Here is a 57,671-nt window from a genome sequence, read left to right on the forward strand (position 1 = left end):
AGTGGGATCCACGAAGTCAGTATTGGTGACTCTCCCCCCGTAATCACAGACAAACAGGAGCGCCAGCAGGTGATCATTGATGTACTTGGCACATTATACCAAGAGATTTATTCCTGAATTTGATGCGGAATGTCGGGTCTATCGCATCGCTTCATCAAGTACTAGAGATTCCTGAGCCTATATCAATGTCTATAGGGGCGACAAGGCTTCCCTGGGAGAGTTGCACACTTGATTCAACAGTATGGGAGCATGCAATATTGATAGCAGACTGGGCTTTGTACCAAGCTAAAGAAAGCGGCCGTAACGTCACAATTTTCATTAATGCGTCAAGAGAAATGGCAGCGTGGTCAGACTGGAGTGTCGAGGGCCTTTCCAGCGCTGCAAGTGAGGGGCTACTGCTATCCTCAACGTTAGACAACGATAGCCCCGGCTAGTGCGAGCCTGCTTGATTAAAAGCTAAAGGTCTTAGATACACCAAACACAATACGTTCGTCGGCGGTATCTATATCAAGGTTCGTGTTTTCAGCAGCAATTTCAAAGTCTAATCCTTTGTAGCTTGTCTGATAGGCCAAACGGTAGTGATAGAAAGACGTGTTTTCGTCACGCCATACCCAGGTATCGCTGTCTAGAGAGTTAGATACATCAAAGCTAGCACGAAGGTTGTGGTTAGGCGCAAGCTCAAAGGTATGAGCAACCATTGCGATAGCGTGTTTTGCGCCTGTTCCAAAGTAATCCCACGTGTACCAGAAGTTTAGTTCTGAACTACCGTAGTCACTGGCATAACCAAACTTGATATACACCTCTGGGTAATTGCCATCACTTGAATCATCGCCACCGTGATAAGAGTAATAAGCGATGCCGTAGTCCAAACTCACCGTTTCGGTTAGCATTTGGTAACGACCCACGTAAAAATCCCATTCAAGGTTTGTATCGCCACCAAAATCTACATTAGATGCCCACGTGCCTGCATAAGTGCCGTTATCAAATGCTTTATCAACGCCGCCCTGAAGAGCCGGGTCGTTTTGCGTTTGGCTAACGCCGTTGAAGGTATAATCTGAAACCGCAGAGATATTGGCGCTCCAATCAGCGAATGAAGCTGAAGAATATAACGCTGCGACAATAGCCACTGTGAAAATATGCGTGGATGTAAAAAAAGAATTCAATTTTTTCATTGTTAAACACCTGTTTTTATCATTGTTTTATTTGGCCCGCTTCCTAGTTAATGCGCTCTTACGCAAGCTTCGGGCAATACTTACCCCCATTGGCTCAAAATGAGCCAATGTTAAGAAGGTAAAAAGTAAATGATTTAGTTAGTTGAGATTTTCTATCTTGGTAAAGTCGATTTTGTTTTCTTTCGGCGATGTTTTGATGGCCGTCACCGATTTAAATTTCTGACTTAGAATGAAAGCAAAGCAGCTAAAGAAGATAGTGATAACTAACGCACCCACCCACTGAATTTGCAAGAAGTCTAGTTTGAACAGCAACGTAAGTAGCGAAAGCGCCACGATATTGAGAGCAATGTAATTGCCTTTACCGATGCGTTCAACGGTCATGTTTAGATTATCTGTGTACAGTCTAATCAGTGAATCAAGTGAGTTGATCACAAAGACGACACCCACGCATACCATGGCTAAATTGGTTATCCCCTCAGTAGGAATACCGGCACTGTGATAGTGGTACAGTACTGAAAACCAAGCCGCAATCGGGATAGATGGAATGACCATCATAGCCAACATGACTTGATAAGTTTTAAGACCGCCCACGAAACGAGACGTAAACTGACCAATCATGATGCTCCAGCTGAACCACCAGAATAGATAGAACTCGTGATACTCATTAATGGGTAATACGAAGTTATCGATGTTCGCAAAGTACCCGCCAATAAGACCTAGGTTGGTAAAATAAGCCGTTATCTCACTTTCACCAAATACAAATGCAGCCGCCCACATGCCAATAATAAGCGCTATAAATACCCATGTGGTTGTTAGGCTTAAAATACGCACGTATTTAATGCTAGTGCTCGAATATACGGCAAAAGCAATGGCTGCAAACACGATCAAGTAGAACGCAGGCACGACAGATTCTCCGTCGCCTATCGACGGTAAATACCACGGAAGGTTAGACAGCAGTAGAAACGCCGTGAAAGCACAGGTTCCGATGATTACAACGTTGTTTACGAACTTAACAACCGGAAGCTCGAAGAACTTTACTTTCGGTTCGATTACGCAGAAATAAAAACAAGTAAGAAAGTAGAATCCCCAAATTAAGAATCCCCAAAACCCAAACTCAATGGCGAGCGGATTGGTGAAGGCATATTCAGGACTTGCGCTTATGTCAGCATAACCAGCAAATTCAGTGAGCGGGAACATAATAAGGCCCACGTCCAAACCTGAGGTAAAGAGAATGGCAATAAAGGTAAAGGTTCTAACTGGCGTTACGCCGACCACTTTCATGTTGCCCCATTTAAACAAAATATAGGCTACAGAAAGTAGAGTGAAAATAATGCCTGCACTAAGCCATACTGTCATTATCACCCTCCCAATATTGATAAAAATGAAACATGTTTTTTCCTTTTTTTCGTTATTAAACAGTCCACCCAACTACACATTAAAGCCTTATATTAAAGGCGGTATGTAGGCACTGTGGAAGGTGCGCTTGTTTTAACAACAAGCACACTGGTGCGAGCTAGTTTAAAAATTTAGCGTTGCTTTGTTTGCCAATGCGGGTGAATATCCACGGGTACATTTTGTGGTGGCAAAGCAGGTTTACCCAGAATGATGTCTGCCGCCTTTTCCGCCACCATGATGGTTGGCGCATTTAGGTTTCCGTTTGGAATTGTGGGGAAGATAGAAGAATCCACCACTCGCAATCCTTCAATGCCATGAACATTGGTTTGAGAATCTACCACTGCCAACTCATCTTCCCCCATTTTGCAAGAGCATGATGGATGGTAAGCGCTCTCAACGGCTTCACGCACAAAAGCGTCTATTTCTTCATCCGTCTGAATGTGCTCGCCAGGCTGAATTTCGCCGTCTCTGAAGTCGTCGAATGCTGACTGTGCGATGATTTCTCGTGTAAGTCTTACGCATGCTCTAAACCCTTCGATATCATCTGGATGCTGCAAATAGTTAAACAAAATTTTAGGTGGAACCGTCGGGTTAGCCGACTGAAGGGTTACGCTACCTCTACTTTTAGGTTTGTTGTGACCTACGTGCACTTGAAAACCATCGCCATCAAACGCTGACTTTCCGTCGTATCGAATAGCGGCAGGCAAGAAATGGTACTGAATGTCAGGCCACTGCACATCTGCTTTCGAGCGAATGAAGGCGCAAGATTCAAAGTGATTCGTAGCGCCTAACCCAGAACGGTTTAACAACCAGCGAGCGCCGATCAACCCTTTTGAAATTAAGCCCAGTTTGCGGTTTAACGTTATTGGCTGTTTGCACTTGTACTGGAAATAAAATTCCAAATGATCTTGCAGGTTTTGACCCACACCCGGCAGGTGGTGCTTAACATCGACACCTGCTTTTTCAAGAATATCTTTGTCGCCAATTCCAGAAAGCTGCAGGATGTGTGGCGAGCCAATAGAGCCGGCACTTAAAATCACTTCGTTAGATGTGGCGGCAGTCTCGGTTTTACCGTTAACTACATATTCAACGCCTTTTGCGACTTTATCTTCCAGCACGACTTTAGTAACCAGCGCGCCAGTCACTATAGTTAAATTCTTACGCGATTTTACCGGGTCAAGATATTCACGGCTTGCTGAACTGCGTACACCGTCTTTCACGGTCATATGCATGGGCCCGAAGCCTTCTTGCTGCTTGCCATTGTAATCGCTAGTGATGTCGTAGCCCGCCTGTTCGCCGGCTTTAATGAAGGCCGTATAAAGCGGGTTCTTCATTTCGTTACCGTTGTTAACGCCGAGTTCACCATTGCCACCTCGGTAAGCGTCGTTACCTTTGTACCAGGTTTCAGCTTTTTGGAAATAGGGTAGGCACGCCTGATAATTCCAGCCCTCTGCGCCGTGAGCTTCCCATTCATCAAAGTCTTTAGCGTGGCCGCGTACGTATACCATTCCGTTAATGGATGATGAGCCGCCCAACACTTTACCGCGTGGGCAGTGCATTTCACGGTTGTTTAAATAGGGCTCTTTTTCAGTGTTGAATTGCCACGCATACTTGTCGGTATTCATAGGAATAGACAGCGCCGTTGGCATCTTGATGAAAATGCTTTTATCTGAGCCACCGGTTTCCAGTAGCAACACCTTGTGCTTTGGGTTTTCTGATAAGCGGTTCGCTAGCACGCAGCCGGCAGAACCAGCTCCAACAATAATGTAATCAAATGTCTGCATATGTACTCCTACTGCGGCTTAAAACGGGCTCTCAATTTGGCTTATACCTACATAAACCGATTTGGTCTGTGTGTAGCTATTAAGCGTTTCAACGCCGTTTTCACGTCCTATGCCAGACTGTTTGTAGCCGCCTACTGGCATTTCAGCCGGAGAGTTACCATATGCATTTATCCAGCAAATACCGGCTTGAAGCTGGTGGATAACGCGGTGCGCGCGCTGGATGTCCTTACTAAATACACCGGCAGCTAAGCCTAGCTCAGTGTCATTCGCGCGTGCGATCACTTCGTCTTCATCATCGAAAACTAACACGCTCATTACTGGTCCGAAAATCTCTTCTTTAACGATAGTCATATCGTCAGCGCAGTCGGTGAAAATTGTTGGCTCAACAAAATAGCCATTTGGCGCAGATGCCGGAGAGGCAGCGTTCCCGCCGGTTAACAGCGTTGCGCCTTCTTCTTTTCCTTTGGCAATATAGCCAAGTACCAGCTCTTGGTGCTTTTTAGAAATAAGTGCGCCTAGGTTTACGTTAGGGTCAAGCGGATCGCCCATAATAATGTTGTTTTCGGTACGGGCTTTAAGCTCATCAATAAAGGCTTGATAAACAGAACGTTGAACGTAAACACGGGTGCAGTTAGTGCAGATTTCACCTTGGGTGTAGAAATTACCAAGCATAGCGGCGCTGATAGCTTGGCTAATGTCGGCATCTTCGAATACTACAAGCGGTGACTTCCCGCCAAGCTCCATTGTTACGTCTTTTAAGTTCGACGCAGCGGCGCTTTGCATCACTTTTTTACCTGTGCCTACCTCACCAGTAAACGATACTTTCTCTATATCAGGGCTGTTTGTAAGCCACTGGCCTACTTGTGCTGCGCCTTGAACCACATTAAATACGCCATCAGGTACGCCAGCTTCGGTGAAAATTTCAGCCAGTTTAAGCGCACCCATTGGGGTTTCTTCTGACGGCTTAAATATAAACGCATTACCTGCGGCAAGGGCGGGGCCTGATTTCCAGCAAGCGATTTGAATAGGGTAGTTCCATGCGCCAATACCGGCACAGATACCTAGCGCTTCTTTGCGCGTGTAGAAGAAATCGCCACCCACAGGTTGCTGGGTACCTAGTTGAGTAGGAGCTAGGCCGGCATAGTACTCAATGACATCAGCGCCAGTTTCAATATCAACACAGTCGGCTTCTTGAATAGGCTTACCGGTATCGAGTACTTCAAGCTTTGCGAGTTCGTCATTACGCTCACGAAGCAATGCAACCGCTTTATTAAGAATGCGGGTTCTTTCAATTGGCATCATTGCTGACCACACTGAAAAACCTTCTTTAGCGCTTTTAATTGCTTCTTGTTGAATAAACTCATCAGCCACTTCTACGTGGTAAATTACCTCACCGGTTGCGGGGTTGGTTACAGCAAAGGTTTCTTTGCTTTTGTTTGCCATCGGCTTGCCGTGAATGAAATTCTGATAAGTCGGTAATGACATGCATAAACTCCTACTTTTAAAAGGACTAAAACTTTCGCCAATTTGCGGGTACTGCGAATTAACTTCTATTACGAATACCTAATACGTAGAAATAGTTTCAAAATGATGAATAGTGTTGAAACTATTTTCTTTATTGAAATGCTAACTTGCTCGAATAGAACACTTTCGCTTTGTAAAAGTCACCCTGTAAAAAGCATCATTGCCTACTGCGCCAATGACGCATTATTGAAGGTTTTAGGACGTAATGTCGCACGTCTTTTTACTGATGCTTTTATTTTAATTGGTCGTTCAATAAAAATAAATTGTATAGTGTTCTAACTATTGTTTCAACTTGTGAGCATTGTTACAGAAGCGGAATGGCTAGGATTAACCTGCGGAACTTGCTGGTAAGTGAATGATTTTAAATAGTAAAAGTGTAAACATTAAATATATAAAGAATTAGCTATCCCCATGCTTAATTCCTTTTTGATTGATCAATTAAAGGTGCGAAAATGTTTAACTGAAACTAATTGAGTTGGAGGTAAGGGTTAACCATGCGGGGCTAAAAGCAATTGCTCTTCGCAATTTGATGCTGTTGAAAAGAGAAGTTAAAAGGGCAGCTTAGGCCCTTTCATCATGTGAGGTAAATATTAAGGTAGAGACTAAGCCTAAAACAGACAAGTAAGCGTCGATTTCGCTTTAGGTGCTTAAACTGCAATGGTAATAACCTGAGTTGATCGATAGGGTAGCAACATCCCCTTTATTCCAAAACACTACGTTCTTGTTGTTGGTGTATTTTGCCCCCGATGCTGAACGTGATAACTGCACAATGTGATGGGTGTTGTTTAATGATAAAGCCAATGTGTCAGGCCCCAGCGTATTTACACGTAATGTAGCGAGATTGGCATTAGGCGTTTCACATTTGTACGTTTTGGTCGACTCTTGTTCATTTGAGCCAACCACATCTTGTTTTTGCGATGACGCCAGGTCAGACAATTTCGTATCTACATTACTTTTTGTCGCACTTGCCGATTTGTTTGTCGTCGATTGAGAAATCTGTGCAGCAATCGCTCTAATCGTTTCATTATCACTACTGTCGTAAAGCACCAACCAAGTATTTTCCACTATCGAATAACTTGCCGATGCGGCTAGCATTTCGATGAAGCGTTGCTCTTGTTTCATCAGTGCAGGCGCACATGCCTTTTTGGTGAGAATGAGCTTATCAGTGGAAAAGGATTCAGCTGAGCTTTTATCACTAAATACCGTATCGGCTTCATCAACATCTAGCGCTCCGGTAAACTGATTACAACCTGTACTGCCGCTTACTCTGCTAGTGTCTCCGTTTGAATTTACGTTAAGCGTAACATGGCTGAAATCGATAATTCCTGCTCGGTCTATACTTTCAACCTGCCAATGACTGTCCGCTAACGTAAGTGGTTTGCCCTCGGTATGCTGTTGACTACCTTCACTTTCATTTGAATAGAGAGAGGAGACCGAGCTGCACGCTGTTAAAGAAAGAAGCGCAGAACCTGTCAAAGCCCAAAGGTACTTCCTGTAAGTCATGAAAACTCCAATTGTTTTTAATCAATTTCACTATGATTCGCGATAGCCAACTAAGTTCATCTTTAATCGTTGAGCTCAAATAGCACGAAGAGCACCACTATACCTCCACTTTGTCGTCAAAACGACAGTTTGTAAGCGAAAGAAGGGAGTAAACTAACACCTTGATATAACTTATGGGTGACGCAGTATGAAAAATTTAGAACAGCACTTGAGTGAATACGCCAAGTACCACAGAGATCAAAGAAACATGTACACCCATTATGTCGGTATTCCGCTAATTGTTTTCTCGGTTTTCTGTCTACTAAGTAAGCCTGCGTTTCTAGTTAGCGCGCCAATTTTTGGGGAAATGATCATAAGCCCAGCGCTCTTTGTTTGGGCAATTGGTAATGCGTTCTACATTAAGTTAGATATAAAACTTGGCGTAGTGATGACGCTTATTACGGGGGCTATGGTCTATTTCGCTCAACCCATCGCACAGAATGAAGTGGGAACATGGCTTACTATCTCACTTGGCATTTTTATTGGTGGTTGGGTGCTTCAGTTTATTGGTCATCACTATGAAGGTAAAAAGCCTGCGTTTGTCGACGACATAATGGGGCTGGCAATAGGACCACTATTTGTGCTTGCAGAATTAAGCTTTGAGCTAGGCCTTAGAAGCGCACTTAAAGAAGAGATAGAACGCCGTTCTGGACCCATAAAGTAACTGCTTTAGATAGCGCGTTGAAACAACCAGTCTCAACGCGCTGTCATAACATAATCGCTAAGCTTTCATCTTCTCTATCGTTTCTTTACGCAATTGTATTTTAGACTCAGCAAAAGACTGTCTAGGCAACATCTTCAACTTTTCTGCGTAACCCATGGCCGTTGCTAAAACCTGCTCTTGAGGCACCGCAGCGTCGATAAAGCCCGCTTTCACTGCTTCTTTACCTTGGTAAATACGTGAAAAAAGCAATGCTTCGGTTTGAGACGTATTCGCTAGTCTGGCTTTTGCTAGCTCCATACCGAAAGGCGGCAGCACCATACCAATGGCGGTTTCATTAAGCCCATATTTAGTATCTGCGTCTTTACCAATACGCAAGTCGGCAGCTAAAAGCATAATAGCGCCCATTGCAATGCTGTGACCTTCTGCAGCAACGACTACAGGTAGTGGGAAGCTATAAAGACGTACGATTAACTCAGCGCCTTTTGACACCAACTCGTGTTGTTTTGCTTTGTCGTCGGCTTTCATTACCGATAAATCAAACCCGCCGCAAAACTTGCCTTCACCACCGTGTAATACAACCGCTTTTGCGTTTTGTTCTGCTTCATCTAAGGCATCGTTAAACTGCTGAATAAGCTCAAACCCAACGGCGTTAACTTTCCCGTCGTCAAAGGTGATTACAGCAATATCGTTGTTAATAGCTAAATTAAACGCCATGGTATGTCCTGTCACTTTCTTAGTAGGAATTAATTTACGTTACGCTCTGTTAAGCGCAACTTTCTAGCAGTGATTGTAGGTAATTGATTTCTTTTATGATAGTGCTTTAGGCTTCATCTTCGGGATATGTGCTATGAATATCGGTGATAATTCGCGGAAGTTCTGCAATAAGCTTCTTTTTATATCGGCGTTGTCTGCGACGCGCTTTCGCGTTATTAGCCCGCCATTGCGCACGTTTGTCTTTCACAATTCGCTCTAGGTCTTGGCCATCCTCTATTAAAATTGCGTCGTTAATGGATGTTCGTTTTGTCATACTAAAACTCCAGCTTTAGCTGTTTATCGCGCCATTGTTTTGAGCGTTGGTTGAGTACGTGAAGCGAAACATTCTCAGTGACTATCTGTCTGGCAAGGTTTAATGCTGCACTGGCTTGCTCGTCGGTCAGGTTGTTATAGGCCGGCGAGGGAATGACCTCATACCACGCACAGCCGACAATATTGTCTAAAATCACCCGCATAAAGCAGTGGTCATGATGTATTGGCCAGGCGTTTTTCTTTGCAGATGCAATAGAAGGGAGCACATTTTTCGCGTAGTGTAGAAATTCTCGTAGGTTCTTCGTGTGCTCCGTTGATTTTGAGAGATAAGCGTGTGGGAATTGGTTCTGAAGGGAAGGTGTGTGCATGCGTGATTTAGCCCTCGTCCAATTCGTTTACGCACTTTTATTTCGACATAGCAAGAGTTTACACGACACCAGTGAAATTCAGAGTTACACTATTTTTAGTTTTACTGTTTTTGTTTATAGATTCTTAGTTTATTGATTCTTAGTTTTATGAGTTTTAGCCTAGCGCTAAATGCTCATTATTAATTACATGGTTGGTTAATGCGCCCTCATTTAAAAATTCTTGTTATAGAAGATGCTGTTGATTTATTGGAACAAATTACGTCAAGTATAGGCAACACCATCACTTACTTTGACCGAAGTGACGTTGAAATAAGCCTGCTTGAAGCGAACTCCGTTGCAAAGGCACTACAATTTGTTCGTGAAGACGGTGATATTCAAGCTGTGGTATTTAGCTGGGATGTGGTGGCGAAGGTTAAAGAGCTGACAGACGTTGTGCCATTAAATGGCGTACTTAATGAAAATACAAGCCCCGCAGCCGAAAGCGCTAGTTCACAAAACGCGAACGAGAAAACCACAAGCGAAAAGTCGTCTGCACGCAACGCTGTTATTGATAATAACGCCAGAGTTATAGACTCCATTAAACGCATTCGCCCTGAACTCCCCGTATATGTCTTAGGCGATGCAGTAAAAGGGTTGGATATTGTAAACCAAGCCAATGGCATTGAATCGTTCTTCTATCGTAACGACATTATTTCAGACCCAGAGTCTATTTTGGGTTATATCATCAACGACTTTGATGATAGAAACGAAACGCCGTTTTGGACTGAATACAAAGACTATGTAGTGGAGTCTAACGACTCGTGGCATACGCCAGGTCACAGCGGTGGCGCAAGCTTTAGAAATTCACCCTATATCAGTGATTTTTATCGCTTCTTTGGTCGTAACGTGTTTGTTAGTGACTTATCGGTAAGCGTAGACTCGCTGGGCTCACTATCAGATGGCACTCACGCTATCGGGAAAGCGCAAGCCGCTGTCGCGAATACATTTGAAGTTCGCCATTCCTATTTCGTCACGAACGGCTCTTCGACATCAAACAAAATCATTTTGCAGACGCTGTTGCGCGAAGGCGACAAAGTAATTGCCGACAGAAACTGCCACAAGTCAGTGCACTACGGCATTATTCAGGCGCGCGCTATGCCAGTGTATTTAGACAGTGTATTTAACCCTGAATACGGTATTTTCTCACCCCCTAGAATGGCGCAAATTAAGCAGCTTATTGAAGAAAATACTGATGCTAAACTTATCGTACTGACGGGCTGTACCTACGACGGGTTATTGACTGACCTTAAGCAAGTCGTAAATTTAGCCCACGAGCATGGCATTAAAGTGTTCATTGACGAAGCATGGTTTGCGTATTCCTTGTTCCATCCTGCATTGCGTGACTACTCGGCTATCGCCGCTGGGGCAGACTATATTACTCACTCTGCGCACAAAGTGGTGTCGGCGTTCTCGCAAGCATCCTTTATTCATGTAAACGATCCAGATTTCGATAAAGACTTTTTTAAAGAAGTGTTTGCAATTCACACCAGTACCTCGCCCAAGTATCAACTCATTGCCTCGCTTGATGTATGTCGTCAGCAGCTGGAAATGGAAGGCTACAAAATCCTTAATGAGCTATTGAGCAATGTTGCCGAACTCAAATCGCAAATGGCCAAGTTTAAGCGACTTAAAATACTTTCGCCTAGTGACTTTGCGAATATGTTTTCTCACTTTGAAAGTGACAACATTGGGCATGATCCGCTTAAAATCTTAATTGACGTATCGGCGCTTGATTATTCAAACCAAGAAATACATCGTTTCTTAATGGACGAAGTTGGTTTAGAAATCGAGAAGTTTACTCATAGCACTATTCTAGTACTGCTTACGCTAGGTGGAATGCGCTCTAAAATTGTAAGGCTATACAACGCGTTAAAACGTCTTGATGATGGCGCCGTTAACCTAAGCAAGCGCAAGAGCAAGAGTCCGTTACCGGCAGACATTCCGCCAATTCATTTAGACGACCTTCCGTCAAAAGCGTTTTTCAGCCCTAGGGAAGCCATTCCATGGCAAAACAGCGTTAGACGCACTGCAGCAGGTTTAATTACACCGTATCCGCCTGGTATTCCGCTTATTGTTCCTGGACAGAAAGTGGAACAAGCGCATATTGATTACCTTCAGGCACTGGCAAGCCAGAAGCTTACCGTCCAAGGTATTTACGACGGTGAAATTTATGTTGTCGCTGACCAACAGTAGGAAAAAAGCGAACCAAACCAGTTTGGACGGCGCTTTAGCTCTTAAGTGTTTTAAAACCCGTCCATCGAACAGTTTCTATTTGTTATTCCATTTTTTACCCTGTTTTTGGCTTCGAATGGAAGCCTAATAAAACAAGGAAATGTAAATGAAAGAGTTAAATACAAGTGAAATTGAAATGGTGTCCGGCGGCTTTGATGGTTGGGAGCAGCTAGGCGTTGGTATTGCTATGATTGGTTTGGGTATTGCCATTGTTGGCACAGCAGGGTTAGCAACAGTGCCCATTGCTCTTGCGGGCGCTGCAACGCTTGGTGAAATCGGAGTTGGTGTCGTTGGTATTGGTTTAGCAGGTGCAGGTGGATTTGCCGCTGGCACGTCATTAGCGTCAACGAGTGATGATACTCAAGAAGCAACAACATTAGACGAGTAATTCAATGTTTAAAGTACAAATTCAAGGTGGCGATATCACCTCAGTTGCATCGTTAAGAGTATTGCGTACTTTGTGGCCCCTTTCACTAAAAGCGGTAGAAGAGTTGGCTACAGCGTTGAAAAAGCAAAACGAGTTTGTGCTGGTGGAAGGTGTGACGGAAATATTTGCAACAGAACTTGCTCACGAGTTTAAAAGTGCAAATGTTGTATGTCAGATTTTACCAAGTGAAAAAGAAGAGGCCTGCTTATGTATTCCAATTGGTGAGCCACGCAAACGTTGGAACGCTTTAGGTGTCTTGGTATCTCGGTAATTAAAAAGGCGTTTACAAGTATATTTGAAACGCCTTTTTGATACTCTCCTTTATCCCGTATTTCTCCACTACAATCTTTTTCTCTCATTATTTGTTTCACTATTAAGCGTTGCCGCTTTGCGTTTTGGGTTTCATACCTTACACTTGCGCCGAAAGTTATAAAAAGGGCAGTGCAAATGAAACTAAGTGACGTGAAAAAGCTTCATCAAAAGAAATTTAGAACGCAGTTCGGATTCTATTTGGTGGAAGGAGAGCACTTAGTTTTAGAGTTAATTAATGTTGCTCAGCATGACAGCAGTACATTAGGTGATATAACCCTTTATGTGACAGCTAATTATGAGGCGTGGCTGAAAGAAAAACTTGATTCTTCAGTCTCTAATATGAAGGTGGAAACGGTATCGTCTCAACAAATGCAGCAACTCAGCGATACTAAGTCACCTCAAGGTATTATTGCTCGCGTTCCACTTCCTAACTCCGCGTTATATTCAGAGCGGTCACAAACCAGCATTTCAGCAAACAAATCCAGTGCCGAAAAGTACATTTATTTGTATGAAGTTCAAGACCCTGGCAACTTAGGCACCATACTAAGAACGCTAGCGTGGTTTGGGGATTTTACATTATTACTAAGCCCAAATAGCGTAGATCCATACAACTCGAAAGTTGTACGCTCAAGTATGGGGGCTATTTTCCATGTAAACATGGAATTAAACGTGGCGCTTGAAAGCCTAGGCGAGCGGTTCGAACGTTTCGCTTTCTTGGATATGAATGGTAGTAATATCACCTCTAACACCTTTGGTGATTATCAGTGTTATCTGTTTGGTAACGAAGCCCGTGGCGTGCCTGTTGACGCACTATCAAAGCTAAACGCAACGGCGTATACCATTGCGGGAAGCGGTAAGATTGACTCGTTAAACTTAGCCAGCGCTGTGAATATCTGCGCTTATGAATTAACCCGTTAAGCACACTCCCCTCAACTCGATTACGATAGGAAACAACCATGGCATTACAATGGTTCCCAGGGCATATGCACAAGGCCCTGAAAGAAATTAAAGAGTCGCTTAATCAAGTAGACATTCTTATTGAGGTGCTTGACGCACGTATTCCATATTCCAGTGAAAACCCTGAAATTGCAAAAATACGCGGCGATAAGCCCTGTATTAAAATTCTTAATAAGTATGATTTGGCAGACCCAGAAATTACTGCGCGCTGGCAGGAGAGCTTAGAGAAAGAGCGCGGCGTGAAGACGATTACGACCTCTAGCGATAACCCGGGCAACAGCAAGCAAATCATGCAGCTGGTTAAAAGCATTTGTTCGTATAAAGAAGGTCAGCCAAAAGCAATTAAAGCTATGATCACGGGTATACCTAACGTGGGTAAATCGACGCTAATTAATATTTTAGCCGGCAGAATCATTGCTAAAACAGGCAACGAGCCAGCTGTAACGAAAAGCCAGCAGCGCATAAATTTAGGCAGCGGTATTATCTTGTTTGATACGCCGGGAGTACTGTGGCCTAAGCTTGAAAACCCACATTCGATTTACCGATTAGCTTCATCAGGTGCTGTTAAAAACACCGCCATGGAATACGACGATGTCGGTTTTTTTGCGGCAGATTACCTCATTAAAGCGTATCCAGAGGTAATGAAGGAGCGCTATAAGCTGGACGAATTGCCAGATACTGAAATAGAGTTTCTGGAAGCTGCCGCCAAAACGCGCGGAGCAATTCAAGCGGGTGGTCGCGTAAATCTTCATAAAATATGCGAGATCCTGCTTAAAGAACTGCAGTCGGGTAAGTTGGGGCGAATAACGCTTGAGACTCCAGAAATGCTGGAAGTTGAAAAAGAAGAAATGGCACTTGAGGCGGCGAAGAAAGCTGAAGCGAAAGCCAAGCGTAAAGCAAAATTCAAAACAGGTTCGTTGACGCCAGATAAGAAAGATCGGAAAGAAAAACGAGAAGAGAAGCGTCAAGAACAAAGCCGTAGAATGAAGAAAAATAAATGATTACTTTTGATGCTTGCGCACTCGAAGGAAGAAGCGATAGGGTTTAATAAAATACCTAAGCATTAATCAGGAAACGACGTTGGACAATATTCAGTATTTTGATAAAGCGTTGTTTGAAACGCTTAAACAGTCGGCTGAGGAAAGTCCTCGCCGACGGGCTAATTTGAACGTACATAAATCTTATACCGACATGGTACAGCGTTTGTTTATTGCAATGATGCCTGACTCCTACGTGCGGCCTCATCGACATGTACAGTCTCATAAGTGGGAGTTCTTCATGGTGGTAGAGGGCGAGTTAGACATTCTGTTTTTCAGCGATGATGGCGACGTTGAAAACAGAGTAACGCTAACGGCTCGTGGAGAGACCAGCGGAATTGAGATTCCTCCCAATACCTGGCACGCAACGGTGTGTCATAGCCCAGTAGTTTTCATGGAAGTTAAACAGGGTCCTTACGAAGTCACCGATGATAAGGGCTTTGCAAGCTGGTCTCCTGAAGAAGGAAACGACCAGGTTCCCAATTTTCTAGCATCACTTAAGAAAGCGGCGGTGGGTGATAGCGTAGCCTTTTAAAGGCACTTCTTGTCTAATTACGCACTCATAGCATGCTTTAGGCACTTTCCTTTTTGGAAAGTCATTGCTATTGCTTATCTACATGGTATGGTTAAGGATAAGTGACAGAAGGCCGAGGCTGAATTTTTGAAAAGCACCGAAGCCTCAATATTTAGCTTAGTCGCGGCACAGGGTCGTATGTACAAGCACATTGTTAAAAGAGAATTATCATGCAAAACGTTTCAACTGGCTATTTTTATAATTTTAATTACTGATTGCACCTGACCGTCGGTGTTCAGGGGCAAGTATTGGCTTCTGGGCACTGCAGGTAGAACGTTTTGCAAAAGCCCAGAAGGTATCACCATCTGGGCTTTTTTAATGCCCGTAATTCTCGGTAAAAGACAATGAAAGAAATCACACTAGGTGACATCAGAAAGCAGCACAGAGTTAAACAGGAAGTAGTAGCAATGGCGTTATCGGTCACAGCTTCTGGTGTAAGTAAGTTGGAATCAAAACGTATTCAGGACGTTTCACTTCAACGTGCGGCTGCATATTTAGCTGCGGTTGGCGGGAACATGAAAATTGAAGTAACTATGCCTGATGGCGCTACTTTACAAGTTGGGTAGTAGGCCGTGTTAATTTCTTGCTGCATAAATGCACAGCAAGGAACGACAAATCCTAGTTTTAATACCAGTCCTCATAGATAATTACCCATTCAGTGAGACTTAAAATGTTCGTAATCGCGGCGTGTTACCGCAGGTATAAATATGGCAAGTCCAACCACTGCTGGGTTGGACTTGCCATGTTATTGATTACTTTTTAATACAAGTTCGCACTACGTATCCTAGTGATAGTATGCCGCGCTATTTTCTCTAAAGCGGCGTGACGTAGCAAAGGTGTGTAGCCATTCGTTAAAGGAAATACCTCGCGCACTCTGCTCATGATAAAATGGGCTAGGTGAGGATACTGGGAAGGCATTATCTTCACAAAAATCGTTTAGCACCATGTGGCAGGTGCCTTCACCAAGGTAAAATTGATAATTCCAAGTGAAAGCTGACAGCGCATGAAGTGACGCATTAGCCTGAAGCTGCCAGCCAAGTATGTAGCCTAAATCAGATTCTGTTACACCCCATGTCGTTGGGTCTAAATTACCTCTAGAGACCTGATCAGAGATTTTAGAAAACTGAATTTGAACAATGTCGGTTCCTGTTGAATATTGCGCAAAACGGTTCCAAGGGTACTGATAAGCTAATCGCAGCATCACCTGCTTATTGAGCGTTAGATGGTTAAAATTGCCAATCAGTGATTGGAAATTACGTGGTAGTGTATCTTCTATCCCCCATGGCCCTTGATAGTTTAGGACTGTTTGCGTAAAGCCTCGGGATATAACACCAAGCGACGCATCAGCGAAGAGGGCAACCTTTGTGCGACCAAACAGCGATTGGAAGTAGGGGAAGTTGAACGTTGCACCATAACCGCCCGCACTGCTTCCACTGAGTAGAACTTTGTTGGGTGATAAATCATCGTTGTTCAGTTTTTCTTTAATCCACTGCATAACAACTAGCGCGTTGTCGTGACCACGGTGCTTTAAAGTAACTTCGGCACCAGGTAGACCTGTAACGATACCAAGCTCGTCAACGTACTGCGTGTCTTTTGAGCCTAAGTGTAGGTCGCCAGTACAGTAGGGAATGAAAACTTTTGACCAAGTTTGAAAAGGGTTCTCTTGTGTATCTTCAAATATTCCGCCTGAAATAAATGGCGTATTTTCGATTACGGCTGATGGGTTATATGCGGCTCGCGACATCGGGTTGTCGTCAAACTCAAGCTGCATTGACGCTAAGCAAGTGGCACTGTCCCAGCAGGCGCCGCCACCATTGAAGTAGATAAGTAGGTTATCACTTTCTCCTTGTTCGAAATAAAACGAGAATGGGTTGGGTGCTAACCCCTCTGGTCCCGGTAAAGCGGGAAGAGAACATGATGGGTACACGGTTTTTTCACCGCCGCCAGGTACTGATACCACCACCTCATTTTCAGGAGTGATTTGCTCCCATTGTGCAAAGGCATTATGGGCACAGAAACTCAGTGCCATTACAGCAAAATAGCGAAAACGTTTAGCGTAAGAATGCATAAACAATTCCTTTTGACATAGATAAACATGGTTTGAATAGTAAGTTTGATTCGGCTGTTATGAGAAAATTGAACTTCCTGAAACTTTCTCAATCGATCTCATTAGCGCGTAACTACGACAATTCATAGCGAGCGCTATACATTCATGATCGTGAATTGCGCCACGAACTGTGGCTATAGCCTACGCACTAGGTTATAGCATTTATCCACTCTGTCTAGCGTTGATGTGGCGTTTTAAAGCATTGAATAAACATATTTTTACGACTAATCGCTTTAACTAAAATACTTCTGGGTTAAAATATAGCTAAATCGATTACAAGGAGTCTTACATGGCCGTTCACGAAATTACCCACCCGCTTATTGCGCACAAACTAGGGCTTATGCGATACGCTAAAATTAGCAGCAAAGACTTTCGCGAGCTTGCCTCTGAAGTAGGGAACCTTCTGACTTATGAAGCAACGCGAACACTGCCTACTGAAAGAGCGACGATTAAAAGTTGGTCGGGCGATGAGGTAGAAGTAAGACAAATTAAAGGCAAAAAAATTACTGTCGTTCCTATTCTTCGTGCAGGCCTAGGTATGCTTGAAGGGGTACTTGAACTAATTCCAAATGCGAAGATTAGCGTAGTGGGTCTGTACCGTGATGAAGATACGCTTCAGCCGGTCGCCTACTTTGATAAAGTGGTTAAAAACATTGATGAACGTACTGCACTAATTGTTGACCCGATGCTAGCCACTGGCGGTACGTTGATTGCAACAATCGACCTTTTGAAAAAGAAAGGCTGTCGAAAAATAATGGGACTATTCCTTGTTGCTGCGCCTGAAGGCATTAAAGCCGTTGTTGAAGCACACCCTGATGTTGATATCTTTACCGCCGCAATCGATGATAGATTGAATGAGAAAGGCTATATCCTACCGGGATTAGGAGATGCTGGAGACAAAATCTTTGGCACGCGCTAAGAGCGAAAATCTCTAAAAATTAAGCCATTGAGCAATTTGTTACACAACTCATCGAATTAGCGCTAAATTTCACGCGTTAAACGTTTAAGTTAATGATATAGTCAGAGGGTAGTCAGAGCGCACGCTTGCTACCCTTTTTTGTTTTTAAATCTGGGTAGTTAGTTTCGTGAAAAGAGCTAAAAATAATGAATAAAACAAAACTTACCCTAAAAGATGTTGCTGAACAGTTGGGCGTTTCAACGGCAACCATTTCAAATGCGTTTAACCGCCCGGACCAATTATCAAAAGCGAAGCGCGAAGAGATTTTAGCGCAGTGCAAAAAGATTGGTTACAGCGGCCCCAATAAAGCAGCACAGATCCTCAGAAAGGGCACATCAAATATTGTGGCTTTAGTATTAGCCGACAGCATTTCATATATGGTGAGTGACCCCGTCGCGAGTACTTTTATTAAAGGTGTTTCTTCTGCGCTTCAAGAAAATGGCAAGCATTTGTTACTGTACGCGGGCGACTCTGACAGCATTCTTGATGTTGTAGATTTTGTTGATGGTTTTATCTGTTACGGACAACCGCGCAACAGCAAATTGGTAGCGGAGTTGGCAGTGTCGCCAAAACCTGTGGTCACCGTTGACTTTGATATCGAAGACAAGCCATCTATTAATATTGATAACGAAGAGGCGGCCTATCGCGTTGCGTCTCATGCGTTAAATGAAGGTGACAATGTGGCAATCTTTGGGCTTCGCCTGATTGACTCGCCTTCTACATGTCGTATTTACGATAGTCCGTTGATTGACGTAGACAGCTCAATTGCTCACCGTCGACTTGATGGTTATTTAAGGGCCGCTGAAGAAAAGAACATCACGGTAAGCAATGAGCGTATTTGGCACCTTCCAGAAAGTGACAGACACTTTGCAAGACAGGCAGCCAAAGAAGTCCTGACCAGCTCTCCAAGACCTAATGTGGTTTTGTGTATGAGTGACATTATAGCCCTTGAGCTACTTCACTTAGCCTTGGATATGAATATTAAGGTACCGGAAGAGCTGAAAATTACAGGGTTTGATGGTATTGGGGAAGCCGAGCGTGCGCGCCCGCGTCTTACTACAGTTTGCCAATCCAGCAGTGGCAAAGGCGTAGAAGCAACAAAAGCACTGCTTAATCAAATAACAGCAAAGAGTACGCTGCCTTTTGAATTGCAAGTCGGCGAGACGGTATAGGCTGAGCCAAGAGGTTCAGCCCGCGTTAAATAAGGTAGATTGCTTATCAAAGTTTAACGAGCAGCGATTAAAAAATGCGGCAAGTTTCTTTTCTTCAAAAAGATCGCCGCTTTCCTTCAAAGAAGCGGGCTGATTGAGTGCCGGTGGCGGGAATACACCATAGCCAGACAACAAACAGTGCCACGACGTAGTGCTGAAATGTCGACCAATACCTTGGCGCTTTATTTCCTCAACAATATCCCCTTTTCTGTACCACACATCTAGTAAACTAAGCAGTGATTCGGACAGCTTCATGTTAGCTCTGTTGTCTCTCCAATAGTCACTGTCGTTGCGCCCGTTTAGCTTGTAATGACACACGATATAATCTCGGACGCGTTCAAAGCGCTCTGAAACTTCCTGATTAAACGCCTGTCTCTGTTGAGCACTATTTTCGTTGAAAGAATAGTTGTCCGCGAAAAGCTCGATGCTCGTTTGAACTAGGTGTAGTGCCGTTGCTTCTAAAGGTTCAATAAACCCTTGCGACAAGCCTAGTGCAAGACAATTCTTCTCCCAATGCCTTTCACATTGCCCTACACGCATAGATAAATGCTTTGCTTCAACGTCGGTATTTTCCATCCCCAATGCGCGTCGCAACTCACATTCTGCAGCGTCATTCTCTTGGTACTGCTGACTATACACATACCCGTTTCCCGTGCGGTTGCGAAGGGGTATCTGCCAACGCCAACCGTTCGACATGGCAACCGATTCGGTTTCAACCGGTAAATTAGCGCATGCTGGTGTAGGCAACACAACGGCCGAGTCATTGAATAGGTTGTCACTAAAGTCCCTAAACGGTACGCCTAGCGTCTTTTGTAAAATGAGCCCTGAAAAACCCGTGCAATCTATGAACAGGTCTCCATCAAGTTTTTGTCCGTCTTGACAAACGAGATGTGAAATGTCGCCAGATGGTGTGGTACGCACCGATTCAATATTACCAACAACGTGAGATACGCCTTTTGATTTAGCGCGCTCGCGTAAGAATCGTCCAAGTTTTAGAGAGTCAAAATGGTAGCCGTATTCTATATCGAATGGAAAATTATGTGAGGGAAGTGGAGCAAGGTTTTTCTTTGCCAAATATCCAGCCATAAGAAACTTATCAGGTCGAGTTTCAACATCGAGGCCCAGTCTTCTGGTTAAGGCGTTAACGTGAAATGCCCGTTCACTAAAAACATCTAACTGGCTAATAAAGGGGTGAGAGTAGCTGTGTGAATTATTGCCATTCCAGCCCGTGAACTTGATATTAACTTTATACGTTGCTTGGCACTCTTCCATCCAATCATACTCAGGAATATCAAGAGTTTGGAAGAAACGCTTGAGAGTAGGTGTCGAGCCTTCGCCTACGCCTATTGTGCCAATGTCTTCTGATTCTATGAGTGTGATGGTCACAGCTTGATTAGCCCAACGGTGAGCTAAAAGGTTGGCAGCCATCCAACCTGCTGTGCCGCCTCCAGCAATAACAATTCGGTGTGGTGTTGTCATTAAAGGCTCTGCAATAAAAGAAGGGTGAAATTAAACAGTATCAGAGTTGCGCATTACTGCCACACTTTACATGGCAGTAATGCAAGGCACGTATCCACTATCTAAAGATGCGTGCCATTATTTTCGTACGTTCAAAAGGGATGGTCCCTTTTAATAGAACGAATAGTTGAGGTTTAGCATATAAGAAGGACCAAATTCGCGGCGGAGCGTAACAATGCCCGCATCATCAATGGTTTCTTCTTTCTCATCAGTCAGGTTGACGCCTTGTAACGATACTCTTAGCCCTTCCAAGTACTCAATTCCGCTATCTGCAAAATCGTAGCTAATTTGAGCATCGACTTGGGTAACGGCGTTACGAGTTGCTGGCTCAATTTTGTTTGAACCTCCACGCTGATATGTGAGGAACTCAGAACGATCGGTTGCCGCAACCCTAATCTCAAAGCCGTTCATCTCATAGTACGCTGTAATGCTGTACGTATTGTCTGATTGGCCTGGAATGGCTGTTCCATCTTCAAGCTCCGCATCTAGGATTGTTGCAGAAGCGGCAATACCAAATCCATCCAGAGAGTCAGTGAGCATTCTTAAAGGAATATTGGCTGTTAGCTCAACCCCTTTCATTTCACCTTTTAGGCCATCTTCGAAGAATGAATAGAAGCCCTGGTCTGGCGGAGTTACTAAATCGCCCACTTCGTAAGGCGTGTCTTGCGGGCCGTAGTTACCCGCAACGTCTACGATTCTGTCATGGAATCCAGGAATGAAGTAGTTAGCACCGTCATTGGTCACGTCATTCGTGAAATCAATAAGCTGGTTACCGTCGCGGGTCCAATTGACCAAATCTTTATAGAAAAGCGCAATCGAGACATAACCTTCTTCCTCGAAGTAGTTTTCAAATGAAATGTCAAAGTTGTTGGCTTCTAACGGACGAAGGGTTGGGTTACCCGTAAATTTAGACCAAGGCGACCCGAACTCTCTCACCGCCGCCTCAGAATTCTCTGTAGCAATCAGCTCAATATTTTGATCAAACTTAACAAAGCCCGATGCTTTCATTTGGTCGATACGCGCTCGACTAATGGTTTTCGATGCCGCCAAGCGCAGGTAGCGATTCTCATTAAGTTCGACACTTACGTTCAGGCTAGGTAGGAAGTGAGAGTAATCGTCGCCATCGGTAATAACACAGTCCGCATCAACCACTTGGTTGCCATCGTCGTCACACACGGCAAAGTTCGGGCCTACAATACCAATGAAACCCGTTGAGCTTTGGTCCGTTTGTACATATTGTGCACCCACGTTACCTTTTACATTGAAACCTTGAACTTCAGTCTCAAAGTCTAGCTGGGCGTATAATGTAGTTACTTCTTCATCAATGGTGTAGGTATCACCTAAACGATCAGGCTCTAGAAGCCCTGCATCATTAAGCGTATATTCACCATCGTTGTAAGGGGCAAAGCCGTCGTAGGCTACAACGTAACCCATGCCAGCCCAGGTTAAGTCAGCTAAGCCGTTGTACAGATACTGCTCAGGGATCGCTTCAGAAAATGGATAAGATGATGCGGTTGCGAAGAAACCTTTGTTATCTTTTGCTTTGAATCGGTCGCTATAGTTTACGCCGGCCGTAAAAGTGTTGAAGATTCCCCAATCTACATAACCAACTGCCTCAAAACGTATTGTGGTCAGCTCTTCTTCAAAATCAGCAAAGTTCAGGAAGCCGTCTTGGGCGTTGAAATAGCTGTAAGGTTGACCATTTGCCTGTAGAACATCGGTGGTAAACTGATCGGCAATGTTAGCCATACCGCCCCCCCAAACTTGAGGACCCGCAAGCTGTAACATGGTGGGATCAGAGAATGCATCAAGGCCGCTACTGCCGGTAAAGTAAATACCATCAGTGCTCATTTCGAATTGACGTGAACCTAGTTGCCCTTCGCCGAGCGCACCAGAACGCGCTAAACCAGCGTATGATTCACCACGCAAGTCACGTTTGTTCGACTCACTGTCTGCCACGTCTAAAGTAAGAGACCACTCATCGGTTATGTCGTATTTGATATTTAAACCGAAGGTTTGAAGCTCGCCATCTTTTTGCGCGGGATCTGTACGCAGTACTGGATTCGCGTTAACTTGCGTGCCCGAGTTGTTAATGCCTGTACCGCTTACATTTGCCGCAGCGAAGGGTTCGATGAAACCGCGAATAACACCTGAGTCGGAATAATCAATATCTAGCGCATCAAAAACAATGTCTAGTCTATCGGTGGGACGCCATTGAAGAATGGCTGAAATCGTGTCGCGTTCTAGCACGCGGCTAATGGCCTGAGTGTCTAAACCAAACGGAAGCACCTGACCATCGTCATTCTCACCATATCCCCAAACACCGTATTTTCTCTCGTTTCTGGGGGACTCCGTTGATGCAATGGCAAGTGCGAGACCTACCGTGTCATCTGCAAACTTTTCTACAAAGGAAAGGGCAAAACGGTTGCCGCTATTGTCGAACTCTGGATTATCTGAATCGTTGCCACCAAGTTCGTAGACCCCAGTGACGGTAAGGGTTTCCTGGGCTGCTAGTGGGCGTACCGTTTGCAAGTCTACTGTACCGCCAATACCTTGGACAATAAGCGACGCGTCAGAGGTTTTGTAAATTGTGGCACCTGTCATGATTTCAGCAGGGTATAAGTCGTACTCTACGCCACGGTTATCGCCAATACCGATAAGCTCTCGTCCGTTCAGCGAGGTGCCGGTAAAGTCTTCTTTGAAGCCACGTACCGAAATACCAGACGTTCGTCCGCCTACGCGCTCACCTGATAGGCCTGGCAAGCGGGCAAGTGATTCTGCGATTGAAGAGTCTGGAAGCTTACCAATGTCTTCTGCGGAAATGGCCTCAACAATGGAGTCGTTGTCCATTTTCACCGCTTGGGCGCGCATCAAAGAGCCTCGAATCCCCGAAACTTGAATAATTTCTACTTGTTCGTCGTCTGGTGTGTCTTGTGCTACTACTGAACCGCTGTTAAGGGCGGCGGTAATTGAAATAGCGATTAACGCAGGTTTAAACGTACTGGTGTGCTTCATGAGTCATACCTTGCTGAGTGTGTTAAACAAAGGTTTTATTATTTACAACGTTTTAACAATAGTAGTTGTTTTACTCATACGCAAGTGTTTTCTTAATTGTTTAAGAAGAGTGTATTCAAATATAGGGCATAAACGGCTACTCGTGGCTAGCAAGAATGCTTAATGCTTTTTCTTGCTACCTCTAGATAGTACCGAGAAAGTTTGGATAACGCCGATTGAAATCTGGCAAAGAGCAGAAGGGGGAGTGGCAAATTTTTTAGAGAATGAGAAGCGGACAATAAATGCTATAGCCCGCAACAGATATGAGGTTCAATGACCGCTTATGTTAGTTAGGTTACTTGACGTTGGGGTTTAGTCCCAAACCAGTTCTTTAAAATGCTTGCGACACATTGATTCATAGGTGTCGTTGCCGCCAATTTGTACTTGATCACCATTTTTTACTGCATTGCCATTTTCGTCTAAACGCACCACGAAACTTGCTTTTTTACCGCAATGGCAAACGGTTTTTAGTTCAGATAGTTTATCTGCCCAAGCCAGCAAATAATGACTGCCTTCAAAGGTTTCACCTAAAAAGTCGGTACGCAGGCCGTAGGCTAGTACCGGCACATCAAGTTCATCAACTACGTCCACTAGCTGCTTTACTTGTGCCTTTGTTAAGAACTGTGCTTCGTCAATAAAAATGCAGTCGGGCTTTAACGCTTCGCAGTCTTTGCTTATTGAGGCAAACAAATCATCGCCTTTTGCGTATAGCTTGGCATCTGCTTGTAAGCCGATACGAGAAGTGACTTTCCCAACGCCGTACCGATCATCTAGCGCTGCGGTATAAATCACGGAATGCATACCGCGTTCACGGTAGTTATAAGCTGATTGGAGGAGTGATGTAGACTTCCCTGCGTTCATTGCAGAGTAATAAAAATAAAGTTGAGCCATGGTTATTAGTAGTTTTCGTTATACCAAGAAATAAGGTCGTTGGCGTTCATTGGTCTAGCGAAGTAAAAGCCTTGCAAATAGTCGGTTCCAAGCTGGGACAAGTGTTGCCTTTGCTGCTCAGTTTCGATGCCCTCTGCAATGGTTTTACAGCCAAACTCTTTAGCCATTAAAAGTGTTGCTCTTATTATGGTATCACTCTCTTCAGAGCTATTCTGTATAAAAGAGCGATCAATTTTAATAAAATTGAACGGCGCTGCTCTCGCTTTATTTCGCTGTGCAACGTTTCATTAAACACGCCAATAGAGCCTCTTTGCTTACGCTTTTGATCATACATAATCAGGTCGGCCTGTTGAATTAAATCAACAGCACTGTCGCCATGGACGGGGAACATAGCGATGGCGTTAGATGCATCGAGCTTTTCGTTTGAAGCTATGAGTAGTTTGTTTACTTTAACTGTTTCACTGCGCTCAATACGCATTAGTTCCATCAAACTATTATTCTTAGCTTTAAGGTGTAATGTACTGATGAAAAAGCGATGGTAGCGAAAAGCACTGGCGAAAATACCAAATCAAAAAACCAAGCCAAGCACACCTAGTATAAAAAATTTCCCGCTAGCATCAATTGTTGAAGGGAGTCGCTTTCAAAAAAATACAAGGCCAGAAAAGGCAAATATCGTCATCAAGAAGCCGACAAAGCTATTGCCAATTAGCATGTCGGTGGTGTCTCGTTCTATTTCAGTTTGTGATATTGATTCTTGAAACGTGATCAACCGGATAAGGCCTTAATCACATTCTGACTCAAAACTAATGCATTACTTCAAAAGAAAATTTAGTCGTACAGAATAGAGCCTAGCGTACAAACTTAAGTGCACTAAATGATTGTAGTATGGGCTAAATATAGATAAAACTTTAGTATATAAAAGTTAAATAAGGCGCTGCACAAGAGTAAAAACTTTTCACAGGATGTTTACAATGTTGTTCATTTGTTATAAATTCTTAATCGATTAAGTTTGGATCGTATTGCCGCCTCCCTACGTTAAAGGGGCAGAGGCTACCTTGGGTTTAACAAATTCAACACATTGCCGGAGAAAAAATGAACAAAAATCACACACTCAACGCTTTGACCCTAGCGATTTGCGCCGCTTTTTCGGGCTCGGTTATCGCACAGGAATCATCAACAGCTGATGCTGACGCAAAGTCGAAAGAAAAATTCGAACAGATTGTGGTTACCGCTGCACCGGGTGGTGCAACGATGCAAGAAGCTAGTGTTTCTGTAAGTGCATTCGATGAAGACGATATTCTTAAACTAGCTCCCCGTTCTACCGCTGAGGTATTTCGCGCGTTACCCGGTATTCGTGCCGAGTCTTCAGGCGGTGGCGGTAACGCAAATATTACTATTCGCGGTATTCCACTTGCGACGGGTGGTTCTAAATTCTTACAAATCCATGAAGACGGTTTACCTGTTTTAGAATATGGTGATATTAACTTTGGCAATGCCGATAACTTTTTACGCTACGACTGGTCAGTAGCGAATGTGGAAGCAGTACGCGGTGGTTCAGCGTCAACATTCGCAAGTAACTCGCCAGGCGGTGTTATTAACTTGATCAGTAACACGGGCGAAGTAGGTGGCGGTGCCATTGGAACGTCATTTGGCGTCGATTACGAAGAGTTTCGTTTAGATTTTCGCTATGGCGGTGAAATTAGCGACGACCTTTACTACCACATTGCTGGCTTTGCCCGTGGTGGAGAGGGTCCGCGAGAAACGGGATACAATGGCGACCAAGGCGGTCAGGTTAAGTTCAATATCACTAAGATGCTAGATAACGGTCACATCCGTTTCTTCTATAAAAATCTTGATGACAAAGTATCAACATACCTACCTTCTCCGGTATTGGTGAAAGGCGATGGTGAATATGGCCCAGTACCTGGTTACGATGCTAGCTCACAGGCATTAAACTCAGCTTACAACACAAACATTTCTACTTTTGACAGCTATGGTAATCCAGAGAATCGCGACGTTCGCGATGGCATCGAATCAAAAGTAAGCTCATTTGGCGTTGAAGTTGACCTCGAAGTGGCTGAAAACTTGTTCTTATTAAACAAGTTCCGTATTTCAGATATCTCAGGTGGTTTTATTGCTCCATTTACTGATGGATTCCCAGCGGGCCCTGGCGATGTATCGAATTTCGCTTCTGCACTTTGTGCCGGCGCTACTGACGGTGACGGAAATGCGCTGAATTGCGACAGCACAAGTGTTGTGCTCGCGAACGGACCTGGCGCTGGTGAAATGTACACAGGACAAGCATTTACAAACCTTCAGTTCGACACTCGAATCAACGATTTGGGTAACATGATCAACGATTTCAGCTTGCGTAAAGAATTTGATAACGGTATCGACCTCACAGTAGGTTATTACTACTCAAACCAGGACATCGCCACAAGTTGGTCAAGCTGGCAGACATTTATTCAGACCCTAGACGGTGACAATTCGCAGCTTCTGACAATTACAGATGGCGATGGTGTCGAACTCGTGTCAAACGGTTTACTGTCGCCAAGCTTCCTTTCGTATGAGTGGGACTTAAACTATGTAACAAAAGCGCCGTACATGAACGTTGGTTTTGAGTTGTCAGATAACATTCTTATTGATGCATCGGTACGTCATGACACGACCGAAGCTTCAGGTGAACTCATCAGCTCATGCTGCGGCGGAAATGCTGACTTCGACCTAAACGGTAACGGAACTATTGAGCAAATTGAAGATGCTTCAGCAATCAACAGCGGCTTCATTAGCGGTGGTGTTATCAACTTAAATCGCGCCGGTGCGTCTTCTCAAATTGTTGATTACAGTGCGAATAATACGTCTTATTCAATCGGTGGTTCGTACCTGCTAAGCGCCAGTCAGACATTCTTTGCTCGTTACTCAAAAGGTGGCCGTGCTATAGCCGATCGTTTATTGCAGATAGGCGGTACATTGAATACAGACGGCAGCTTAACAAGTACAACATCGGGTTATGATACAACGAAGCAATTCGAGGTAGGTTACAAATACGGTACGAGAGACCTGATGGTTAACGCAACCTTGTTTGATACTGTTACTGAAGATACGCAAGCAGAAGTAACAAGTGGTCTAACTTTCATGCGTGAATACGAAGCAACTGGTCTTGAGCTAGAAGGTCGTTGGAATGCAACTGACAATTTTGTGATGTCAGGTAACTTAACATGGACAGATGCTGAAATCAGTAAAGATGTTAATGACCAATCGCTCGTAGGAAATACGCCTCGACGTCAAGCTGATTTGATCTGGACTATTACACCTGAGTATGTCACTGACAATTGGTCAGTTGGTGCTTCGCTGCAAGGTTCGACAGAGTACTACGTACAAGATAATAATGACCTGAAACAAGAAGGCTATAACCTTGTAAACTTATTCGCTACGTATTGGGTTAATGACCAGTTTTCAGTGTCGTTAAACATGAACAATGCTACAGACGAATTTGTAGTAACTGAAGTAGAAGGAACACCTTTTGGAGAGATTTCAACAGGTGATTATGTCCGCGGAAGACCGCTAAATGGTCGTACTACGGTACTGTCGCTTAAATATATGTTCGACTAACGAGCAAATATCTAGTGCGAAGGTACTAGTTATTGTTCAATAAACGCCCGCAATTGATGCGGGCGTTTTTTATTTATTCACTCTCCGCGGTTTTGAGTAATTGAAGCTGCTTGGTGATTGCTGCAGAAAGTTGGTCAATTAAATGGCTATGTTTCTTATGAATAACGTGTACCAATTCGTGTTCCACTAGAGGTATATACTCAATTCCAGATTGTTCGAAAATGGCTCCTTCAGAATAGTCACTCGGTAAAATAGCGTAGTCAAATCGCCCGTTGAGCAATAAATTTATGACGTGGTGAAAGTCATCAAATTCAAAGATGTTGGCATTTAACTCGCCAGGTTTGGCGTGCGTATTGAAGAAAAATCGGGTAGTGACGGCTATTGCCTTATCTGGTTGTTGAATTATGCTTTTATTGCACTCAGCTCCCCGTATACACAATAGAAATGAGGTACCATGAGACAGTGCTGGAGGAACAATTACAATGTTATTGTCAGGCTGAGACACTACGTCATAGCGAGTAATATCTGCATCTGTCATTCCTTCATTCAAAAGCCGTAAGCCTCTTTCCCCACCCACTTTTTCGAATGTAACCTCAATGCCGATATCTTGATACGCACGTGCTATTAGGGGTTTATAGAAGCTACTTACTCGAGGATGAGTTAATTCTCCAATGACGAAGTTAGTATCATCGTGCTGGGCACTGGCGTTTGAATTGAATAGCAGCGACGAGAAAAAGAGAATAAAAAATATTGAAACGGTTTGAATGCCAATAAAGCGCATCGTTTTCACTTTACAAATCCTTGTTTAAGAAAACCACGATAAGCTAAGGGTAGAGTACGAACGAAACAATAGAAAGGGAATTTAACGGGCAAATAAAAAGCCCCATCTCAAGGATGGGGCTTTGTTAATCAAGTTACTGCGATTATGACAGTTTACGCAGCGTTTTGACCGCCGTCGATTGCTTTAAGCGTTTGAGACGCTGGAACAAGTTCCATATCGAACGTGTATTCGTCTACACGAACTGCTAGCTTGCGCTTTTCGTTATAGTCGTGAAGCTTAGCGGCTTCATCAGCCGTTACTACGCCTTTCTCTTGAAGCTTGTTGAGTGCATGTTCAAAAGAAATGAACGGCACTACAGGCTCTTTGCGAAGTGCTTTTTGCACTTTGCCAAGAAGGTGCGCTACCGCGTGCTTCGCTTTAAACGCTTGCTCGTTAATGTCGTTGCCGTCTCCCGGCGTAACGCGAACAAGGTGAGTAAGCTGCTCTTTCACGCTGTTATCTTGCATAGATGCAATAGAAAGCTCACGCACTAGGTCGTCGCTAATACCTGCAACACTGTTGGTGTAGGTGTTTGTAAGAAGACGCATTAGACCACGTGTCGCCGTATTCGGGAAATTGTTGATAAAGTTAACAATTGCCTGATCAGCTTGTTGTAAAGACCACTGCATAGCGTATTCGAAATACGGTAGCGCAAGTTTTCTGTCTTCAATGCGCTGCTCGTAGAAACGAATCGCTGCCATCGCACCGTATAGGTAGCTCATCACGTCACCTAGACGTGCTGATAAAAGCTCAGCTTTCTTAAGGTCACCGCCTAATACTGCAAGTGACAAGTCAGCAAGTGGAGCTAGTTTTGCAGAAATGCTGTTTACACGCTTCTCATACTTGCGAACTTCAGGTAATGCAGACTCGCTCTCGCGTAGGAAAGGAAGGTAGCCTTTACCTAGGCTGCGGAAAGCATTTTTAACGCTGAAGCCAACAGTCTTACGAAGTACTTTGTTGAAATCTGCATCCGCTGAACTTTCGTTGCTGTGGATTAGGTCAACCATGTCTTTCAAGTACGGGTGACAACGCATTGCACCTTGACCGAAGATCATTAGGTTTCGTGTAAGAATGTTTGCACCTTCTACCGTAATCGCGATAGGAAGCGCAGCATAGCCGCCCGCTAACGTATTCTGAGGACCGCGTTGAATCGCTTTACCTGCCTGGATGTCCATAGCAGAGTTCATCACATCACGACCTAGTTCAGTCATGTGATACTTAGCAATAGCGGTGACTACTGATGGCTTCACGCCTAGGCCTAGACCTTCAGTTGTAAGAACACGCATAGCCTCAAGTAAGAAAGTCTTACCCGCGATGTCTGCCATTTTCTCTTGAATACCTTCAAAACGACCAATTGGAAGACCGAATTGCTCACGTACGAAAGAATATTCAACCGTGCCTTTAAATGCAGATTGTGCAGTCGCTACGCCCATTGCTGGAAGTGAAATACCACGACCTGCACCTAGACAGCTAACTAGCATCTGCCAGCCACGACCAATGTTCTTTTGACCACCAATGATGAAGTCCATAGGGATGAACACATCTTGACCACGAGTAGTCCCGTTGTAGAAGCGTACACCCATTGGGTCGTGACGGTTACCAAGTTCAACACCTGGATGAGACTTAGGTAGAAGGGCACAGGTAATGCCAAGCTCTAGTTTGTCGCCAAGTAGTTGGTCTGGATCGAACACTTTAAATGCAAGACCAAGTACTGTAGCAATTGGTGCAAGTGTAATGTAGCGCTTGTCCCAGCTTACACGTAAACCAAGCACTTCTTCGCCGTTGAATTCGCCTTTAGTCACGATAGCCGCGTCAGGAATAGCACCTGCGTCAGAACCTGCTTCAGGGCTGGTTAGCGCAAAGCACGGAATATCGCGACCGTCTGCTAGACGAGGTAGCCAGTAATCTTGCTGCTCGGTCGTACCGTAGTGCATAAGTAGCTCGCCTGGACCTAATGAGTTAGGAACCATTACGGTTACCGCAATTGCACCGCTTTTCGCTGCGATAGTGGCAACGATTGTAGAGTTTGCATACGGGCTGAACTCAAGACCACCAAATTTCTTTGGAATGATCATAGAGAAGAAGCGGTTCTTACCTAGGAAGTCTAAAACGTCCTGAGGAATGTGCTTGCCGTTGCCTAGTTCAAAATCATCGATCATGTTCAGCAACTCGGTTACTGGACCGTCCATGAATGCTTGTTCTTCTGCACTCAGTTTTGCCTGAGGGATATCGCGTAGCGCCTGCATGTCAGGCTTACCCTGATAAATAGAAGATTCAATCCACACGTCGCCTGCATCTAAGGCTTCTTGCTCTGTGATTGAAATTGGGGGTAATACTTTCTTTAAGCTAGTTCTGATACTCATAATAACTCATCCGCTCATCTGACCAGTTGTTTAGGTTTATACTACACCTAATTTAAAAAAGATCAAATTTTGTAAAAATTATCAAATAATCATGTGGTTATATAAACTATCCGCGTCTTTTTTATACGAAAGTGTGATGCAAGGGATTAACATTGCTGATATTTAATGGTCAAAAAACACTCTGGTTGTTGTGTCACCTTGATGTAGAACCACTATACCTGCGGTAACACGCCGCGATCACGAACATTTTACCTCTCGCTGTGTGGGTAATTATCTATGCAGACTGGTATAAACCCCGCTTTTTCGTGCAGCTTTAAGTTAACTGTATTCATCTAAACTCTGTTTGTTCGTTTTAATCAGAGGCATTGTCTTTTATAGTGAGCGCTCTTTAACATGGAGAAGTAATTAAAATGCGCCGTCTTTCATCATTTTTCGCTAAGTTCCTTATTGGAAGTGCAGCTATAACAAGCTTGGGTTTTTCTGGACTAGCATCAGCCAACGGATATGCAGTGGCAAATATTGGCTTTGGCAACGTAGATACTGAAATAGATAATGAGTCTGATATTAGCTATTCAGCTGCTTTAGGCTATCAATTTCACCGTCAGTGGTATGTAGAAGGTGGCTATATCTCTTTTATTGATACAGATAACGACGAACAATCAATCTCATCTAAAGGCCCTTATTTGGCGTTACTAGGTAAAGCGAGTAGCCAGAAAGGTGAGCTGTATTATAAATTAGGCGTGGCAAGCGTTGACATCGAGCACGCGTCGATAGATAGCTCTACCTGTGGCCCAGAAGCCGCTGTGTGTGGATACGATGACACAATTATCGCAGGATTAGCTGGGCTAGGCTTCGATTACTACTTAGGCTTACAGTCGATGGTACGCGTGGAATACACCTACTTTGGTGGCAAAGATGATTTTTCTGCGCATATTGTAAATTTAGGTTTTCGCTACAACTTTTAGGTTGTAGTTATTAACTCGCATAGTCGTTTTAAATATAGGCCCTAGATAAATCCAAAAATCGTTTGATTGTGTAAAAATAGATAAATTCTCAACAATGGATTTACAATGAAAAACGAATTAGACAGCAAGTTCTTACTTCAGGTTTTCGACAAGATCCGCCAGCATGGCGCGAAAGAAGATGAACAGTATAAGCTTAATGGGATCACTGCGTTTACAGATCACGATGGCTATACGCTTTACATTGAAGACGTTAATGTGAAGCTGCAGTTCGGCTTTCACAATCAATACCATTTTGACTATGACTCAAAAGAACAATATGAATCGTTTGAGAAAAAGTTGAAGCAAATCGATAAAGAATATTAGTGACCTGATTTCAGTTTGTATTGATAACAAGCAATATGTTTCTTAAGCAGAGAAAGCAAGTATGGGCTCTCTCTGCTTAAGCGCTTCTATTTATCGCAAGGGCACTGTGGGCTGTCTGTCTCAATTAGCCCCACCAAAAACCTTCTGCTACAATGCCGCCACTTCGTTTCAAAGGATACAGACATTGGCGGCGGCAATTAAAGCTCCTAAATTTAAACTAGCATTTTTAGGCCCTAAGTTTTGGCCTGTATGGTTAGGTGTTTTCGTTCTTTATACGATTACATGGTTGCCTTTACCCGTGATACGCGCTATCGGTGGCGGTACCGGTAAACTTATCGCATTAATTGTTCCTAAACGGGCAAAAGTCGCAAAGCGTAACTTGACGCTCTGGAACCCTACACTTTCCGCCAGTGAAGTAGAGGCGCTTTACAAAGAAAATGTGCGGCGTACAGGCATGGCACTATTTGAAACTGCTATGGGATGGTGGTGGCCTAGCTGGCGCGTAAAACGAGCTATTGAGATTGAAGGCACTGAGCATGTTGAAGCGGCCCTTGCAAATGGCAAAGGTGTCTTTGGTATGGCACTTCACAATATGAATCTGGAATTTGCCTGTAGAGGTATTGGCTTCTTCCGTCCAAGCATCGCGTTTTATCGCAAACACAACAACCCTCTCGTTGATTACCTTCAGTATCATGGGCGAAACCGCTCGAACAAATACATGATTGATAAGCGTAACGCAAAAGCTTTACTTGCTGCTCTTGACGATAAAGAACTTTGTTTGTATTTGCCCGACCAGGATTATGGCCCGAAACAAAGTATCTTTGTGCCATTTGGTGGGGTGAAAGATACCGCGACAACTACAGCAACGCTGATGTTTATTCGACGTAGTCACTCTGAGCCAATGATCATCACGTCGCAATACACCAAACGCGGTTACAAAATTAAAATCTATCCACCGCTTTCTCAGTTAGGCGATATGGAAGACGCTGAAGCACTAACATTACTGAATCAACATGTAGACGCTGCGGTTAAAGAACAGCCAGAAAGCTATTTGTGGATGCACAAGCGATTTAAAACCAGACCGGAAGGTAACCCTGAATCGCTGTATAAATCACTATAGCTGAGTATGAATAAACACCTAGCGATGAAAATTAGATAAATAGAATAATAGGCTTTCCGTTCGAAGGTAGACTAAAATAGAAGAATTATGCTTAAGTTCATACACATAGCATAAGCTGATTTTCGATTAAAAGTGGCTACACATTGGTAAGGTATGGGACAGACAAGTTATTCAAGTTCATCGTTTTGGGCAAAGCAAATTGGCATAGCAGCAGTGCTCGTGATCATTGCTGGCGTACTCATTTACATGCTTCAAACACAGGACCAAGAGCCTGTTCCGCAAGTGCAAGCGGAAGAAAAGTCTGTATCACGTGGGTTAAGTGAGTTCTATCGAGACTTCCGTATGTCTGCTACTGACCCAGCAGAAGATGAGCAGGGAGATTTTGTTCTGGATATTGCGGGCGTTGATCCTAATTTAGACAACAAGCTTGCACAAATGTCTAGCCAAACCCGTCCGGTTGAAAAGAATTGGACCGGCGAACATAAATACCGTACGTTCCAGGAAGGGAACACACTGCGCGAAGCTATTTCGCAATACGCTCAAGCTGAAGGCATGCAGGTGATATGGAACCTGGAGCAAGACTTTGTTATTAAGCACCAGTTTCAATTGGACAACACGGTTGCAGGATCGCTTGCTAAAATTGCCAGTGCCATAGACAGCAGTTTTGAAGGGCAAGTAAAAGCATATTTATGTGCAGAGCAACGCTCGCTGGTGGTGACTGCCCAAGAAACAGAATTTCTCACCACCAACTGTCGTTTGGTTAGAGGTTAAGCTTCATCGCCTAGCCGCTACACGTGCCAAATAGTGCATTCCAGTGAATGGTTACTTGTTCTCGTATGGCATCTAGTTCTTCGCTCTGATCTGCGTACTTGGTATCAGCTAACGTTAAATGGTGGTATTGCTCTCGCAGCTTTAAATACGCCTTTTGCAGTTTGTGCGCAGTGGCGACATCAATAATGTTGCTCTTAGCTGCGGCGTCAAAAATGCGAAGATTGTCAGGATATTCTGTCATGGCAGCCTGTGACTTTGCATTAGCGAGTACAAGATATTGAGCCATGAACTCAATATCGGTAATACCACCTACACACTGCTTTAAGTCTACCTTGTCGTTCTCCTTTGAAAGCAAGTGCTCCCGCATTTTTAAACGCATTTTGCACACATCGTCAGCCAACGTTTTAGCGTTTCTAGAGCGAGTTAGTATGGAACTTCTTACCTGCGTGAAGTCATTCAAAAGGCGAGGGGCTCCGCAAATTGCTCTTGCACGAACGAGCGCTTGATGTTCCCAAGTCCATGCTTCTTCGGTCTGGTATTTCTCGAAACCATCGATATGGCAGCATAACAATCCCGCATTTCCAGAAGGGCGTAGACGCAAGTCGGTTTCGTATAATTGTCCAAACAACGTCTTCGTATTGAGAAGATGCATGATGCGCTGCGCCAACTTAATGTAAAACTGTTGCGCTTCAATAGACTTCTTGCCGTCTGTACTTATGCCGCGAGGAGCATTATGCAAAAACACTAAATCTAAGTCTGAGCCGTAACCTAATTCATACCCGCCTAGTTTTCCATAGCCGATAACGGCAAATCCTTTGTCAGTTCCCTCTAGGTGTGCTGGAACGCCATAGCGCTGTTGCATTTGCATCCAGGCAGCATCTACTACGTTCTCCAATATCACTTCAGCTAGTACCGTAAGCTTATCGCTCACGTTGTTTATAGGTAGTGATTCACTGATGTCGCTGGCGGCTATGCGAAGCTGTTGGCAAAGTTTGAACTGCCTCCACCCATCCATAAGCATTTCAACATCGTCTTGTTCAATACGAAGCATGATTTCACGCAGTTCCAGCTGATATTCCTGCTTGCTGGTATGGATATCGGTATTTTGCTGACCGAGGTATAACGGCGTGAGTAATTCGTCTAATAGTAACGGGAAGCGCTTAATTTCTTGAGCAATCCAGTCGCTTCGTTCACATAGCCTTACTAACTGTTTTAGTACATCCGGATTTTCAAGTAACAAGTCAAGGTAAGTGGTTCGGCCAGTAATCGCTTCTATAACACCAAGTAAACGGTCGAGTACGTGTGGGATGTAGTTTGGATGTTGGTTGATGAGCACAAACAAAATTTCGGGAAGCAACTTATTTAACGTGTCTTCACCTTTTTGGCCTATGCGATAATTGCGTTGCTTATCCTTGAAGGCGACAAGAATAGAATATATGCCTTTAATATCGCTAGCAGACAGGTATTCGCCAAAGGTTTCAGTAAACTCACCCTCTTGCAATGAAAGACGCCACGCATCTTGGCAGGCAGTAAAAAGCTGGTCTTCTTCTGAGTGCGTATCATGAGACTCTTCTACTAACTCGTTGAAATGGGCATGAATACGCGCCATTACAGTATCTAAATGCACTAAAAATTCACTGTAAGAATCAAAACCCATGACTTCAGTAAGCGCAGCTTGTTGCCAAGCTAACTCAGGAAGAGTTTGGGTTTGGCGATCTTGAGCTTGTTGAAGCGTGTGCTCTACTTTTCTTAGGAATAAATAGTCACTTTTTAGCTGTTGCGTTACATCGCGTTCGACTATATCGAGTTCAGTTAATGCGTCTAACGTGCGAAGTAATGACTTACTTTGTAATGCTGGCTCTCGTCCTCCGTGAATCAACTGAAAACTTTGGGCAAAAAACTCCACTTCACGAATGCCACCTGCGCCGAGTTTTATATTGTTACTCAGTCTGCGTCTGCGTATTTCTGTGGCGATCAGCTTTTTCATGTTACGAAGGGCATCTAATGTGGTGAAGTCTAAGTAACGACGGAACGTAAACGGGTGCAAAATGCTCTTTAACCATTTCACATCTTGCGAATTATTATCGTTAATCACCCGCGCTTTTACCATGGCAAAGCGCTCCCAGTGTCGACCTTGGTCTTGATAATAATCTTCAAGTGCCGCGAAATGCATCACAAGGGGGCCAGAATCGCCGAAGGGGCGTAAACGCATGTCGACGCGGTAGACTTGACCGTCATTAGTCACTTTGTTCAATGCTTGGATAAGTTTTTGTGCTAGTTTGGTAAAAAACTGCTGATGCTCTACGCTTTTTCGACCGCCTTGGGTTTCGCCTTTTTCCGGGTACGTAAAAATTAAATCGATATCAGAAGAAAAGTTGAGTTCCTTTCCTCCTAATTTGCCCATACCCAAGATATACATGTGCATGTCTTGGTTATGGCTTTGTGGTTTTCCATAGCGCGCTGCTAAATGTTGATAAAGCCAGTGGTACGCACCGTTAATAAGTACATCAGCTAATGCTGAAACCTGCATAAGTGATATTTCGATGGGTTGCTTGTTCAAAACGTCTAGGAAAGTAATCCGCGCCATCTCTTTATTTCTAAATTTCCTCAACACTTGCAGTAAGTCATCTTCGCTGGCGACGTTGTGCAATTCATTTTCTAGGTTTGCGAGATAGTCAGATGACATGGTATTGCCAAGAGATTGAAGCGTTTCACTTTTCTCAAGGGGTTGATAAGGCTCAACGATGCGAGAAACAAATGAAGGGTTTTGAATCAATGTCTCAGCCAAGAAAGAGGAGCGCGTGAAGGAGAGCATTAGTGTTTCACAATGAGCCTCAATTACGGCTCTGTCACTTCCGCTAATTGCTGGCGCTGTTAACAACTGCTGCCAAAATTTTTCGGCAAGTTCTACGTTTGTCATGCTATTTTCGTTGTCTGTTGGCATAATGCTCGCGTCTTATGAGATATCACTCGTGTTTTACGGTTGAATACTCACAATTGCCATTGCAAGTACTCAAAACAAGGTCTGCTAAGTGCGCTAACGTGCAGCTCTGCATTCAATGTGGTTAAGTGCCTGCTAACCCAGGGTGTGATCTACAGGTCATTTAGCCCTAACTAAAATAAATCTGAACAAGTTCGATGTCATCGTTGTACAAGTTTGTATTAGATGAACGCTATTCAATTAGCCATCACTGATTTTTCGAAACTACATCAAAAACTAATCAGAAGAACTTTGTGTGTTCAAGGAGCAAAGATAACGTGGAAGCCTTAGTAAAACTAGTACCTCTAACGCAAGAACTGCTGATATATCTCGCTATGGATGTCGCAATTGCGTTAGTACTGCTAATGATTATGAAGTGGCTGACAGGCGCATTTAGGAAATACTCGGTAACAGAAGAACTGGGTGTTAAAGATAATTTCGCATTTGGGATAAGCATTGCGGGAGGCATGCTGTCGTTGTGCATAGTATTGAGCTCGGTTGTTGGTCGTCATATTGGCGTGGGTTATAAAGAAGCGGCGATTGGAATGGTAACTTTCGGCATTGTGGGCATTATATTGGTGAAGTTCGGACGCTTCGCTCACGATAAATTAGTACTTAATAAAGTTGATACGCACGCGATGATTGCCGAAAGGAGTGTGAGTGTGGCGCTGGTTGATGCGGCTAGTTTGGTGGCAAGCGCAATTGTTTTACGCAATATTATGGTGTGGGTTGATGGCAGCGACATGAACGCAATCATTGCTATTGTGACCGGCTTTACCGTAGTTCTGACCATGTTGCTTGTTATGACGCGTATTTTAGAGTTTAGATATGCAAGAGATAATCAAAACGACTCATTTCAAGGAGCGCTAGAGAAGGGGCAGTTAGCACTCGCTATCGAGCACACTGGTAATTTACTTGGAACTGCTATGATTGTGTCGGCAGCGAAGAATTTACTCATTTATAACCCATCAGGCTACGTGAGCAATATAACAGGTTGGCTGGTTGTTAGTGTTGGCCTAGCAATCGCACTTCATATTTTGGTACTAGCGAGCAAAAAAATTATTTTATTTGGCATGAATTTCCGGCAGGAAGTCGATCAACAGCATAACGTTGGTGTAGCTGCACTTGGGTTTACACTTAGCATAGGAAACGCCATGATCATTAATGGTGTTTTAGGCGGGTAGGGGAATACTCTTTTCTGGATAACGAACCTAACGCAACCCAATGTCTTAATCTTCAAATTGGGTTTTCATACACATTAGCTCATTGAGTTGCCCTTTACGAATAATCCCGTTTTTTTGAGGGCGGCTCATTCTCTTTACCTCATATTCAAGCTTTGATGCATGTGACTTGTCAGTCATTTCGAATATGGCTTTAAAGGTCAGTGGTGCCTTACCTTTTAAGGCCTTGGCGCCCCCTTTTAACTCTCCTCGGTGTTGCGCTATGCGGCGCTTGGGGTTAGTGGTAATTCCTGTGTAGAGTTGGCCAAGCTTATTTTCAACTAAGTAGAGATACCACGTAGCTTTTGTTCTTCCCTGGTGGGTATTGCCTTCGTTGGCTGATATACTTTGTGCCAATGTAATTCAATGTATAGAAATTTCTCGTAGCTTTATCTTAGCAGAATTAACTAGTGCTTGTTGACCTTTGCTGTACAACATAGATCAACCAGCCCTTAAGACTGGGCGTGAATATATTACTTCGATAATCGCGCGATGTTGGTTACCATATATACGAGAATAAGCGCGCTGTTTCGAATTCACGTGTTCGCACTCATGTTTTCGAACGCACATTTTTAATGGAAAAACGGTAAATTGCATGTACGAAAGTTATTATGGACTTAACTCGAAACCGTTTCAGTTAACCCCAGATCCAGAATTTTTCTTCGCAAGTAAATGGCACAAACGCGCCATGTCTTATCTACAGTATGGACTTTCTCAAGCTGAAGGGTTCATTGTTATTACCGGCGGAATTGGAACCGGGAAAACTACCGTAGCAAACAGCTTGCTTGAAGAAATTGAAGACGACATTGCGGCAGCTCAAATAGTTACGCCAAAGCTGTCGCCAGATGAACTGGTAAAAATGGTCGCGTCTAAATTTGATATCCCCACGGAAGGTCGCTCAAAAGCCGATATTTTAAAAGCGCTTGAAATTTTCTTATACGATCTAAACAAAGCGGGTCGCCGCGCCTTACTATTGGTTGATGAAGCGCAAAACCTTCCGTTAGAGACCATTGAAGAATTAAGAATGCTGAGTAACTTTCAGCTGAACGGCAAACCGTTGATTCAAAGCTTTTTGCTGGGGCAAGAAGAACTGCAGCCTATTTTACGCGCACCGAATATGGAGCAATTTAGGCAACGTATTGTGGCGTCTTGCCATCTCGTTCCGCTTTCATTGGAAGAGTGCAAAGAATACATTGAGTACCGATTGCACCATGCGGGATGGAACGGCTCACAGTTATTCAGTGAAGAGGCGTTTGAACGAATTCACATGTTCTCTCGCGGTATCCCTCGTAAAATTAATACCCTAATGGACAGGGTAATGCTCTATGGCTTTTTAGAGGAACTAGAGAACTTTGACGCGGACGCGGTAAATGAAGTAATTGAAGAAGTGAAAGCCGAAATGTTTGAGCCTGACAAAACGGGCGCAGAAGTGACGGAGCATATGGGCTTTGCTGACCACCCTGAAAGCCAAACTATCATGACACCTAAAGGCAATGTTATTCGCGACACCAAATACTACTTGGATATGTTAGCTGAATTAGTTGATGCTTTAGATGACGCCATTTCACAAAAAGTGAAAATGACGCAATACGTCGATAAACTTATGAAAAAGAAGTTCAAAACGTATGTTCGACTTAAGAGTGATGATAAGAAAGAGTGATACTTTCTTTGTAGCCACCATCATTTGATAAACAAAAAAAACGCCTTTTTACTAACGTAAAATCGGGCGCTTTTTTTTAGTTTAGTTGACTAGTACTGCCTACAAACTACAACCGGTAGATTGAAAAATTCAGTGAATTAGTCATAGGTGTAGGTAATAGATGCGCTTAAGCGTCGGTCGGTATAGTTGTTACCAAACTGAGATATGCCTGTATTCAAATCTCCCTCTTGCTTGAGGTACCTAGCATCAATACTTGCTTTTAACCGGCGACCGAACTTTCTTTCTAAACCAATGGATGCATTCCAGTTGTCGCTTTCGCCTCTAAATACGTCTTCTGCACCCTGACCTGTGATATTGGCGTAGTTAATACTGCTAGTTATGTTGGTATAGCTACCAATTTTATAGGCTACGTTTGTACCGAAAGAGTAGGTGCGTCTTAGTCTATCTTCGTCTAAGTAATCATCTTCGGCATATCGCCAAGAAAAAGCGAGGGTAATTCTAGAAAAGTCATAACCTGCTTGAAAATTTGCACTTTTTCGCAGAATGATGTTGTCATCAAACTCTAGATTTTGTGAAGTAAGCTGCACCAATTGCTCTCCCGCGGAGGGTGTATAACTTAAGCTATTGGGCTGAAAACAGTCAGCAATGGATGTCGATGAAGCTGGGCAAACAAATACGCCTAAGTTCTCTGGATCAGCTAACAAGCGAGAGGTGTTAGTAACGTCTTCCGAATAGCTGAACGAGGTTCGTAAGTATTTGGAATTGTAGCTAATATTTGCCGATGCCGATTCACCATAGAAACGACGCCCGTAAGTAGCAGCAATCCGTGTGCGAGTGCTCAGTGCCCATTGCATATCAACACCTACGAATGTTTCACCATCGTCTTCCCCTAGATCGGAATCACTCTTATTGGCCGTTAACGATATATAGCGATTCTCAGCTTGACGGTAAGTTAACCCCACCCCATAAGAATTAAACTCCCTAACCAAACTGTTCGTGTCATCTCTGTCTGAAATTTGGTTAGCTTCGTGCCTTGCAGTCAAACGAATGGCCCAGTCGCCATAAATTCGAGTATCTATATAACCGTCACCAGTTCTCGATTCAAAGTCACCATTGTTTGCTTGACCTCGCTCAGTATTCTGATAAGTGCCCGTAACTGACCAAATGAAATACTCGGCTTCATCACCGTTTATTAACTTGCCGCTCAGTTGATAACTATCATTATCGAGAGCATTGCTGTTAGTCAAAGACCGTTCTGAAGCTGTATCTGAGTAGGAGGCTGTGCCTTGTCCTCTTACCCAGTCGCCTTGGTCAAGTGTCAGCGTTGATGAGAGTCTGTTGGAGCGTGTTTTTGCCAAGCTGTCAGAATTAGCAATAAAATCTGTTACCAGAAAATTTGAAGCATTAGTATTCTGATAGCTTAATGCCCCAGCGGCTTGAAAAGATAATAAATTTTCAAGAGGTTCCCACTGAGCAGAATAGCTGTACTCTGCATAATCTTGGCGCTGGCTAGCATCGTCGTTATCGCGTTCCAGATGGGTGTATGTACCGGACCATAACCCTTGAAATGTTCTTGTTTGATAAGTAGCGTTTACTTTAGGCGCCACAGTTACTGTAGTAAGTGAACGGTTTCCATTTTCCTCAGTATCGACACTTTGGTAGATGGTTTCGGCTGTGGCAACAGCATTCACGTCAAGTTTTGCAAAAGCAGGTAGACTTGTTGCGACGGCTGCAGCAACAAGTGTCGGCTTTATTATTCTTCTTTTAGGCATTGTATTGCGCCTATTCGCTGCGCTCTGAGTAATAATACCCATAATATCCGCTTCCATCGGTGTCGTTATGTACAGACTTGTTCACTACAAATCCTATGGCCATCTCTGGGTTCAATCGCTCCACAGACATTTTAATATCGCCTATCTTCGCTTTGCCCTCTTCTACGACAACAACCGCTTGGCCAGCGAAATTAGCGAGAATAGCACTCTCGTTTATACCAATGAGAGGAGGCGTATCAAAAATAACTATTCGATCTGGGTATCTATTTGCAAATTCATTAACAGTGTCATGCATTTTCTGGCTTGCTAGCAGTTCGGTAGACAAATGGTGCGATTTTCCAGCAGGAATAATTTTCAGCTTATCGATGTTGGTTGGGTACAGCACATCTGAAATATCGTCAACGTCCCCGGTCAAGTATTCCATTAGCCCTTTACGACGCTCTAACCCTAAAGTGTTTAATACATTAGGCTTAAGTACATCGGCGTCCACAAGAAGTACGGTTTTATCCTGCTCCGATGCGATACTCATCGCCAGGTTGGTTGCAGTGAATGTCTTCCCTTCAGAAGGGCGACTACTGGTAACCATAATAATGTTCGGGTTGTGAAGGGTTTTCGCTAGTGAACCAAAAGCATTTGCTAAAAGCTTACGCTTTATTTCTCGGTACTCTTCATTAATTTGTTTTCTCTCACCGTTAAGCGAAATATGTCCGTTCTTATCAAGTCGCACGAAATCAATAACAAACTCGTCAAGTGGAGTTTTTTTATTGATAAATTCCTTTTCTTCAGCAATTACGGTTTCAACAGGAAGCTCTGCGGGTGCAGGTTTGTCAATTGATACCTTCGACTCTTCAGGCGCGTTTGAATGACTAGCGTCTTCAATTTTTTCTGTAGACGAAGTCTTATGACTTGCTGCTTTCGCCTCTTTTTGTTTTTGAAGTGCCTTCTCAATTGTATTTTTCATTAAAGAAGCCCTCCAAACAAATCTATATTCATAATTTCAGCGGCGACCAAGGCGCCGTACATTGCCAAAATAGTACCACTGGAAAGCAGAAACACTAAAAGACGGTTTCTGTTTGTTTTATTTATTTGCTCAATGTTCAAGTGGGTTACAGTACCCCATATAGGATAATCTGACACATTGAGTAACTGCTTAGGCCTAATCAAAATAGGATTAAGTTGGCTTATAAGAAATGCGATGCCAATTCCTGTACCGAAACCCAAAATTAACACTGCAGTGTAAAAAATTAGCCTGTTGGGGCCTGAAGGGCGCTTGGGAAGAAGCGGGGGCTCTATAATTCTGAATTGAAGGTCTTCTGCTGACACATCAGCTCTTCGAGATAAGTCTGCTGATTCTTTTCGTGACAAAAGTTCTTCATATTTTCGTTTTGTAACATCGTAATCTCTATTCAATGCAGAGGATTCTGCTTCAATCTGAGGAATCAGGTCTACTTTACTTTCGAGTTCTGCAATTTTTCTTTGCAAATCACTATCTTTAACACGAAGGGATGCAATTTGGCTCTCTAGACGGCTGGCTTCGAGCTTAATCTCTCGGTTCAGTTCCGTTAAAGGTTGAGTATTATTACTTTCATCAGCGTTTAGGAAGGCATCTATCTCTTTTTGCCTAGACTTCTCAAGACTTTCTAATAAAGCTCGTGATTCAACGACGTCAGGGTGAAGATCTGTAAATCGAAGAGATAGTCTATCTAGTTCTTCCTCTAGCGCTTTTATTCTTTCGTCATATCGTGTCTGTAAAACTGAGTCATTCTGATTGGTAACACTAAAACTGTCAGCTCGTTTTACATTACCGATTTGATTTTTAAGTGAATCAACTTGTTGCTGAGTTTGCCTTATCTGCAATCGAGTAGCTTCAAGTTCATTATTTAAAGTCTGTAGGTTTGAATAATATGTCCCGGCTAGCGGGAGAATATCATTATATTGTCTCTTAAAATTAGCCAGACGCTGTTCCGATTCTGAAAGTCTCGATTCATACTCCGCAATTTGTTCATCTAAAAACCTACCAGCGGTGTCTGTATCCTTCCTGTTATTACCCAGTGCGCCTTCGACAAATAAGTCTAGCGTTTCTTGAACCACACGTTGAGCTGTGTTGGGAGATTGGTTGGAATACGTTATATTGTAAATATTATCTCTACCAGTTTTATTCAGCTGTATGCTATTGGATAGCCTGTTGACCAAGTCATCAAACTCATCTTCATTTTGCGTCGTTATATCAAGGTCACTTTCTCGAGCAATTTTCTCTACATTACTTCTACTGAGTAATGTTTTGGCCATCATTTGAATCTCTTGGTCAGGATTAGTCTGAATTGCTAATCCTTTCAGTAATGGCTGTAAAACCGAGCGAGTATCTACGAACACTTGGGCTTTTGAAGAGTAGACATCGGGAAGGCTGGCAACATATAAAAAGCCAATAGGGCAGATAAGCCATGAAAAAATAATCACGTAACGCTTTTTAATCCAAACCCCTTTAATGTAATCAAGAATTTGGATTAGCGTTTGTTGTAAGTCCTGCATTTTATTATTTGTTCCGTTTACTGCTTTACAACTAGAACCAAGCTTCTGGAATAATTACAATATCACCAGGTAGCATATCGACATTTTTTGAGATATCACCATCTCTAATCAAATCGTCAATGTTTATTTCGAACGTTTTTTGTTTTCCGGCGATTACTCGAACCAGTTTCGCGTTATTTCCGTCTGCAAATTCCGTTAAACCACCTACGGCTATCATTAAATCCAGTAACGTCATGTGCTCGGAGTAACTTACAGCACTTGGATTTGTAGCTTCACCAATCACGCGAACCTGTTCACTCAAAGGACCAGTGAAATTGTTCACACTTACCGTCACTCTCGGGTTGTTTATGTAGGTAGAAAGCTGTTCTTCTATTTCCCTTGCAAGCATTGTTGGCGTTCTACCAGCCACATCAATATCTTCCACTAGAGAAGTGGTCACCTTTCCGTCCGGTCGAACAATAAAATTGCCAGAAACCTCTGGGTTTCTCCAAACAAAAATAGTTAGGGAATCACCTGGGCCAATTAAATATTGGTAATCATTAACATTGGTAGTTAGTGAAGGTCGGGTAGTTGCTTCGGGCAGAGTGCCAGTGTTACTGCAACCATTAAGACCGATAAGTAAAAGTGGAGCACAGCACGTTATTAGTTTTTTAAAGCGGAACATAAGAGATCATCCTACACTCATTATGGTTAATTTATGGCTTTTGCCGTTTACCCTACGGTAAATGTCACTATAATGCCAATAACAATTGTAGTCTATTGGAATAAATCCCTTTATGATGGGAAAAACGCCGCAGTTTTAGGGGGCCAGGGGTGGCAGTAAACAAGCGCAATCAAAATAAACGCTCAAATATACTAGTAATAACAGAAGCGTTGCTCATTGCTTACATGGGTTATATTTCTCACTTTATCCTTACGCAAATTGGAATGTCGCCAAATGTGGCGGTGGAAAAACTGATAATCAACGTAGGAATGCTTACAGTTTCAATATTGTTGTGTTCGTTATCCGTTGGGTTGTATGAAGCGAAGTTAAGAGAAACTTTTCGGGGTATCATCCGTCGCATATTCGTAAGCGTGGGACTGAGTTATTTTTTAGTCGAAGTGCTAAGTCGAGCATTTTTTGATGACTTGGTTATGGATTCTTATTTCCTGCCGGCATCGGTTTGTTCAATTATTATAACCTTAGTTGTTTTCAGGTATTTCACAAACCGTCTTGGCTTGTTAGGCCTAGGGAAAGTGCGCATATTAGTCCTTGGGGCAGGGGAAAGAGCTTCAATTATTGAAAAGCGTATGCGCAGAGATGTGGATAGAATTGGGTTTGAGCTTGTAGGGTTCATCCCAATTCCAGGAGACAATCGCGAAGACGGAATTCGAAAAGAGAAGATTATTCATCTTAAGGTAGACGAGAGTTTTCAACAGTTCATTGCAGATAATGAAATAGAAGAAATAGTCATCGCTTGCGACCAACGTCGTGGAACGCTTCCTGTAGAAGTGCTTTTTGACTGCAGGCTTAGAGGGATTGAAGTTACCGAGCTTTTAGATTTCATGGAGCGAGAAACAGGGCAAATAGTGGTAAACCTGATGTACCCAAGTTGGGTCATTTATTCCAATGGATTTCAGAGCCAGAATTATTTGCGAGACGCGCTAGATTACACCCTCAACGCGTTCCTAGCGTTCATCATATTCCTCTTTGTTTGGCCAATTATGCTGATTACCGCATTCATTATTTATTGCGATGATGGCAGACGTACAGGTGTGTCCGTTTTCTATAAGCAAGAGCGAGTGGGGTTAAACGGAAAGCTTTTCAAAATAATTAAATTCAGAAGTATGCGACCTGATGCAGAAAAAGATGGCGCTAAATGGGCAAGCAAGAATGATGATCGCGTTACTCGTATTGGCCACTTTATTAGAAAGTACCGCGTAGACGAATTACCACAGCTTTTAAATGTGTTTAAAGGTGAAATGGCATTTATCGGACCTCGTCCAGAGAGACCTCAGTTTGTAGAGCAGCTTGTACGCGAAGTGCCCTATTACAATCAGCGTCATAACGTTAAACCAGGTTTAGCTGGCTGGGCACAGCTCAATTACCCTTATGGCGCCAGCGTAGAAGACTCTATGGAAAAGCTTAAGTTCGATCTTTATTATGTAAAACACCAAAGTTTGCTGTTAGATATTTTGATACTTATCCGTACGGTTGAAATTGTACTGTTTGGCAAAGGGCGATAATCATGAAGCTAGATAATCGACTCAATGCCATGACAGTAGATGTGGAAGACTACTTTCAAGTTTCTGCTTTTGAAGGCGTAGTAAACAAAAGCGATTGGGATTCGATCGGCTTGAGAGTGGGAGATAATACCCATCGCCTTCTAGATTTGTTTGCTCAAAATAACGTTAAATCGACATTTTTTACGTTAGGCTGGGTGGCGAAGCGCTGCCCAGATGTTATCAAACGGATAGTAAGTGAAGGTCATGAGCTGGCGAGCCACGGACTAGCGCATCAACGCGCTACAACGATGACCGAGCAAGAGCTTTTCAATGATATTAAGCAAAGCAAAGAGATTCTTGAAGATATAGGCGGTGTGGCGTTAAAAGGCTATAGAGCTCCGAGTTTTTCAATTAACGATTCGAACACGTGGGCGTACAATATCCTAAAGGAGCTCGGCTTTGTTTATTCTTCTAGTACTTATCCAATCAACCACGATCTCTATGGTGTACCAGATTGGCCGCGCTTTAAATACAAACGTGAGAATGGTCTGATAGAGATTCCAATACCAACAGTTCGTAAGAAAGGAACAAATATTGGGATTGGTGGTGGCGGTTATTTTCGTCTTTATCCTTATTGGTTATCCAAACGCCGTATTACTGAGTTCATGCAATCTGAAAGTGCGCCATACAGTTTCTATTTTCACCCTTGGGAGATAGATGCAGATCAACCAAAATTTAATTCTGCACCATGGAAGTCTAAAGCTCGTCACTACATCAACTTGTCAAGAATGGAAGGCAAAGTAGAAAAGCTGCTTAAAGACTTTAACTGGGTAACAATGCAGCAAGCCTACGAGATAAAATAAACGAACTGCGTTTTAAAAAAGAGCAAGGATAAACTCATGAGTAACAGTGAAGCTCTCGATGCCAGCATTGACGGAAGGGATATGTCTTTCAAAGTGAATAAAACGTTTTATTTTAGCTGCCTTGTACTACTGTCTTTGTGGGTTGTTTTTTGTTGGAAAGGCCTCTCCACTGTTATTCAAATTTGGTACGTGAATGAAATCTTCAACCATGGCTTTTTTATTGTACCTGGAGCTTTCTACCTTATTTATTTAAAGCGACGAGTACTTTTTGCACAGCCAATAAAGCCAGCTCCATTAGCATTTATATTCATAATTCCTACACTTTTCCTTTATGTGATCGGTATTGTTGGCGATGTTCAACTTTTTTTACATGCAGCTACCTTTGCATTGTTACCTTTACTCATGTGGCTGATGCTAGGGACTCAGGCGGCGAGAACAATTCTATTCCCACTTATTTTTATGTTGTTTAGTGTACCTGTAGGAGAGCAACTCGTACCTTATCTTCAAGAAATTGCTGCAGATGGAGCCGTAGCGCTATTACGCTTAACAGGTGTTCCACTATTTCGAAGCGGTTTATATATAGAAATTCCTCAAGGCCGGTTCCTAGTAGCGGAAGCATGCTCTGGCGTAAGCTTTTTTATCGCTAGCTTTGTAATAGGTAGCTTATACGCTTACTTGAACTTGGTGACTAAAACACGAAGAGCTTTATTTGTAGCGACCTCTTTAATCTTTCCTATATTAGCGAATATTGTTCGAGTTTATGGCATTATTTTAATAGCTTACTGGACTGATATGGAGCATGCAGCAGGAGCTGACCATCTTATATACGGTTGGTTTTTCTTTGCTTTTGTAATCGTGTGCCTCTTAGGCATAGGTGAACTTATGAGAGAGGAAAAAACACAATTAGAAGGTCTACCTCCTATGAATGAGAGAGTGCGAGTCTCTCTATTCGTTGTTAGTACATGTTGTGCACTAATAATTGTTTTCTTTGGCCTGTACAGCCTTATACAAGTGCAAAACAAAGATAGTGAACATGTCATGGTCAATTTATCAGCATTGTCGGATGACTCTTGTAATCAGTTTGGTAAGTTTGCAGTATTAAACAATCCTACATTTGAGAAACAAGTAGCATTAAAGCATAGCAATTGTAATTCAAGTATCTTAGTTGCTTATTTCAATGAAGAGAATAGTGAGCTTGCGAGCTACTTGAATCGTGACTTCGATCCTTCAAAGTATTCGTTAGAAAAATCATTTAGTCTTCCTTTAAAGCAATACAGTGTTTCTGTATCGAATGTTGTGAGCCCTTCTGGAGAAAAGCTGACAATCTACAAATGGTATGTAGTTGATTCGAGAGTTTATTCAACTCAGGAAAGATTAAAGCTTCAACAAATTATAAACAAATTGCTTTTCAGGCCACATAGGGGAGAAATTTGGTTGTTTGCAACGGCAAACTCAGACAGTTTTGCTGCGAAAAAACTCCCTAGCCTCATAGAGTACTCGGTTAATCGTAAACTTACAAAACAGGGGAGTTCGGAGCTTGTATCATGGGAGTAGACAGCCTTTCAACACTGATTCATTTCTTTGTAATGATGATGATAATAGTTTTTTATATGAAGCTTGAAAAAAGTAGTACTACAAAGACAAGTAAAAACGAAAATAAAGAAAAAAAATAATAAGAGACTAGTTGATGGTTACAGATATTTTCATGAGCTTAATTTTATTAGCTCTGATGTTTTATTCTTTTACTCGGCCGCATGTAGCTGCATGCATGGCGGTGTGGATAAACCTTGTTAAGCCTCAGAATACTTCTTTTGCCTTCTTGGCTGGGCAGCCACTTTCTTTAATTACTACGGCATTATTCTTTTTAGTTTTAATTTTTAATTTTAATAAGCTTCGTGTTCCTAAAAGCAAATTTTATCACTTTTCGATGATAGGTTTTATGTTTTGGATAACAGTAGCGTCATTTTTAGGTGAATTTCAAAACCTCGTTTGGCTTAAGTATGACTTTGTTATAAAAACACTTATCTTTTCGTACTTTATCCCTTTTACTCTTACCAAAAGGGAACACGTAGAAATGTTCATCTGGGTGTGCGTAGCATCTTTCGGTTTGTTCATTTCTATGGCTGGACTTAAAACCCTTTTAGGAGGTGGCGGGTATGGTGTATCGCTAATAGGTATTGGAGGCTTTATGTATTCAGAGGGGTCTACTCTCGCGACGCTGGCGGTTTGTTTGCTTCCGTTGATCTTCTGCCTCCGAGCCTCGTCGCAAATCGCTAAAAATTGGAAAACATTTAAGTGGTTGTCACTAGCTTTTTCGGCACTTGCATTGCTTACTGTTGTGGGTACACAAGCTAGGACTGGATTAGTTGCGCTCGCGGCATTCATAGGCTTACTGATGAAGAAACATAAGGTCAACCTAAAAGTAATTGTAGCTATATGCGTTATACCCGTGGTGATTTATGCTGTTGCTCCTCAGTCATGGTTTGCCCGAATGTCCTCCATTGGGGATTCCACCACGTCAGAAAAGTCCGCGATAGGTAGGTTAGTTGTATGGCGTTGGACAATAGACTACGCGTTAGAAAGGCCCTTTTTTGGCGGGGGGTTTTATAGTTACAATGCTAATGCTGGTGTTCTGCACCAATACCAAAGGGGTCAAGAGATTACAATCAGCCAGCGAAGCGGTAAAGCATTTCATAATATCTTTTTTGAAGTATTAGGGGAAACAGGCTTTGGGGGGTTGTTTTTCTTCTCTAGTATCATTTTGCACACACTTAGGTCAAACAAAAAAACTCGTTCAATAAAAGGCACAGAGTCAAAGGACATTAGTAGTGCTCTGAGCCAATCAATTTTAATTTATTGTGTTGGTGGCTTTTTTGTAGGAATAGCATTTTATCCTTGGATATATTACATCTATGGCGTGTCCATAGCATTGAATGGCATTGAAGAAGACAATGAGTAGAGGTCATGTTAACTTTATGTTTTTCCTTGTTATATTTGTGAAGGTGGTTTAGTGGGCACTATTAAAGGTTCAATAAATATTCCTCAAAGATATAGAGTCGCTATTGATGCGCGGTTTGTTCTTCGCCCCTTGCGAGGAATGCCGCAGTACGTTTATATGCTATGTCAATTATTACCTACAGTGATGCCAGAAGTTCACTTCTTCTTTTTCATAAACAAACAATTTGAATACAACGATGATAAAGATAATTATGAAAAAAGACTGAGTAAAATAAGCAACTTCTCGAATGTATCTGTCGTAAACATTAATGCTGAAACGGAAATGCTTTGGGAGCAGTGGTTGTTACCCAAGAAACTAAAAAAATATAAAATCAACCTTCTTCACATGCCAGGTAATAGGGTTTGTTTACTGTCTCGCGTTAAACAAATAACCACAACCCATGATTTAATGGAGTGGCACTCACTCAAAATACTTCGGTATTATAAAAACCGCAGTTTGAAAGAGAATTTTTATTTCTTTAGACAAAAAGCTTATTTGTGGACTGTATATCGACTTGGTCTCTCATTTTCAGACCATGTTTTAACAATATCGCAATATTCAAAGCGTGATATAACGCAGAGCTTTCCAAAATTAAAGAATAAGAGCTCGTACGTTTATCATGGTATCCCCAGGGGGTTTAAGCCTCCAATAGACAACACATCTAAACAAGGCGTTCTCATGCTTGGCGGCGACAGTCATCAGAAGAACCCAGAGAACATGTTAAAAGCATGGGCGCAGTTACCTAAAGAGTTGCAGAGAGCACATCCCCTCACTATTTTAGGGTTTGTTGGAGGGGAAGACTCTATCATTTCCAAAACCATTCGAGCATTGGGAATTGAAAATGACATTATTATAAAAGGCTGGGTTACCGAAGATGAGCTTATTCAAGCAATGCAAACCTCAAAAGTGTTTATTTTTGCATCGCGCGAAGAAGGCTTTGGGTTTCCTCTTGTGCAATCAATGGCTTCTGGAACACCAGTAGTAACTTCTGAAGCTGACGTGCTTATAGAAATTGGGCAAGATGCGATTTGTAGCGCAAAAGCTGAAGACTTTCTTGCGTTGAGTAGTGCTGTAGGCAGCCTCCTTACAGACGAACAGCTCTACAATGAAAAAGTAAAAAAAGGCCTAACGATTTCATCCAAGTTTACTTGGGAGCATACCGCCGAACATATTGCCTCTACATATTTGACATTATTGAAATGAAAATAAAAAAAGGAATGTATTTCTTGATATCCAAGTTGGTGGAACCTTTGCGATGGCGTTTTGAACTGTATTTTGCTGAAAAATTTGATCTTTATGGCTCACTTTCATTCTACTTAAAGCAAAAGTTTACGAGGAAAAAATACTTAAAAACCGCTCCTGTCGTTTACATTTATGCAAACAAAAGAAACGTTGGGGACTATATTTCCCATCTTGGTTTAAAAGAAATAGTGGGTAAAGACGGCCCCGACCTCTTTTGTTCTCCTGTATGGTTAAAAGAGTTTAAAGCGCACATTGACTACTTAAAACAGCATAACCCAAATGTGCTGCTGGTAATTGGCGGAGGAGGGCTTTTACAGCCAGTCTTTGAACCTTTTTGGCACGTTGTACTACAAAGTGGCTTGCGTTTCACCGCGCATGGTATTGGCATTAATAAGATGTCTGGAAGAGGGGAAATGAAAGGTGATTTATTTCCTAAAATCGCGAAAGGCGCCGACCATTTAGGCGTGAGAGATGAATACACCTTCAACTTTTTAGATCAATTTGCACCAAATAAACTAGTTCTTACCGCTTGCCCCTCAATAAACTATCTGGTTCCACGTTACTGGCAATCACAAGCACGTTCTTCAAACGTTCTTTTGCATCTAATCCATCCGTCAGATGTAAGGTTGGCAGGCGCTGACCTAGATACAATATCAAAAAATCTGATGGCTGTAGCTGAAGCTTTGGGGTTGGAATATCAAGAGCATACTAATATGGATTCTTCTCATGTTCGAATGTTGAAAAAGGTAAGTAATGCTCGCGTTATTGTGAGTAGTCGTCTGCACGGCTGTATAATGGGTTTCGGTATGGGAATTCCTTTCTTGCCGTTACTGTGCGATGACAAAATGAAGGCATTCTTGACATCACACACGGAAGTTGACGGGGTTGATGTTAAGCAAGCAGAAGACGCATCTGTTTTGAAGCATAGAGTTGAGTCGCTTCTAGCTGAATGTAGCAGCAACCGAAGTAAGCTTGATGTGAAGCTTGCTGAAAATGCAGAAGCGGGTAGTTACATAAATAGCCTAGCGTCAAAAATCGCCAAAGATTAATCATAAATGCAATAAAGCGGCAAGCCATGGTGTTAATGCAAAAAATAGTTTTTGGAATTGCGCGCATTGAACAAAATAAGGGATAGGTATGAATGTTACCTTTAGTGGCTTCTACGGTATGAAAAATACGGGCGACGATTGCTTTTGCAAAGTCGCAGAGTGGGGAGCGCAGCATTACTGGGGCGCTGATACCAGTTATTTCTTTTCTAAAAAAATTCCTAAGCTATCCAACAATGCAAAGCCGATTATGAAAACATTGCCATATCGTCTGCAGTTCATTAACGAGTTATTGTTAGATAGGCATTTTAAGAAAAATAAGAATCTTGTGTATTCTGGTGGTTCCATCTTCCACGGCAAAGACTGGTGGGAAATGGAATATGCCAATAAAAACTTTGAAAAGTATGATTTAAAGATTGGGGCTATTGGGGTTTCTGTAGGTCCCTTTGATTCGGTGGCACACGAAAAGAAAGTTATCGAGTTTATGAAACGCATGTCTTTTCTTTGTGTTAGAGACCTTAAGTCTTATGAATTGGTGCAGAGTTACAATTTAGACTTACCTTGCACACATGCCTTCGATCTTGCTGGGCTGTTGCCAAAGGTTGACAAGTTAGATTTAAAAGCAAAGCAGGAGAGCACTAAATCGACCATCGGGTTAGCACTGTGTTCGTTCAGTGGAAAAACAGGAAAAGTGCGTCACGAAAATAGCGAACGACTGCAAATTCTGGCGTCCGCAATTAATACGTTGAATGCTAAAAGGGGCGGTGATGTTACGCTTAGACTCTTTGTGTTCAACGGCCATGAATTGCACGGTGACATGGCTGCAACGCAGGAATTTGTTCGACTTCTTGACCCGACTGTGAGCGTTGAGCTGTTCGACTATGTCACCGACCCTATGAGTATGTGGCATCAGATTGGCGACTGTGACGCATTTTTAAGCTTTAGACTACATGGCGCAATTTACGCGTTTATGGCTCACGTTCCTTTTTTATTAGCCGAAGTGCATGAAAAAGCCAGCAACTTTCTTAAAGATATTGATTGGCCAGAGAAATTTCGGGTAGGGGATTTTGAAGTGTCGCCTGATAGTTTGGTTAGTATTGTTGAAAAAATGCTGGAAGGGCACGACTTTTCGCAAAGTATAAAGCGTTGCGAGAATGACGCTGAAAAAAACTTCACGCATGCCGTGTTTGACTGAATATTTCACTGACTCAAGGAATGTTGATAAATGAAAGCTGTTGTGCGTTCTACATCAAGGCTTCTTGATGTGTGCTTTGTGTGGAACACAGTCGATAAGGATTTAAAAGTTTGAACTTAGCGAGAAAAGTGGCCAGCAGTACGTCGCTGATCCTTATTGTTCGATTATTCCAACGCGGCATCGGTATTATTAGCCTGCTGATTCTTGCGCGTTTATTAACGCCCCAAGATTTTGGCGTAGTTGCAATAGCTACAATGCTTGTCTTTCTTTTCGATACATTGTCTGAGGGAGGCACTCAGCAATATATTATTCAGAAGAAGACCCTGGATGATAGCGATATTGTAACGGCATGGACGATTTCAATATTGTCTAAACTCGCGCTGTTTGTTGCGCTGCTTGCACTTACGCCTGTACTGGCCAACTTTTTGAACGCACCAGAAGCTGAATCTGCGATACGCGCTATGGCACTTGTGTTACCAATTTCTGCCTTTGCTAGCCCCCAACTCTTTATGCATAGAAGAGATTTGGAATACGGCATCATTTCTAAAATACTCTTGATTGAGAGAGTTGTGAGTTTCTTAGTTACAGTGGTACTGGCTTTCATTTTAGAGAACTATTGGGCCATGATAATAGGCGTGCTGGCAGCATACACCAGCAAAACACTGCTCTCTCATTGTTATGCGCCTTATCCTTTGAAGTTTTCATTGAGCCGCATAAAGGAGCAAATGAGTTTTTCATTGTGGATGCTCATTCGTTCAATTTTGGGGTACGTGCGCGCCGAGTTCGACGTGATTTTCATTAGTAAAATGTACGGTGCAGATCAGCTTGGTGGTTTTAGCTTAATGAGAAACCTTTCATTCTTACCAAGTAGAGAAATAATCGCTCCTGTATCTAATGTATTCCTAGCAAGCTTTTCTGAAATAAAAAGAAGGGGCGATCCAATTGGAGAGCACATTGTGGTAGTGCTTACCATATTGCTGTGTGCGATTTTTCCGGTTATTGGTTATTTACACGTTTTTAATCAGGAGCTTGTTTCGCTGTTTTTAGGACAGCAGTGGCTGCCCTTTGCGCACTTATTACCGCTATTAGCCGTGTTCACCATTACATTTGCCGTGTCGACTTTTGTTCAGCAAGGGCTTATTGCAAATGGTGATGTAAAGCTATTGTCGGTTTATGAAATGGTAACGTTGAGCTTATTATTAGGCCTGTTTGCGTTTTTCTTCTCAGGCAGTATGGAAGAATTTATTATCGCAAGGCTAGTATTCGCTTTCACTGTGCTGGGCATCTTGCTGGTGTTTTGTTCTATGCGGTTTGGGCTGCCCGTGGTTAGCTTACTGTTTATGTGTGCGCTGTTGGCCACGGCGTGTTTTGGCGCTGTCTTATCAGCACAAATGTTGACGGGGCAGGGAATACTCTATCTTGTATTAGGGAGTGCTCTATACTTTGGAGTTTATCTTGTAGCGTGTTTATTTTTTCTGTTTTTATTTAAAAGGCACAGAATACTTGAAAAAGTTAGTTCGTTAGGCTTGCGCTTTATTCGCTCTAGGCGGGCAAGTTGATTTAATGAAGAGTTATTTAGTTGTTAAATCGAATGAGTTGCAGCGTTCCTATTGCTGAGCATACTTAAAGTATGGTCAGCAATAGATAGCTTAATAAATATTGCGCTTATTCTTTCCACACTACGTTTGCGTATTTTCCTTTAAGTGAATACTCGTAAATAGCGCGTATTTTAAAGTAGTTATTACCGTATAGATTTACTTTTTTACCTAACTTAGTCGCCGCAATGGCTACGTGCAGTCTGTTGGTGTTCACCGTTTCAAAGGCGTTAATGTGAGATAAAAAACGAAATGTAGACAGCTTGGCGAGCTTAGGTTCGCATGAACTCAACTCATACAGTGCCGATACGTCAACGTTGTCTGAGGGAATGGGAATGTCAGTTTTTTCAACGTCTATTCTAAATGCATTGAGTTCACCGCTTTGAGGTTTGCTCGGGTAGGGATGACCAAACAGTGATTTTAAAGTGTAGGCAAGGTAGTGCTTCAGCGATATACCAAAATCTTCATTTTTAAAGAGTGCGCGGCGCTTCAATTCTGAACCAACACTACCCAACGCCGATTGGCTGGCAGGTTTTGATAGCATCTTTTCCACATCTGCGCTTAATACCATGTCATCGTGAAGGTATACGTTGGCTCTTGTTACCATTTCGCTAGCAAATTCGTAAGAAACTCGTTCTCGACAAAAGAGATGAACGGTTTCAGGAAGCGATTGCAATAACTCTTCTGCACCAAAAAGCGTGTGAGGTAACAATATAAAGGCTTTCACGCGAGAAGCGTATTTTTTGATGTAATAACCAACACGGCTATTTTCACCACCAAAATTGCCGCCTCCACCATAAACAAGAATATCATTGTCTGAAATATCTTTTTCTGACTGGCAGCATTTGTACTCTATATTGTTTCTTTCAAAAAATTGATACGTTGCACATGCGATAAGTGAGTCACCTGCATTGCCAGGATTGGGCAGGTAGTTTACCTTTCCACCAAGCTGTTGGATTAACACTACCAACTCATCATCTTTCTCTTTATTCATTTTAGTTTCTTTTCAATCCAGCTATAACAATCGTCAAATGCATCCTGCTCTTCATAAAGATAATGCATGCCATGTAAGTCATTCACTTTTACTGCGAGGTTTGAGTGCCATTTTACGTCGCTATTTTGTTCTATCTCGTAGTCTCTTATCACGTCTTGCATCATTTGAGTGGCTACGTCGCAATTCCTGTTATTTAAAATATACTCTCTTGGAGAGAAAGTTCCCTCATTGTTTAATAAACTCAATACCTTAGATTCAAGATCTTGCTCGTTTGCAAAGTAACCTGTTTGTGCATTTATAAAATCGTATTTTTCACCGTAATTATGGTTTTCTCTCATTATTACCGGTGTATCACACAGCATTCCTTCAATAATCGCCCTGTTGTTACCCTCAAACTTTGACCACAAGACGTTTATTTTTGCCCGCTTATATAATTCAGCGACTTCTTGAGGTGTTATCCATTCGTAAATCTTTACATTGTCAGCAAGCCCCATTTCATCTGCATACGAAAGGATATCAGATTGTGATATGTCACCAGGGTATCCGACTAATACAATCTTGAAGTC

50 protein-coding genes (1 of these 50 running past the window's edge) are annotated in these 57,671 nt (G+C 42.9%); 26 read left to right on the forward strand and 24 right to left on the reverse strand.

Translation table 11 applies throughout. The features are described 5' to 3' along the window. Positions 1–122 precede the first annotated feature (122 nt). Positions 123–434, forward strand: a complete 312-nt coding sequence (locus tag NO989_RS11000; RefSeq protein WP_371342522.1) for a hypothetical protein — start codon at positions 123–125, stop codon at positions 432–434. 15 nt (positions 435–449) lie between these two features. Here NO989_RS11000 and NO989_RS11005 read toward each other — a convergent pair whose 3' ends face one another. From NO989_RS11005 to NO989_RS11025, 5 genes are all read right to left on the reverse strand, one after another. Beyond that, positions 450–1,172, reverse strand: coding sequence for a TorF family putative porin (locus NO989_RS11005; RefSeq protein ID WP_061486311.1), 723 nt, complete (start codon positions 1,170–1,172; stop codon positions 450–452). 138 nt (positions 1,173–1,310) lie between these two features. After that, entirely contained in the window at positions 1,311–2,528 is a 1,218-nt protein-coding gene (locus NO989_RS11010) for a choline transporter (RefSeq protein ID WP_049587146.1), read from the reverse strand. A gap of 170 nt (positions 2,529–2,698) precedes the next feature. Continuing rightward, positions 2,699–4,351, reverse strand: coding sequence for a choline dehydrogenase (gene betA, locus NO989_RS11015; RefSeq protein WP_061486310.1), 1,653 nt, complete (start codon positions 4,349–4,351; stop codon positions 2,699–2,701). Positions 4,352–4,369: 18 nt separating this feature from the next. Then, positions 4,370–5,836: a betaine-aldehyde dehydrogenase gene (gene betB / locus NO989_RS11020; protein ID WP_061486309.1), complete on the reverse strand. Its 1,467-nt coding sequence runs from the start codon at positions 5,834–5,836 to the stop codon at positions 4,370–4,372. A gap of 678 nt (positions 5,837–6,514) precedes the next feature. Then, positions 6,515–7,378: an META domain-containing protein gene (locus NO989_RS11025; RefSeq protein WP_061486308.1), complete on the reverse strand. Its 864-nt coding sequence runs from the start codon at positions 7,376–7,378 to the stop codon at positions 6,515–6,517. A gap of 187 nt (positions 7,379–7,565) precedes the next feature. On the opposite strand from NO989_RS11025, the gene NO989_RS11030 reads away from it, so the two are divergent. Beyond that, positions 7,566–8,081 carry a DUF962 domain-containing protein gene (locus NO989_RS11030; protein ID WP_371342523.1) on the forward strand — a complete coding sequence of 172 codons (516 nt, stop codon included), beginning with the start codon at positions 7,566–7,568 and terminating at the stop codon, positions 8,079–8,081. Between the two features lie 57 nt (positions 8,082–8,138). On the opposite strand, the gene NO989_RS11035 is transcribed toward NO989_RS11030, so the two are convergent. From NO989_RS11035 to NO989_RS11045, 3 genes are all read right to left on the reverse strand, one after another. Then, entirely contained in the window at positions 8,139–8,795 is a 657-nt protein-coding gene (locus NO989_RS11035; protein WP_371342524.1) for a crotonase/enoyl-CoA hydratase family protein, read from the reverse strand. Between the two features lie 106 nt (positions 8,796–8,901). Next, positions 8,902–9,108 (reverse strand): hypothetical protein, encoded by a 207-nt coding sequence (locus tag NO989_RS11040; RefSeq protein ID WP_348668859.1) that lies wholly within the window; start codon positions 9,106–9,108, stop codon positions 8,902–8,904. Position 9,109: 1 nt separating this feature from the next. Continuing rightward, positions 9,110–9,475, reverse strand: coding sequence for a hypothetical protein (locus tag NO989_RS11045; protein WP_371342525.1), 366 nt, complete (start codon positions 9,473–9,475; stop codon positions 9,110–9,112). 198 nt (positions 9,476–9,673) lie between these two features. Between NO989_RS11045 and NO989_RS11050 the strand changes: the two genes are divergently transcribed. The 7 genes from NO989_RS11050 (at position 9,674) to NO989_RS11080 (ending at position 15,619) form a co-directional block, all read left to right on the forward strand. Further along, positions 9,674–11,707, forward strand: coding sequence for an aminotransferase class I/II-fold pyridoxal phosphate-dependent enzyme (locus tag NO989_RS11050; RefSeq protein WP_371342526.1), 2,034 nt, complete (start codon positions 9,674–9,676; stop codon positions 11,705–11,707). A 145-nt stretch (positions 11,708–11,852) separates the two neighbouring features. Then, a complete protein-coding gene (locus NO989_RS11055; RefSeq protein ID WP_014950274.1) occupies positions 11,853–12,134 on the forward strand; it encodes a hypothetical protein in 282 nt (93 codons plus the stop codon). A 4-nt stretch (positions 12,135–12,138) separates the two neighbouring features. Next, positions 12,139–12,444, forward strand: a complete 306-nt coding sequence (locus NO989_RS11060; protein ID WP_014977116.1) for a hypothetical protein — start codon at positions 12,139–12,141, stop codon at positions 12,442–12,444. A gap of 176 nt (positions 12,445–12,620) precedes the next feature. Then, positions 12,621–13,403, forward strand: a complete 783-nt coding sequence (locus NO989_RS11065) for an RNA methyltransferase (protein ID WP_049587156.1) — start codon at positions 12,621–12,623, stop codon at positions 13,401–13,403. Positions 13,404–13,441: 38 nt separating this feature from the next. After that, on the forward strand, positions 13,442–14,443 hold the full coding sequence (ylqF, locus tag NO989_RS11070; RefSeq protein ID WP_371342527.1) for a ribosome biogenesis GTPase YlqF: 1,002 nt from the start codon (positions 13,442–13,444) through the stop codon (positions 14,441–14,443). 79 nt (positions 14,444–14,522) lie between these two features. Next, a complete protein-coding gene (locus NO989_RS11075) occupies positions 14,523–15,014 on the forward strand; it encodes a WbuC family cupin fold metalloprotein (RefSeq protein WP_014979903.1) in 492 nt (163 codons plus the stop codon). A gap of 383 nt (positions 15,015–15,397) precedes the next feature. Beyond that, complete coding sequence (locus tag NO989_RS11080) at positions 15,398–15,619, forward strand: XRE family transcriptional regulator (protein WP_014950268.1); 222 nt, start codon at positions 15,398–15,400, stop codon at positions 15,617–15,619. A gap of 218 nt (positions 15,620–15,837) precedes the next feature. Here the strand turns inward: NO989_RS11080 and NO989_RS11085 are convergent, their stop codons facing one another. Further along, positions 15,838–17,121 (reverse strand): pectin acetylesterase-family hydrolase, encoded by a 1,284-nt coding sequence (locus tag NO989_RS11085; RefSeq protein ID WP_156086702.1) that lies wholly within the window; start codon positions 17,119–17,121, stop codon positions 15,838–15,840. A 328-nt stretch (positions 17,122–17,449) separates the two neighbouring features. Between NO989_RS11085 and upp the strand changes: the two genes are divergently transcribed. Together upp and NO989_RS11095 are read left to right on the forward strand one after the other, a co-directional pair. After that, positions 17,450–18,079, forward strand: coding sequence for a uracil phosphoribosyltransferase (upp, locus tag NO989_RS11090; protein WP_156086701.1), 630 nt, complete (start codon positions 17,450–17,452; stop codon positions 18,077–18,079). 185 nt (positions 18,080–18,264) lie between these two features. Beyond that, entirely contained in the window at positions 18,265–19,290 is a 1,026-nt protein-coding gene (locus tag NO989_RS11095; protein WP_278344692.1) for a LacI family DNA-binding transcriptional regulator, read from the forward strand. A gap of 15 nt (positions 19,291–19,305) precedes the next feature. On the opposite strand, the gene NO989_RS11100 is transcribed toward NO989_RS11095, so the two are convergent. From NO989_RS11100 to NO989_RS11120, 5 genes are all read right to left on the reverse strand, one after another. After that, on the reverse strand, positions 19,306–20,808 hold the full coding sequence (locus NO989_RS11100; RefSeq protein WP_278344691.1) for a tryptophan halogenase family protein: 1,503 nt from the start codon (positions 20,806–20,808) through the stop codon (positions 19,306–19,308). A 150-nt stretch (positions 20,809–20,958) separates the two neighbouring features. Further along, positions 20,959–23,862, reverse strand: a complete 2,904-nt coding sequence (locus tag NO989_RS11105) for a TonB-dependent receptor (RefSeq protein ID WP_278344690.1) — start codon at positions 23,860–23,862, stop codon at positions 20,959–20,961. A 351-nt stretch (positions 23,863–24,213) separates the two neighbouring features. Then, on the reverse strand, positions 24,214–24,792 hold the full coding sequence (locus NO989_RS11110) for a thymidine kinase (protein ID WP_014950261.1): 579 nt from the start codon (positions 24,790–24,792) through the stop codon (positions 24,214–24,216). Between the two features lie 5 nt (positions 24,793–24,797). Then, positions 24,798–25,031: an EAL domain-containing protein gene (locus NO989_RS11115; RefSeq protein WP_371342552.1), complete on the reverse strand. Its 234-nt coding sequence runs from the start codon at positions 25,029–25,031 to the stop codon at positions 24,798–24,800. Beyond that, positions 24,977–25,279: a hypothetical protein gene (locus NO989_RS11120; protein ID WP_371342528.1), complete on the reverse strand. Its 303-nt coding sequence runs from the start codon at positions 25,277–25,279 to the stop codon at positions 24,977–24,979. The genes NO989_RS11115 and NO989_RS11120 overlap by 55 nt, the downstream gene beginning before the upstream one ends. 605 nt (positions 25,280–25,884) lie before the next feature. On the opposite strand from NO989_RS11120, the gene NO989_RS11125 reads away from it, so the two are divergent. Continuing rightward, positions 25,885–28,404, forward strand: coding sequence for a TonB-dependent receptor (locus NO989_RS11125; protein ID WP_371342529.1), 2,520 nt, complete (start codon positions 25,885–25,887; stop codon positions 28,402–28,404). A 73-nt stretch (positions 28,405–28,477) separates the two neighbouring features. On the opposite strand, the gene NO989_RS11130 is transcribed toward NO989_RS11125, so the two are convergent. Beyond that, a complete protein-coding gene (locus NO989_RS11130) occupies positions 28,478–29,185 on the reverse strand; it encodes a hypothetical protein (RefSeq protein ID WP_371342553.1) in 708 nt (235 codons plus the stop codon). Between the two features lie 152 nt (positions 29,186–29,337). After that, positions 29,338–31,587 carry an acyl-CoA dehydrogenase gene (locus NO989_RS11135; RefSeq protein WP_371342530.1) on the reverse strand — a complete coding sequence of 750 codons (2,250 nt, stop codon included), beginning with the start codon at positions 31,585–31,587 and terminating at the stop codon, positions 29,338–29,340. Positions 31,588–31,997: 410 nt separating this feature from the next. Between NO989_RS11135 and NO989_RS11140 the strand changes: the two genes are divergently transcribed. The 4 genes from NO989_RS11140 (at position 31,998) to NO989_RS11155 (ending at position 34,806) form a co-directional block, all read left to right on the forward strand. After that, the gene (locus tag NO989_RS11140; RefSeq protein WP_014979895.1) at positions 31,998–32,552 is read left to right on the forward strand and encodes an outer membrane protein; all 555 of its coding nucleotides are present in this window, start codon (positions 31,998–32,000) and stop codon (positions 32,550–32,552) included. A 105-nt stretch (positions 32,553–32,657) separates the two neighbouring features. Continuing rightward, complete coding sequence (locus NO989_RS11145; protein ID WP_014950255.1) at positions 32,658–32,915, forward strand: DUF3081 domain-containing protein; 258 nt, start codon at positions 32,658–32,660, stop codon at positions 32,913–32,915. Positions 32,916–33,099: 184 nt separating this feature from the next. After that, positions 33,100–34,035 (forward strand): LpxL/LpxP family Kdo(2)-lipid IV(A) lauroyl/palmitoleoyl acyltransferase, encoded by a 936-nt coding sequence (gene lpxL, locus NO989_RS11150; RefSeq protein WP_014950254.1) that lies wholly within the window; start codon positions 33,100–33,102, stop codon positions 34,033–34,035. Positions 34,036–34,188: 153 nt separating this feature from the next. After that, on the forward strand, positions 34,189–34,806 hold the full coding sequence (locus NO989_RS11155) for a TcpQ domain-containing protein (protein WP_371342532.1): 618 nt from the start codon (positions 34,189–34,191) through the stop codon (positions 34,804–34,806). A gap of 10 nt (positions 34,807–34,816) precedes the next feature. On the opposite strand, the gene glnE is transcribed toward NO989_RS11155, so the two are convergent. Further along, a complete protein-coding gene (gene glnE, locus NO989_RS11160) occupies positions 34,817–37,750 on the reverse strand; it encodes a bifunctional [glutamate--ammonia ligase]-adenylyl-L-tyrosine phosphorylase/[glutamate--ammonia-ligase] adenylyltransferase (RefSeq protein WP_371342534.1) in 2,934 nt (977 codons plus the stop codon). A gap of 314 nt (positions 37,751–38,064) precedes the next feature. On the opposite strand from glnE, the gene NO989_RS11165 reads away from it, so the two are divergent. Further along, complete coding sequence (locus tag NO989_RS11165) at positions 38,065–38,970, forward strand: DUF350 domain-containing protein (protein WP_061486281.1); 906 nt, start codon at positions 38,065–38,067, stop codon at positions 38,968–38,970. Positions 38,971–39,015: 45 nt separating this feature from the next. Here NO989_RS11165 and NO989_RS11170 read toward each other — a convergent pair whose 3' ends face one another. Continuing rightward, positions 39,016–39,363, reverse strand: a complete 348-nt coding sequence (locus NO989_RS11170) for a GIY-YIG nuclease family protein (protein WP_371342535.1) — start codon at positions 39,361–39,363, stop codon at positions 39,016–39,018. A 238-nt stretch (positions 39,364–39,601) separates the two neighbouring features. On the opposite strand from NO989_RS11170, the gene NO989_RS11175 reads away from it, so the two are divergent. Continuing rightward, positions 39,602–40,666, forward strand: a complete 1,065-nt coding sequence (locus NO989_RS11175; RefSeq protein ID WP_156078657.1) for an XrtA/PEP-CTERM system-associated ATPase — start codon at positions 39,602–39,604, stop codon at positions 40,664–40,666. Positions 40,667–40,803: 137 nt separating this feature from the next. On the opposite strand, the gene NO989_RS11180 is transcribed toward NO989_RS11175, so the two are convergent. The 4 genes from NO989_RS11180 to NO989_RS11195 are packed head-to-tail and all read right to left on the reverse strand — an operon-like array spanning position 40,804 to position 45,631. Then, complete coding sequence (locus NO989_RS11180) at positions 40,804–42,480, reverse strand: TIGR03016 family PEP-CTERM system-associated outer membrane protein (RefSeq protein WP_371342536.1); 1,677 nt, start codon at positions 42,478–42,480, stop codon at positions 40,804–40,806. Then, positions 42,449–43,399, reverse strand: coding sequence for an XrtA-associated tyrosine autokinase (locus NO989_RS11185; RefSeq protein ID WP_069944661.1), 951 nt, complete (start codon positions 43,397–43,399; stop codon positions 42,449–42,451). The genes NO989_RS11180 and NO989_RS11185 overlap by 32 nt, the downstream gene beginning before the upstream one ends. Then, the gene (locus NO989_RS11190) at positions 43,399–44,967 is read right to left on the reverse strand and encodes an XrtA system polysaccharide chain length determinant (RefSeq protein WP_069944660.1); all 1,569 of its coding nucleotides are present in this window, start codon (positions 44,965–44,967) and stop codon (positions 43,399–43,401) included. The genes NO989_RS11185 and NO989_RS11190 overlap by 1 nt, the downstream gene beginning before the upstream one ends. Before the next feature lie 31 nt (positions 44,968–44,998). Further along, positions 44,999–45,631 carry an XrtA/PEP-CTERM system exopolysaccharide export protein gene (locus NO989_RS11195; protein ID WP_014977096.1) on the reverse strand — a complete coding sequence of 211 codons (633 nt, stop codon included), beginning with the start codon at positions 45,629–45,631 and terminating at the stop codon, positions 44,999–45,001. Positions 45,632–45,780: 149 nt separating this feature from the next. Between NO989_RS11195 and NO989_RS11200 the strand changes: the two genes are divergently transcribed. The 8 genes from NO989_RS11200 to NO989_RS11235 all read left to right on the forward strand — a co-directional run bounded on the left by NO989_RS11200 (position 45,781) and on the right by NO989_RS11235 (position 56,075). Further along, positions 45,781–47,193, forward strand: a complete 1,413-nt coding sequence (locus tag NO989_RS11200; protein ID WP_014977095.1) for a TIGR03013 family XrtA/PEP-CTERM system glycosyltransferase — start codon at positions 45,781–45,783, stop codon at positions 47,191–47,193. Positions 47,194–47,195: 2 nt separating this feature from the next. Then, positions 47,196–48,035 (forward strand): XrtA system polysaccharide deacetylase, encoded by an 840-nt coding sequence (locus NO989_RS11205; RefSeq protein WP_342287824.1) that lies wholly within the window; start codon positions 47,196–47,198, stop codon positions 48,033–48,035. 36 nt (positions 48,036–48,071) lie between these two features. Then, positions 48,072–49,589 (forward strand): exosortase A, encoded by a 1,518-nt coding sequence (xrtA, locus tag NO989_RS11210; RefSeq protein WP_371342538.1) that lies wholly within the window; start codon positions 48,072–48,074, stop codon positions 49,587–49,589. A gap of 133 nt (positions 49,590–49,722) precedes the next feature. Beyond that, positions 49,723–50,994 carry a putative O-glycosylation ligase, exosortase A system-associated gene (locus NO989_RS11215; protein ID WP_371342540.1) on the forward strand — a complete coding sequence of 424 codons (1,272 nt, stop codon included), beginning with the start codon at positions 49,723–49,725 and terminating at the stop codon, positions 50,992–50,994. Between the two features lie 51 nt (positions 50,995–51,045). Continuing rightward, positions 51,046–52,236, forward strand: coding sequence for a glycosyltransferase family 4 protein (locus NO989_RS11220; RefSeq protein ID WP_371342541.1), 1,191 nt, complete (start codon positions 51,046–51,048; stop codon positions 52,234–52,236). Next, a complete protein-coding gene (locus NO989_RS11225) occupies positions 52,233–53,324 on the forward strand; it encodes a polysaccharide pyruvyl transferase family protein (protein ID WP_371342543.1) in 1,092 nt (363 codons plus the stop codon). The genes NO989_RS11220 and NO989_RS11225 overlap by 4 nt, the downstream gene beginning before the upstream one ends. An 88-nt stretch (positions 53,325–53,412) precedes the next feature. Further along, positions 53,413–54,516, forward strand: a complete 1,104-nt coding sequence (locus NO989_RS11230) for a polysaccharide pyruvyl transferase family protein (RefSeq protein WP_371342544.1) — start codon at positions 53,413–53,415, stop codon at positions 54,514–54,516. A 110-nt stretch (positions 54,517–54,626) separates the two neighbouring features. Continuing rightward, entirely contained in the window at positions 54,627–56,075 is a 1,449-nt protein-coding gene (locus NO989_RS11235; RefSeq protein ID WP_371342545.1) for an oligosaccharide flippase family protein, read from the forward strand. Positions 56,076–56,181: 106 nt separating this feature from the next. Here the strand turns inward: NO989_RS11235 and NO989_RS11240 are convergent, their stop codons facing one another. After that, positions 56,182–57,105 carry a polysaccharide pyruvyl transferase family protein gene (locus NO989_RS11240; RefSeq protein ID WP_371342546.1) on the reverse strand — a complete coding sequence of 308 codons (924 nt, stop codon included), beginning with the start codon at positions 57,103–57,105 and terminating at the stop codon, positions 56,182–56,184. Then, on the reverse strand, positions 57,102–57,671 hold the end of the coding sequence (locus tag NO989_RS11245; protein WP_371342547.1) for a glycosyltransferase. The gene runs 753 nt beyond the window's last position; 570 of the gene's 1,323 nt are visible here — the last part of the coding sequence; the start codon falls outside the window, past its right edge — the gene reads right to left on this strand; its stop codon occupies positions 57,102–57,104. Before NO989_RS11245 ends, NO989_RS11240 begins: the two co-directional genes overlap by 4 nt.

It is taken from the genome of Alteromonas sp. DY56-G5, assembly GCF_041414725.1.
Classification (GTDB): domain Bacteria; phylum Pseudomonadota; class Gammaproteobacteria; order Enterobacterales; family Alteromonadaceae; genus Alteromonas; species Alteromonas macleodii.

What these genes read in the sequence shown, in the direction of transcription:
- NO989_RS11000 (WP_371342522.1), top strand. Translation starts at nt 123, where the DNA reads ATGCGGAATGTCGGGTCTATCGCATCGCTTCATCAAGTACTAGAGATT.
- NO989_RS11005 (WP_061486311.1), bottom strand. Translation starts at nt 1,172, where the DNA reads ATGAAAAAATTGAATTCTTTTTTTACATCCACGCATATTTTCACAGTG.
- NO989_RS11010 (WP_049587146.1), bottom strand. Translation starts at nt 2,528, where the DNA reads ATGACAGTATGGCTTAGTGCAGGCATTATTTTCACTCTACTTTCTGTA.
- betA (WP_061486310.1), bottom strand. Translation starts at nt 4,351, where the DNA reads ATGCAGACATTTGATTACATTATTGTTGGAGCTGGTTCTGCCGGCTGC.
- betB (WP_061486309.1), bottom strand. Translation starts at nt 5,836, where the DNA reads ATGTCATTACCGACTTATCAGAATTTCATTCACGGCAAGCCGATGGCA.
- NO989_RS11025 (WP_061486308.1), bottom strand. Translation starts at nt 7,378, where the DNA reads ATGACTTACAGGAAGTACCTTTGGGCTTTGACAGGTTCTGCGCTTCTT.
- NO989_RS11030 (WP_371342523.1), top strand. Translation starts at nt 7,566, where the DNA reads ATGAAAAATTTAGAACAGCACTTGAGTGAATACGCCAAGTACCACAGA.
- NO989_RS11035 (WP_371342524.1), bottom strand. Translation starts at nt 8,795, where the DNA reads ATGGCGTTTAATTTAGCTATTAACAACGATATTGCTGTAATCACCTTT.
- NO989_RS11040 (WP_348668859.1), bottom strand. Translation starts at nt 9,108, where the DNA reads ATGACAAAACGAACATCCATTAACGACGCAATTTTAATAGAGGATGGC.
- NO989_RS11045 (WP_371342525.1), bottom strand. Translation starts at nt 9,475, where the DNA reads ATGCACACACCTTCCCTTCAGAACCAATTCCCACACGCTTATCTCTCA.
- NO989_RS11050 (WP_371342526.1), top strand. Translation starts at nt 9,674, where the DNA reads ATGCGCCCTCATTTAAAAATTCTTGTTATAGAAGATGCTGTTGATTTA.
- NO989_RS11055 (WP_014950274.1), top strand. Translation starts at nt 11,853, where the DNA reads ATGAAAGAGTTAAATACAAGTGAAATTGAAATGGTGTCCGGCGGCTTT.
- NO989_RS11060 (WP_014977116.1), top strand. Translation starts at nt 12,139, where the DNA reads ATGTTTAAAGTACAAATTCAAGGTGGCGATATCACCTCAGTTGCATCG.
- NO989_RS11065 (WP_049587156.1), top strand. Translation starts at nt 12,621, where the DNA reads ATGAAACTAAGTGACGTGAAAAAGCTTCATCAAAAGAAATTTAGAACG.
- ylqF (WP_371342527.1), top strand. Translation starts at nt 13,442, where the DNA reads ATGGCATTACAATGGTTCCCAGGGCATATGCACAAGGCCCTGAAAGAA.
- NO989_RS11080 (WP_014950268.1), top strand. Translation starts at nt 15,398, where the DNA reads ATGAAAGAAATCACACTAGGTGACATCAGAAAGCAGCACAGAGTTAAA.
- NO989_RS11085 (WP_156086702.1), bottom strand. Translation starts at nt 17,121, where the DNA reads ATGCATTCTTACGCTAAACGTTTTCGCTATTTTGCTGTAATGGCACTG.
- upp (WP_156086701.1), top strand. Translation starts at nt 17,450, where the DNA reads ATGGCCGTTCACGAAATTACCCACCCGCTTATTGCGCACAAACTAGGG.
- NO989_RS11095 (WP_278344692.1), top strand. Translation starts at nt 18,265, where the DNA reads ATGAATAAAACAAAACTTACCCTAAAAGATGTTGCTGAACAGTTGGGC.
- NO989_RS11100 (WP_278344691.1), bottom strand. Translation starts at nt 20,808, where the DNA reads ATGACAACACCACACCGAATTGTTATTGCTGGAGGCGGCACAGCAGGT.
- NO989_RS11105 (WP_278344690.1), bottom strand. Translation starts at nt 23,862, where the DNA reads ATGAAGCACACCAGTACGTTTAAACCTGCGTTAATCGCTATTTCAATT.
- NO989_RS11110 (WP_014950261.1), bottom strand. Translation starts at nt 24,792, where the DNA reads ATGGCTCAACTTTATTTTTATTACTCTGCAATGAACGCAGGGAAGTCT.
- NO989_RS11120 (WP_371342528.1), bottom strand. Translation starts at nt 25,279, where the DNA reads ATGGAACTAATGCGTATTGAGCGCAGTGAAACAGTTAAAGTAAACAAA.
- NO989_RS11125 (WP_371342529.1), top strand. Translation starts at nt 25,885, where the DNA reads ATGAACAAAAATCACACACTCAACGCTTTGACCCTAGCGATTTGCGCC.
- NO989_RS11130 (WP_371342553.1), bottom strand. Translation starts at nt 29,185, where the DNA reads ATGCGCTTTATTGGCATTCAAACCGTTTCAATATTTTTTATTCTCTTT.
- NO989_RS11135 (WP_371342530.1), bottom strand. Translation starts at nt 31,587, where the DNA reads ATGAGTATCAGAACTAGCTTAAAGAAAGTATTACCCCCAATTTCAATC.
- NO989_RS11140 (WP_014979895.1), top strand. Translation starts at nt 31,998, where the DNA reads ATGCGCCGTCTTTCATCATTTTTCGCTAAGTTCCTTATTGGAAGTGCA.
- NO989_RS11145 (WP_014950255.1), top strand. Translation starts at nt 32,658, where the DNA reads ATGAAAAACGAATTAGACAGCAAGTTCTTACTTCAGGTTTTCGACAAG.
- NO989_RS11155 (WP_371342532.1), top strand. Translation starts at nt 34,189, where the DNA reads ATGGGACAGACAAGTTATTCAAGTTCATCGTTTTGGGCAAAGCAAATT.
- glnE (WP_371342534.1), bottom strand. Translation starts at nt 37,750, where the DNA reads ATGCCAACAGACAACGAAAATAGCATGACAAACGTAGAACTTGCCGAA.
- NO989_RS11175 (WP_156078657.1), top strand. Translation starts at nt 39,602, where the DNA reads ATGTACGAAAGTTATTATGGACTTAACTCGAAACCGTTTCAGTTAACC.
- NO989_RS11180 (WP_371342536.1), bottom strand. Translation starts at nt 42,480, where the DNA reads ATGGGTATTATTACTCAGAGCGCAGCGAATAGGCGCAATACAATGCCT.
- NO989_RS11185 (WP_069944661.1), bottom strand. Translation starts at nt 43,399, where the DNA reads ATGAAAAATACAATTGAGAAGGCACTTCAAAAACAAAAAGAGGCGAAA.
- NO989_RS11190 (WP_069944660.1), bottom strand. Translation starts at nt 44,967, where the DNA reads ATGCAGGACTTACAACAAACGCTAATCCAAATTCTTGATTACATTAAA.
- NO989_RS11195 (WP_014977096.1), bottom strand. Translation starts at nt 45,631, where the DNA reads ATGTTCCGCTTTAAAAAACTAATAACGTGCTGTGCTCCACTTTTACTT.
- NO989_RS11205 (WP_342287824.1), top strand. Translation starts at nt 47,196, where the DNA reads ATGAAGCTAGATAATCGACTCAATGCCATGACAGTAGATGTGGAAGAC.
- xrtA (WP_371342538.1), top strand. Translation starts at nt 48,072, where the DNA reads ATGAGTAACAGTGAAGCTCTCGATGCCAGCATTGACGGAAGGGATATG.
- NO989_RS11215 (WP_371342540.1), top strand. Translation starts at nt 49,723, where the DNA reads ATGGTTACAGATATTTTCATGAGCTTAATTTTATTAGCTCTGATGTTT.
- NO989_RS11225 (WP_371342543.1), top strand. Translation starts at nt 52,233, where the DNA reads ATGAAAATAAAAAAAGGAATGTATTTCTTGATATCCAAGTTGGTGGAA.
- NO989_RS11230 (WP_371342544.1), top strand. Translation starts at nt 53,413, where the DNA reads ATGAATGTTACCTTTAGTGGCTTCTACGGTATGAAAAATACGGGCGAC.
- NO989_RS11240 (WP_371342546.1), bottom strand. Translation starts at nt 57,105, where the DNA reads ATGAATAAAGAGAAAGATGATGAGTTGGTAGTGTTAATCCAACAGCTT.